General features: G+C 60.3%; 53 protein-coding genes (2 of these 53 only partly in view). 27 read left to right on the top strand and 26 right to left on the bottom strand.

Features of this window, described 5'->3' with window-relative positions; translation table 11 throughout:
- The 6 genes from phnK to phnG all read right to left on the bottom strand — a co-directional run.
- Positions 1-721 carry the 5' portion of a phosphonate C-P lyase system protein PhnK gene (phnK, locus tag ASC96_RS08635; RefSeq protein WP_037097042.1) on the bottom strand. Its footprint begins 56 nt before the window's first position, so 721 of the gene's 777 nt are visible here — the first part of the coding sequence; it begins with the start codon at positions 719-721; its stop codon lies off the left edge, out of view.
- Positions 722-956: 235 nt separating this feature from the next.
- Positions 957-1,835, bottom strand: coding sequence for an alpha-D-ribose 1-methylphosphonate 5-phosphate C-P-lyase PhnJ (locus ASC96_RS08630; RefSeq protein WP_060502611.1), 879 nt, complete (start codon positions 1,833-1,835; stop codon positions 957-959).
- The gene (gene fosX, locus ASC96_RS08625; protein WP_060502610.1) at positions 1,832-2,251 is read right to left on the bottom strand and encodes a FosX/FosE/FosI family fosfomycin resistance hydrolase; all 420 of its coding nucleotides are present in this window, start codon (positions 2,249-2,251) and stop codon (positions 1,832-1,834) included. Before fosX ends, ASC96_RS08630 begins: the two co-directional genes overlap by 4 nt.
- Positions 2,248-3,360: a carbon-phosphorus lyase complex subunit PhnI gene (locus ASC96_RS08620; RefSeq protein ID WP_060502609.1), complete on the bottom strand. Its 1,113-nt coding sequence runs from the start codon at positions 3,358-3,360 to the stop codon at positions 2,248-2,250. Before ASC96_RS08620 ends, fosX begins: the two co-directional genes overlap by 4 nt.
- A 3-nt stretch (positions 3,361-3,363) precedes the next feature.
- Entirely contained in the window at positions 3,364-3,984 is a 621-nt protein-coding gene (gene phnH / locus ASC96_RS08615; RefSeq protein ID WP_060502608.1) for a phosphonate C-P lyase system protein PhnH, read from the bottom strand.
- Positions 3,984-4,451, bottom strand: coding sequence for a phosphonate C-P lyase system protein PhnG (phnG, locus tag ASC96_RS08610; protein ID WP_060502607.1), 468 nt, complete (start codon positions 4,449-4,451; stop codon positions 3,984-3,986). The genes phnH and phnG overlap by 1 nt, the downstream gene beginning before the upstream one ends.
- A gap of 85 nt (positions 4,452-4,536) precedes the next feature.
- On the opposite strand from phnG, the gene phnF reads away from it, so the two are divergent.
- Positions 4,537-5,274: a phosphonate metabolism transcriptional regulator PhnF gene (gene phnF / locus ASC96_RS08605; RefSeq protein WP_060502606.1), complete on the top strand. Its 738-nt coding sequence runs from the start codon at positions 4,537-4,539 to the stop codon at positions 5,272-5,274.
- 60 nt (positions 5,275-5,334) lie between these two features.
- Here phnF and ASC96_RS08600 read toward each other — a convergent pair whose 3' ends face one another.
- From ASC96_RS08600 to fba, 4 genes are all read right to left on the bottom strand, one after another.
- Positions 5,335-6,174 carry a fumarylacetoacetate hydrolase family protein gene (locus tag ASC96_RS08600; protein WP_060502605.1) on the bottom strand — a complete coding sequence of 280 codons (840 nt, stop codon included), beginning with the start codon at positions 6,172-6,174 and terminating at the stop codon, positions 5,335-5,337.
- Between the two features lie 91 nt (positions 6,175-6,265).
- The gene (locus tag ASC96_RS08595) at positions 6,266-6,817 is read right to left on the bottom strand and encodes a gluconokinase (RefSeq protein ID WP_244481949.1); all 552 of its coding nucleotides are present in this window, start codon (positions 6,815-6,817) and stop codon (positions 6,266-6,268) included.
- Positions 6,786-7,553, bottom strand: a complete 768-nt coding sequence (locus tag ASC96_RS08590) for an SDR family oxidoreductase (RefSeq protein WP_060502604.1) — start codon at positions 7,551-7,553, stop codon at positions 6,786-6,788. Before ASC96_RS08590 ends, ASC96_RS08595 begins: the two co-directional genes overlap by 32 nt.
- A 53-nt stretch (positions 7,554-7,606) precedes the next feature.
- A complete protein-coding gene (gene fba / locus ASC96_RS08585; protein ID WP_060502603.1) occupies positions 7,607-8,653 on the bottom strand; it encodes a class II fructose-bisphosphate aldolase in 1,047 nt (348 codons plus the stop codon).
- A gap of 650 nt (positions 8,654-9,303) precedes the next feature.
- Here fba and ASC96_RS08580 point away from each other — a divergent pair.
- From ASC96_RS08580 to ASC96_RS08560, 5 genes are all read left to right on the top strand, one after another.
- Positions 9,304-10,902 (top strand): peptide ABC transporter substrate-binding protein, encoded by a 1,599-nt coding sequence (locus tag ASC96_RS08580; protein WP_060502602.1) that lies wholly within the window; start codon positions 9,304-9,306, stop codon positions 10,900-10,902.
- Positions 10,903-10,953: 51 nt separating this feature from the next.
- Positions 10,954-11,877: an oligopeptide ABC transporter permease OppB gene (oppB, locus tag ASC96_RS08575; protein WP_060502601.1), complete on the top strand. Its 924-nt coding sequence runs from the start codon at positions 10,954-10,956 to the stop codon at positions 11,875-11,877.
- Positions 11,870-12,997, top strand: a complete 1,128-nt coding sequence (locus tag ASC96_RS08570; RefSeq protein ID WP_060502600.1) for an ABC transporter permease subunit — start codon at positions 11,870-11,872, stop codon at positions 12,995-12,997. The genes oppB and ASC96_RS08570 overlap by 8 nt, the downstream gene beginning before the upstream one ends.
- Position 12,998: 1 nt before the next feature.
- Positions 12,999-14,600: an ABC transporter ATP-binding protein gene (locus tag ASC96_RS08565; RefSeq protein WP_060502599.1), complete on the top strand. Its 1,602-nt coding sequence runs from the start codon at positions 12,999-13,001 to the stop codon at positions 14,598-14,600.
- A 168-nt stretch (positions 14,601-14,768) separates the two neighbouring features.
- Positions 14,769-15,680 (top strand): SMP-30/gluconolactonase/LRE family protein, encoded by a 912-nt coding sequence (locus ASC96_RS08560; protein ID WP_060502598.1) that lies wholly within the window; start codon positions 14,769-14,771, stop codon positions 15,678-15,680.
- 4 nt (positions 15,681-15,684) lie between these two features.
- Here ASC96_RS08560 and ASC96_RS08555 read toward each other — a convergent pair whose 3' ends face one another.
- Positions 15,685-16,599: a DMT family transporter gene (locus ASC96_RS08555; RefSeq protein WP_060502851.1), complete on the bottom strand. Its 915-nt coding sequence runs from the start codon at positions 16,597-16,599 to the stop codon at positions 15,685-15,687.
- 267 nt (positions 16,600-16,866) lie between these two features.
- Between ASC96_RS08555 and ASC96_RS08550 the strand changes: the two genes are divergently transcribed.
- From ASC96_RS08550 to ASC96_RS08540, 3 genes are all read left to right on the top strand, one after another.
- On the top strand, positions 16,867-19,176 hold the full coding sequence (locus ASC96_RS08550; RefSeq protein ID WP_060502597.1) for an FdhF/YdeP family oxidoreductase: 2,310 nt from the start codon (positions 16,867-16,869) through the stop codon (positions 19,174-19,176).
- Positions 19,176-19,475: a hypothetical protein gene (locus tag ASC96_RS08545; protein ID WP_112834616.1), complete on the top strand. Its 300-nt coding sequence runs from the start codon at positions 19,176-19,178 to the stop codon at positions 19,473-19,475. The genes ASC96_RS08550 and ASC96_RS08545 overlap by 1 nt, the downstream gene beginning before the upstream one ends.
- A gap of 259 nt (positions 19,476-19,734) precedes the next feature.
- Positions 19,735-20,799, top strand: coding sequence for a DUF475 domain-containing protein (locus tag ASC96_RS08540; protein ID WP_060502596.1), 1,065 nt, complete (start codon positions 19,735-19,737; stop codon positions 20,797-20,799).
- A 286-nt stretch (positions 20,800-21,085) separates the two neighbouring features.
- On the opposite strand, the gene ASC96_RS08535 is transcribed toward ASC96_RS08540, so the two are convergent.
- From ASC96_RS08535 to ASC96_RS08515, 6 genes are all read right to left on the bottom strand, one after another.
- Complete coding sequence (locus ASC96_RS08535; protein ID WP_060502595.1) at positions 21,086-22,513, bottom strand: mannose-1-phosphate guanylyltransferase/mannose-6-phosphate isomerase; 1,428 nt, start codon at positions 22,511-22,513, stop codon at positions 21,086-21,088.
- A 402-nt stretch (positions 22,514-22,915) separates the two neighbouring features.
- On the bottom strand, positions 22,916-23,083 hold the full coding sequence (locus ASC96_RS33300) for a hypothetical protein (RefSeq protein WP_164491975.1): 168 nt from the start codon (positions 23,081-23,083) through the stop codon (positions 22,916-22,918).
- Positions 23,084-23,254: 171 nt separating this feature from the next.
- Entirely contained in the window at positions 23,255-24,772 is a 1,518-nt protein-coding gene (locus ASC96_RS08530) for a tripartite tricarboxylate transporter permease (protein ID WP_060502594.1), read from the bottom strand.
- A gap of 9 nt (positions 24,773-24,781) precedes the next feature.
- On the bottom strand, positions 24,782-25,273 hold the full coding sequence (locus ASC96_RS08525) for a tripartite tricarboxylate transporter TctB family protein (protein ID WP_060502593.1): 492 nt from the start codon (positions 25,271-25,273) through the stop codon (positions 24,782-24,784).
- Positions 25,270-26,214: a tripartite tricarboxylate transporter substrate binding protein gene (locus tag ASC96_RS08520; RefSeq protein WP_060502592.1), complete on the bottom strand. Its 945-nt coding sequence runs from the start codon at positions 26,212-26,214 to the stop codon at positions 25,270-25,272. Before ASC96_RS08520 ends, ASC96_RS08525 begins: the two co-directional genes overlap by 4 nt.
- Positions 26,215-26,477: 263 nt before the next feature.
- Positions 26,478-27,545, bottom strand: a complete 1,068-nt coding sequence (locus ASC96_RS08515; protein WP_060502591.1) for an ABC transporter substrate-binding protein — start codon at positions 27,543-27,545, stop codon at positions 26,478-26,480.
- Positions 27,546-27,623: 78 nt separating this feature from the next.
- Between ASC96_RS08515 and ASC96_RS08510 the strand changes: the two genes are divergently transcribed.
- Together ASC96_RS08510 and ASC96_RS08505 are read left to right on the top strand one after the other, a co-directional pair.
- Positions 27,624-28,298 carry a response regulator transcription factor gene (locus tag ASC96_RS08510; RefSeq protein ID WP_060502590.1) on the top strand — a complete coding sequence of 225 codons (675 nt, stop codon included), beginning with the start codon at positions 27,624-27,626 and terminating at the stop codon, positions 28,296-28,298.
- Positions 28,298-29,707 (top strand): sensor histidine kinase, encoded by a 1,410-nt coding sequence (locus ASC96_RS08505; protein WP_060502589.1) that lies wholly within the window; start codon positions 28,298-28,300, stop codon positions 29,705-29,707. The genes ASC96_RS08510 and ASC96_RS08505 overlap by 1 nt, the downstream gene beginning before the upstream one ends.
- Here ASC96_RS08505 and ASC96_RS34240 read toward each other — a convergent pair.
- On the bottom strand, positions 29,704-29,826 hold the full coding sequence (locus ASC96_RS34240) for a hypothetical protein (protein WP_274534236.1): 123 nt from the start codon (positions 29,824-29,826) through the stop codon (positions 29,704-29,706). The genes ASC96_RS08505 and ASC96_RS34240 overlap by 4 nt on opposite strands.
- Before the next feature lie 377 nt (positions 29,827-30,203).
- Between ASC96_RS34240 and ASC96_RS08500 the strand changes: the two genes are divergently transcribed.
- Both ASC96_RS08500 and ASC96_RS08495 read left to right on the top strand, forming a co-directional pair.
- Complete coding sequence (locus tag ASC96_RS08500; protein ID WP_060502588.1) at positions 30,204-31,199, top strand: MDR family oxidoreductase; 996 nt, start codon at positions 30,204-30,206, stop codon at positions 31,197-31,199.
- A 44-nt stretch (positions 31,200-31,243) separates the two neighbouring features.
- The gene (locus ASC96_RS08495) at positions 31,244-31,678 is read left to right on the top strand and encodes a DUF1801 domain-containing protein (RefSeq protein WP_060502587.1); all 435 of its coding nucleotides are present in this window, start codon (positions 31,244-31,246) and stop codon (positions 31,676-31,678) included.
- Between the two features lie 64 nt (positions 31,679-31,742).
- On the opposite strand, the gene ASC96_RS08490 is transcribed toward ASC96_RS08495, so the two are convergent.
- Together ASC96_RS08490 and ASC96_RS08485 are read right to left on the bottom strand one after the other, a co-directional pair.
- Positions 31,743-32,522, bottom strand: coding sequence for an ABC transporter substrate-binding protein (locus tag ASC96_RS08490; RefSeq protein WP_060502586.1), 780 nt, complete (start codon positions 32,520-32,522; stop codon positions 31,743-31,745).
- Between the two features lie 142 nt (positions 32,523-32,664).
- Positions 32,665-33,492 (bottom strand): MerR family transcriptional regulator, encoded by an 828-nt coding sequence (locus ASC96_RS08485; RefSeq protein WP_060502585.1) that lies wholly within the window; start codon positions 33,490-33,492, stop codon positions 32,665-32,667.
- A gap of 218 nt (positions 33,493-33,710) precedes the next feature.
- On the opposite strand from ASC96_RS08485, the gene ASC96_RS08480 reads away from it, so the two are divergent.
- Entirely contained in the window at positions 33,711-34,979 is a 1,269-nt protein-coding gene (locus ASC96_RS08480) for a 4-aminobutyrate--2-oxoglutarate transaminase (protein WP_112834617.1), read from the top strand.
- A 150-nt stretch (positions 34,980-35,129) separates the two neighbouring features.
- Positions 35,130-36,587: an NAD-dependent succinate-semialdehyde dehydrogenase gene (locus tag ASC96_RS08475; protein ID WP_060502583.1), complete on the top strand. Its 1,458-nt coding sequence runs from the start codon at positions 35,130-35,132 to the stop codon at positions 36,585-36,587.
- A 13-nt stretch (positions 36,588-36,600) separates the two neighbouring features.
- Here ASC96_RS08475 and ASC96_RS08470 read toward each other — a convergent pair whose 3' ends face one another.
- Entirely contained in the window at positions 36,601-37,773 is a 1,173-nt protein-coding gene (locus ASC96_RS08470; protein WP_060502582.1) for a CaiB/BaiF CoA-transferase family protein, read from the bottom strand.
- A gap of 8 nt (positions 37,774-37,781) precedes the next feature.
- Positions 37,782-38,969, bottom strand: a complete 1,188-nt coding sequence (locus tag ASC96_RS08465; RefSeq protein ID WP_060502581.1) for an acyl-CoA dehydrogenase — start codon at positions 38,967-38,969, stop codon at positions 37,782-37,784.
- 139 nt (positions 38,970-39,108) lie between these two features.
- On the opposite strand from ASC96_RS08465, the gene ASC96_RS08460 reads away from it, so the two are divergent.
- The 3 genes from ASC96_RS08460 to ASC96_RS08450 all read left to right on the top strand — a co-directional run bounded on the left by ASC96_RS08460 (position 39,109) and on the right by ASC96_RS08450 (position 42,544).
- Positions 39,109-40,350 (top strand): Xaa-Pro peptidase family protein, encoded by a 1,242-nt coding sequence (locus ASC96_RS08460; RefSeq protein ID WP_060502849.1) that lies wholly within the window; start codon positions 39,109-39,111, stop codon positions 40,348-40,350.
- A gap of 12 nt (positions 40,351-40,362) precedes the next feature.
- Positions 40,363-41,319, top strand: coding sequence for a LysR family transcriptional regulator (locus tag ASC96_RS08455; RefSeq protein ID WP_060502580.1), 957 nt, complete (start codon positions 40,363-40,365; stop codon positions 41,317-41,319).
- Between the two features lie 97 nt (positions 41,320-41,416).
- A complete protein-coding gene (locus ASC96_RS08450; protein ID WP_060502579.1) occupies positions 41,417-42,544 on the top strand; it encodes an FAD-binding oxidoreductase in 1,128 nt (375 codons plus the stop codon).
- On the opposite strand, the gene ASC96_RS08445 is transcribed toward ASC96_RS08450, so the two are convergent.
- Complete coding sequence (locus ASC96_RS08445) at positions 42,519-44,054, bottom strand: UdgX family uracil-DNA binding protein (RefSeq protein WP_082511987.1); 1,536 nt, start codon at positions 44,052-44,054, stop codon at positions 42,519-42,521. The genes ASC96_RS08450 and ASC96_RS08445 overlap by 26 nt on opposite strands.
- Complete coding sequence (locus tag ASC96_RS08440; protein WP_060502848.1) at positions 44,054-45,286, bottom strand: putative DNA modification/repair radical SAM protein; 1,233 nt, start codon at positions 45,284-45,286, stop codon at positions 44,054-44,056. The genes ASC96_RS08445 and ASC96_RS08440 overlap by 1 nt, the downstream gene beginning before the upstream one ends.
- 124 nt (positions 45,287-45,410) lie before the next feature.
- On the opposite strand from ASC96_RS08440, the gene ASC96_RS08435 reads away from it, so the two are divergent.
- Both ASC96_RS08435 and ASC96_RS08430 read left to right on the top strand, forming a co-directional pair.
- Positions 45,411-45,971 carry a type 1 glutamine amidotransferase domain-containing protein gene (locus tag ASC96_RS08435; RefSeq protein WP_060502578.1) on the top strand — a complete coding sequence of 187 codons (561 nt, stop codon included), beginning with the start codon at positions 45,411-45,413 and terminating at the stop codon, positions 45,969-45,971.
- Positions 45,972-45,995: 24 nt separating this feature from the next.
- Positions 45,996-46,499, top strand: a complete 504-nt coding sequence (locus ASC96_RS08430) for a pyridoxamine 5'-phosphate oxidase family protein (RefSeq protein WP_060502577.1) — start codon at positions 45,996-45,998, stop codon at positions 46,497-46,499.
- A 59-nt stretch (positions 46,500-46,558) separates the two neighbouring features.
- On the opposite strand, the gene ASC96_RS08425 is transcribed toward ASC96_RS08430, so the two are convergent.
- Positions 46,559-47,155 (bottom strand): flavin reductase family protein, encoded by a 597-nt coding sequence (locus tag ASC96_RS08425; RefSeq protein ID WP_244481947.1) that lies wholly within the window; start codon positions 47,153-47,155, stop codon positions 46,559-46,561.
- Between the two features lie 251 nt (positions 47,156-47,406).
- Between ASC96_RS08425 and ASC96_RS33295 the strand changes: the two genes are divergently transcribed.
- Positions 47,407-47,583 (top strand): hypothetical protein, encoded by a 177-nt coding sequence (locus ASC96_RS33295; protein WP_164491976.1) that lies wholly within the window; start codon positions 47,407-47,409, stop codon positions 47,581-47,583.
- Positions 47,584-47,599: 16 nt separating this feature from the next.
- On the opposite strand, the gene ASC96_RS08420 is transcribed toward ASC96_RS33295, so the two are convergent.
- On the bottom strand, positions 47,600-48,514 hold the full coding sequence (locus tag ASC96_RS08420) for an AraC family transcriptional regulator (RefSeq protein WP_060502576.1): 915 nt from the start codon (positions 48,512-48,514) through the stop codon (positions 47,600-47,602).
- A 191-nt stretch (positions 48,515-48,705) separates the two neighbouring features.
- Here ASC96_RS08420 and ASC96_RS08415 point away from each other — a divergent pair, with 191 nt between their 5' ends.
- The 6 genes from ASC96_RS08415 to ASC96_RS08390 form a co-directional block, all read left to right on the top strand.
- The gene (locus ASC96_RS08415; RefSeq protein ID WP_060502575.1) at positions 48,706-50,178 is read left to right on the top strand and encodes an alpha-glucosidase/alpha-galactosidase; all 1,473 of its coding nucleotides are present in this window, start codon (positions 48,706-48,708) and stop codon (positions 50,176-50,178) included.
- 173 nt (positions 50,179-50,351) lie between these two features.
- Entirely contained in the window at positions 50,352-52,439 is a 2,088-nt protein-coding gene (locus ASC96_RS08410; protein ID WP_060502574.1) for an ABC transporter substrate-binding protein, read from the top strand.
- Positions 52,440-52,518: 79 nt separating this feature from the next.
- Positions 52,519-53,532 carry an ABC transporter permease gene (locus tag ASC96_RS08405; RefSeq protein ID WP_060502573.1) on the top strand — a complete coding sequence of 338 codons (1,014 nt, stop codon included), beginning with the start codon at positions 52,519-52,521 and terminating at the stop codon, positions 53,530-53,532.
- The gene (locus ASC96_RS08400) at positions 53,529-54,650 is read left to right on the top strand and encodes an ABC transporter permease (RefSeq protein ID WP_060502572.1); all 1,122 of its coding nucleotides are present in this window, start codon (positions 53,529-53,531) and stop codon (positions 54,648-54,650) included. The genes ASC96_RS08405 and ASC96_RS08400 overlap by 4 nt, the downstream gene beginning before the upstream one ends.
- A gap of 10 nt (positions 54,651-54,660) precedes the next feature.
- Positions 54,661-56,331 (top strand): ABC transporter ATP-binding protein, encoded by a 1,671-nt coding sequence (locus tag ASC96_RS08395; protein WP_060502571.1) that lies wholly within the window; start codon positions 54,661-54,663, stop codon positions 56,329-56,331.
- Positions 56,332-56,348: 17 nt separating this feature from the next.
- Positions 56,349-56,906, top strand: partial view of an alpha-glucosidase/alpha-galactosidase gene (locus tag ASC96_RS08390; RefSeq protein WP_060502570.1) — the 5' end (the start) only. 813 nt of this gene lie beyond the right edge of the window; 558 of the gene's 1,371 nt are visible here — the first part of the coding sequence; it begins with the start codon at positions 56,349-56,351; the stop codon falls past the right edge of the window.

The following is a 56,906-nucleotide window of genomic DNA, read 5'->3' as shown; positions in this document are numbered from 1 at the left end:
CAAGCACCCGGTCGGTCAGGCCCTGCTCGATCACCAAACCATCCTTCATCACCATCATCCGGTGGGACAGAAGGCGTGCGACCGCAAGGTCATGGGTAACGATGATCGCCGAAAGGCCGAGGTCGTGCACGAGGCCGCGCACCAGATCGAGCAGGCGGGCCTGAACAGAGACATCAAGACCTCCGGTCGGCTCGTCCATGAACACCAGACGCGGGGACGTGACGAGGTTGCGGGCGATCTGCAGGCGCTGGCGCATGCCGCCCGAGAACGACCGCGGCTGATCGTCGATGCGGTCTTCCTCGATCTCGACGCGGCGCAGCCAGTCGGCGGCCGTAGCGCGGATATTGCCATAGTGCCGATCACCGACCGCCATCAGCCGCTCGCCGACATTGGCACCGGCAGACACCGTCATGCGCAGGCCATCGGCCGGGTTCTGGTGCACGAAGCCCCAATCGGTGCGCATCAGGAAGCGGCGCTCCGCCTCCCCCATACGGGCAAGATCGCGGTACTGGCCGTCGCGCATATGGTATTCGACAATGCCGGAACTGGGCATCAGCCGGGTGGAGAGACAGGACAGCAACGTTGTCTTGCCTGAGCCGGATTCACCAACGATGGCAAGAACTTCACCGGGCCACAGCTCGAAGGATACATTGCGGCATCCGATGCGGCTGCCGTAGAATTTCGACACGTCGTTGACTTTGAGAAGCGGTGTCTGGGTCATGGGGCGATTTCCATGTTGAGCAAGTAAGTGCTTGAAGGAAGGCGAGCGGCGGCTTGCTTCCTCTTCTCCCCAGCGGGGAGAAGGTGGCCGGCAGGGCCGGATGAGGGGGCGGTGCGGCCATTTCGGAGTGTGCGGAAAGGTCCCCTCATCACCTCGCTTTCGCTCGGCACTTCTCCCCGCTGGGGAGAAGTGGGAGCCTGCGGCAGCTTGCAAGCCGAATACGCTACCAAACCCCTCATTCGGCCGCCTCCTGCCGCGCCAGCATCTCGCCCGCATGACCATGCTCGCGGCGATCCTCGCAATGGTCGGTGTCCGAGCAGACGAACATACGTCCGCCCTTGTCGTCGAGAACGACTTCATCGAGATAGACGTGCTCGGCGCCGCACAGCGCGCAGGGCTTGTCGAAATGCTGGATCTCGAACGGATGATCCTCGAAATCGAGGCTGACGACGTCGGTATGGGGCGGAACCGCGTAGATGCGCTTTTCACGTCCGGCACCGAACAGCTGCAGCGCTTCCGACATGTGCATTTTCGGATTGTCGAATTTTGGGGTCGGCGACGGATCCATGACGTAGCGGCCTTCGACCTTGACCGGATAGGCATAGGTCGTGGCGATGTGGCCGTTGCGGGCGATATCCTCATAAAGCTTCACATGCATGAGGCCGTATTCTTCCAGCGCATGCATCTTGCGGGTTTCGGTCTCGCGCGGCTCGAGGAAACGCAGCGGTTCGGGAATCGGAACCTGATAAACCAGCGTCTGACCGGCCGTCAGCGTCTCCTCGGGAATGCGGTGGCGCGTCTGGATGATCGTCGCTTCGCGGGTTTTGGTGGTCACTGCGACATTGGCAACCTTCTGGAAGAAGGCGCGGATAGAGACGGCATTGGTCGTGTCGTCGGCGCCCTGGTCGATGACCTTCAGCACATCCTTTGGTCCGAGGATCGCCGCCGTGACCTGCACGCCACCGGTGCCCCAGCCATAGGGCATCGGCATTTCGCGCGATGCAAACGGAACCTGATAGCCGGGTATCGAAATCGCCTTGAGGATCGCCCGGCGGATCATCCGCTTGGTCTGTTCGTCGAGGTAAGCGAAATTGTAGGTGGCAAGGTCAGTCATTCGGCTGCCTCCTTCAAACGGGAATAGGTATCCAGCCGCTCGGCGAGCGTGCCGGTGTGAAGTTCAAACAGATGATTGTCGGCATCATGGAAATAGATCGAGCGGCCCTCACCTTCGACACGCGGCCGTGGTGGCATGAGGTCAAGGCCGAGCGACTGGATGCGCTCCAGATAGATGTCGATATCCTCGTCACGGATCTTGAACGCGACGTGGTTGTAGGTGCGCTCGCTCAGGCTCTCGCCCTGCATGATGGCGATCCAGAGATCGCCGATCGTGAAGAACTTTTCCGCAGATCGCGAGAACTGCATCTCATCACTGGCATAGACCTGTTTCGCGCCGAAGACGGTCTGGAGAATGCCGGTCATCCTCTCAAGATCGCTGACGACGAAGGTGATGTGGGAGAGGTCCTCTATCATTCGGCCGCATCCCGGATGGGATCATTCTTCTCCACCCCGTTGCGTGCATCGTACTCGGCGCGCATACGGCGGACGAGATCGAGTTCGGCCTGGAAGTCCACATAGTGCGGAAGTTTCAAGTGCTCGACGAAACCGGTCGCCTGGACGTTGTCGGAATGCGAGATGACGAATTCCTCGTCCTGCGCCGGGGCGACAATATCCTCACCAAATTCCTCTGCGCGAAGCGCCCGGTCGACCAGCGACATCGCCATCGCCTTGCGTTCGCTCTGGCCAAACACCAGGCCGTAACCGCGGGTAAACTGCGGTGGGTTCTTGGCCGAGCCTTGGAACTGGTTGACCATCTGGCACTCGGTCACCTGGACCGGGCCGAGCGATACGGCAAAACCAAGTTCGGGAATATCGAGCTCGACCTCGACCTCGCCGATGCGGACCTCGCCAACGAAGGGATGAGTGCGGGCGTAACCACGCTGGGTCGAGTAGGCGAGCGCCAGCAAAAAGCCTTCGTCGCCGCGCGCCAAAGCCTGCAGGCGCAAATCGCGGTTCAGCGGAAATTCCAGCGGCTCGCGTGTCAGGTCGCCCGGCACGTGATCCTCCGGCATATGGCCGTCGCTCTCGATCAGGCCCTCGCCGGCAAGGATGTCGGACACCCGCATCATCGAGCTTTCGTCTACCGTCCGGCGCAGGGGTTCAGCAACCGGCTCATCGGTCAGCAGCGACGGGTCGAGCAGGCGGTGGGTGTAGTCGAATGTCGGGCCGAGCAGTTGGCCGCCGGGCAAGTCCTTGTAGGTCGCCGAAATGCGGCGCTCGATCTTCATTTTTGCGGTATCCACCGGCACCGACATGCCGAAACGCGGCAAGGTGGTGCGATAGGCGCGCAGAATGAAGATCGCCTCGATCATGTCTCCGCGCGCCTGACGGACGGCAAGAGCAGCGAGCTCCCGATCGTAGAGCGAGGCTTCCGCCATCACGCGGTCGACCGCAAGGCCGAGCTGCGCGACGATCTGGTCGATCGAGATGGCCGGTAGAGACCGGTCACCGCGGCGGCGGTCGGCGAGAAGCTGATGCGCATTGGCGATAGCGGCTTCGCCGCCCTTGACAGCAACATACATGGTTCAGACCTCCCGGCGGCGAAGTTTTGTGGTGCGCGGCAGGCACAGGACATCGGTGCCGGCAACGAGGATCAGATCGACGCCGCGAGGGAACAGGCCCTGGTTTTCCGCCCAGAGCGTCAGGAAGATATCCGGCAGGCCTTTAGGCGCGATGATGGTTTCATCCTTGATGCCCGGTCCCGCGGCAACAAACTCCGGTCCGCCGGTCAGCGAGGCGATCTCGATCACCAGAGTGGCCGAACGGTCAGGATATTCCTGCGTGCCGAGCGCAAACTGATCGAAGCCCGGAACAATACCGCCAGCCTCGATGAAAACGAAACGTGCCTCCGGCTTGACGTTTGTCACCGGCGCGCTAGCGTGGAAGGACAGCCAGGCGGGAACAGATGATTGAACCAGGGCATTTGTCAGCCATACGGGCGTGCCGTCATCGCAAAGCGTCAGCGCGATTGCTCCGGCACCGGCACCGAGCGGTGCGGGCGGCGTGGCAGAGGCGCCGAGCGGCGTGATCGTGCCCGGACGCGCCATGGCATCCATCAGCGCGCGGAACACCGACTGCGACTGGAAGACCGGATCGGCGAACGCGCCGGCATAGGCGCTGGCATGGATTTCGGTTTGAGCGCCCATCAGTTGTCTCCCCGGACCATGGTGAAGAAATCGACCCGTGTCGCCGCCGTTTGTTCGGCATGTTTGCGGTCTTCGGCTTGAATGCGGCTTTCCACCGCATCAATTAGCTGGTCGACAGCCGGCCGATGTTCCGGCCGCTGATGAAGCGCATCGAAGATCGCAGCGAGGCGCGCCTTTTCCCGGTCATTGCCGAGCAACTGCCCATGGCCGATTTCGCCCGAGGCGAGACGCACCGTTGCGCGGCTCACCGTCGCTTCTCCGAGATTGAAGGGATCGCCGCCACCGCCGACGCGACCACGCACCATGACGAGGCCGGTTTCAGGCCCGCGCACAGGATGCACCTCCGGCTTGGGCTCGATCGCCAGCCAGCTTGCCTGTAGTTCTTCCGTGGAAGCACGGGCGAGCAGGCCCATCGCCCGCTTTCGCTCGCTCACCGCCGTGCCGGTATTTTCTTTGATCGCGTCCATTGCTTCCGTCCGAAATGTCTATTAATATAGACAACAATACATTTGATGTTCTGCTTTTAGAATGTCCACATGACGGGCTTGTGACATGAATGCTAAAAAAGCGGTTGAGCGTCAGACCGGGGTCGCATTGTGGCGGCAGATCGCCGATCTTATCCGGTTATCGATCAGCAATGGCGACTACGACCAGACGGGCATGGTGCCACCCGAAATTGTGCTCGCCGCACAGTTCGGTGTCAACCGTCATACGGTGCGCAGCGCTCTCGCCGCGCTTGCCGATGAAGGACTGGTGCAAGCGATTCAGGGCCGGGGCACGATAATCCAGCGCAAGGAGCGGCTGAGTTTTCCGATTTCGCGGCGCACCCGGTTTTCACAAGGGCTGGGAGGTCAGGCCCGCGAGACCGAGGCAAAGCTTCTGGCCCAAGCGGTTTTGCCGGCCGCTGGCGAAGTCGCCGCCGGCCTGAAAATTCCCCCTGGCGCGTCCTGCATCCAGCTTGATCTGGTCAGCAGCGCCGATGGGCGGCCGGTTTCCTGCTCCACCAGTTTCTTCCCACAAGGCCGGTTTCCGGCCATGGCCGAAGAATTCGAACGCCTGCACTCGATTACCAAGGCCTTCATGGCGCAGGGATTGGTGGATTACGTGCGCGTCTCAACCGAACTGGTGGCGCGCCACGCCGATGCGGCGGAACTGGCGCTACTTCGCCTTTCCCCCGGCGCCATCGTCATTGAGGCAACCGCCATCAATGCCGACCCGGAGGGCGTGCCGGTGCAATTTTCCCGCACCCGCTTCGCCGCCGATCGCGTCAAGCTGAAGATCGATACGTGAGCGCATGAAAAAGGGCGCCGTGCCGAAACACCGCGCCCTTACCAAGGTTAACCGCAGCAATCAAACGTCGGCAACGAAAGTCTGCTTCTGCGTGCCGAGGCCTTCGATCCCGAGCTCGACGACATCGCCGGCCTTCAGATATTGTGGCGGCTTGAAGCCCATGCCGACGCCCGGCGGCGTGCCGGTTGAAATGATATCGCCGGGATGCAGGGTCATGAACTGGCTGAGATAGCTGACCACATGCGCAACGCCATAAACCATGGTCTTCGACGACCCGTTCTGCTTGCTGACGCCATTGACCGTCAGCCACATCTTCAGGTTCTGCGGATCGGCAATCTCGTCCCTGGTCACAAGCCACGGACCGGTCGGGCCAAACGTGTCGCAGGATTTTCCCTTGGTCCACTGGCCGGAGCGCTTGGTCTGGAAATCGCGCTCGGACACGTCGTTGATGACGCAGTAACCGGCAACATGCTCCAGTGCATCGGATTCGGACACGTATTTGGCTTTCTTGCCGATAATCACGCCGAGTTCGACCTCCCAATCCGTCGCTTCCGATCCGCGCGGAATAAGCACGTCATCGTTCGGGCCGACGATTGCCGATGTCGCTTTCATGAAGATCACCGGTTCTGGCGGCACGGTTGCCCCAGTTTCGGCGGCATGATCGGCATAGTTCAGGCCGATGCAGATGAATTTGCCGGTGCCAGCAACGCAGGCGCCCAACCGCGGGCTGCCGCCAACCACGGGCAGGCTGTCAATATCCAGCCCCTTCGCCCAGCCTATGTCGCTGATCGCCTCGCCGCCGATGTCGGCGATCACGCTGCTCAGGTCGCGAATCTGGCCGTCCTTGTCGAGAACACCCGGCTTTTCGGAGCCAAGCGGCCCATAGCGCAAAAGTTTCATCGTTCCTCTTCCCTTGAAATCCAGACAATATTGGCGTCTGACAGATCAAAGGCAGGCAGCGTTGTAAAGCGCTTTTGCCCGGAAGGGCGCCTCAGCGTGTCGACAAATCTTGCAGTCCGGCCAGCGCCTTTTCGACGATATTAGCAAGCGGCAGATCGACATCGACGGTCACGACACCCGGTTCGACAATCGGCGGCTCCAGCGCTGCGAACTGGCTGTCGAGTAGGGAAGACGGCATGAAATGACCGGCGCGAGCCTTCATGCGTTTGTCGAAAACGGCGCGCGATCCCTCCAGAAAAACGAAAGCCAGATGGCCACCAGCCGCAGCCCGCAACCGGTCGCGGTAGATTTTCTTCAGCGCCGAACAGGACACGATAACCCGCTCGCCACGCGCAACACTATCGCCGACCAAACCGCCGATGATATCGAGCCAAGGCCAGCGGTCGTCATCATCCAGCGGGATGCCAGCCGACATTTTCTCGATATTGGCAGGCGGATGCAGGCTGTCGCCCTCGATGAACCCGCAATTCAAGGCAGCGGCCAGCCGTTCACCAACCGAAGTCTTGCCGCAGCCGCTGACACCCATGACGATGACCGGCAGGCCGGAATTTTCAGAGAGATGTTGTGATACCACCATCGACATAAAGTGTGTGTCCATTCACGAAGGAAGACGCGTTACTCGCCAGGAAAACAGCCGAGCCGACCAGCTCTTCGACATTGCCCCAGCGCGCTGCGGGTGTACGCTTTTCCAGCCAATCTGAAAACTCCGGATTGTCGATCAGGGCCTGATTGAGCGGCGTCCGGAAATAACCGGGCGCGATTGCGTTGATCTGCAATCCGTGGCGCGCCCAGTCGGCGCACATTCCGCGCGTCAGGTTTTTGACGGCACCCTTGGTCGCGGTATAGGGCGCGATGCCGGGACGGGCGAGTTCGCTCTGGACCGAGGCGATATTTATAATCTTGCCACGGCCACGGCCGATCATGAACCGGGCCACCGCCTGGCTGACATAAAAGACGCTGGAAATGTTGGTTGCCAGCAGTTGCTCCCACTTGTCGGCCGGAAAATCCTCCAGCGGCGAGCGAAACTGCATGCCGGCATTGTTGATCAGGATATCGATCGCACCGATTTCGCTTTCGATGATGGCAATCGCCTCGGCGGCTGAGTCTCGGCCGGTCACATCGAAGGCCGCCGCATTGGCGACATGGCCGTTATCCCGCAAAGCAGAAACGGCTGCAGCGACCTTTTCGACATCGCGGCCATTGACGACGATCTCGGCGCCATGCGCCGCAAGACCTTCCGCCAAGGCAAAGCCGATACCCTGGCTGGAGCCGGTGATCAGCGCACGCCGGCCGGACAGGTCAAACAGCGGAAAGCTCATTCAGGTGCCTCAAAGAAAGATGTGGCGGGAAAGGTTCCCGCCACAATGCATTCTCAGCTGGCCTTTGAATAGGCCTTTGCCATATCGGGCAGACGCTTGACGCGGATTTTCGAAGCCTGGCCTGCGGCATTGAAGGCAATGAAGCGCTCCTTGCAGACTTCGACCATGCGGGCCGTCGCCGGCTTCAGGTAGTTGCGCGGATCGAAATTGTCCGGGTTCTGCAGATGATGCTTGCGGATTTCGCCGGTGAAGGCGAGGCGCAGGTCCGTATCGATATTGACCTTGCGGACGCCGAGCGGAATGGCCTTCTGGATTTCGGCGAGCGGCACGCCCCAGGTCTGCTTCATCTTGCCGCCGAATTCGTTGAACAGGTCCTGCAGGTCCTGCGGAACGGTGGACGAACCATGCATGACCATATGGGTGTTCGGCAGGCGCTTGTGGATTTTGGCGATGGTGTCGATCGACAGGATTTCGCCGTCCGGCGCGCGGGTAAACTTGTAGGCGCCGTGGCTGGTGCCGATCGCGACGGCCAGCGCATCGACGCCGGTCTTTTCGACGAAGTCGAAAGCCTGCTCCGGATCGGTCAGCAGTTCCTCGCGCGACAGCTTGCCTTCGAAGCCATGGCCGTCTTCCTTTTCGCCGGCGCCCGTTTCCAGGTTACCGAGACAGCCAAGTTCACCTTCAACCGATACGCCGGCAGCATGGGCGATCTTCACGACTTCAGCCGTGACGCCGACATTGTATTCATAGGAAGCGATCGACTTGCCGTCGGCGAGCAGCGAACCGTCCATCATCACCGACGTAAAGCCGTTGGTGATTGCCGAGATGCAGGTCGAGGGCTGGTCGCCATGGTCGAGATGCAGGCAGACCGGAATATGCGGGTATTCTTCCGTGGCCCCTAGGATCAGATGACGCAGGAAGGCGTCGCCAGCATAGGCGCGGGCGCCGCGGCTTGCCTGCAGGATGACCGGAGAATCCGTGGCATCGGCGGCGCGCATGACAGCCTGGATATATTCCAGATTGTTCACGTTGAACGCTGGCAGCGCGTAATTGTGTTCGGCGGCGTGGTCCAAAAGCTGCCGCAAGGTGATCAATGCCATAGTCAGAAGTCTCCCGTTGTCTCTGCGCCATCATTTCTGATCATGACGCGCGCACCTTATTCTCCGCTTGAGCAGAAGTATTCCCTACAAAAGCCAACTGGTATCGCGACCAGGCCTCCTGGCGAATGTTGAGAGCGGATTTGCCTGCACCATAATTGATGATCCGGGTTTGGCAACCACCGCCGCGGCGGAAATGGTGCCGCCTGGCCTACGGAAACGTTACAGGTCGAGTGCTGCACGTAGATTATCCTGAATTTTTTTGACAAACCGGCGAACACAATTATAAGTTGATCGCCCGATATATGTACCCGTTACGTTCCAGCGCGCACATTCGCGGACTTCGCGCCGCTGCGAGAAGGACGGATGCAAGTTCATTTCGACGGAACAGCAGATCGCGAATACATATTACGTAAACTGCCAAAAATAATACTCGAACTTGCGCATTGATGACCGGCAACCTCCCGGAACATCGGTTCAGATAGCGCAAACCTCCCGGAAAATGGCGCGATTGAAATGCAACCGAGGCGCTATAAATATCTGTCCGTCAGCGACATGGCGGCGTTAGGCGCGACACAAAGAGCCTTGCCTTTGGAATAGATTTGGCATTCTCTCGCCGCTTCACAACCTAAAAAGAGGGGAAGGAGAACAAAATGACTTTTGCAAAAATCAACCTCCGTACAGCGATGCTGCTTGGATCGATTCTCATTGGCGCGAGCCCCGCGCTCGCTGAAACCGTTCTGCACCGGGGCAATGCCGGCGAGCCGCAAACGCTCGACCAGGCACACACCTCGATCAACATCGAAGAGTTCATCCTGAAGGACCTTTACGAAGGCCTGACGATCTATGACGCTGCCGGCAAGATCGTTCCCGGCGCTGCCGAAACCTGGGATCTGTCGGACGATGGTCTCGTTTACACCTTCAAGCTGCGCGCCAATGCCAACTGGTCCGACGGCTCCCCGGTTACCGCTGGCGACTTCGTCTTCTCCTTGCAGCGCGTTGAAGATCCGAAGACCGCAGCCGGCTATGCCAACATCCTTTTCCCGATCAAGAATGCCCAGAAGATCAACAAGGGTGAAGTGCCCGTCGATCAGCTCGGCGTGAAGGCCATCGACGACAAGACGCTGGAAATCACCCTTGAACGTCCGACCCCCTTCTTCCTTGAGCTTCTCGCCCACCAGACCGCCCTGCCGGTCTCCAAGGCCAGCGTCGAAAAGAACGGCGCCGATTTCGTCAAGCCGGGCGTGATGGTCTCCAACGGCGCCTACAAGCTCGTCGCCCATACCCCGAACGACAGCCTGACGACTGAAAAGAACGCCTCCTACTGGGATGCGGCAAACGTCAAGATCGACAAGGTCATCTTCTACCCGATCGACGACCAGGCAGCCTCCGTACGCCGGTTTGAGGCCAAGGAAATGGATCTGGCCTACAACTTCTCGGCCGACCAGCTGGACCGCCTGCGCGCTGCTCACGGCGATCAGGTCCACGTTTCGCCGACGCTCGCCACCTACTACTACAACTTCGACACCCGCCAGGCGCCCTATGACGACGTTCGCGTCCGCCGCGCGCTGTCCATGGCCGTCGACCGTGACTTCCTGGCCAAGGAAATTTATTCGGGCTCGCAGCTGCCGTCCTACTCGATGGTGCCTCCGGGCATGGCAAGCTACGGTGATCCGTCCAAGGCCGATTTTGCAGACAAATCGCAGCTCGACCGCGAAGACGAAGCGCTCAAGCTGATGAAGGAAGCCGGCTACGGCGAAGGCGGCAAGCCGCTCGAGATCGAAATCCGCTACAACACCAACCCGAACCATGAACGCGTCGCAACCGCTGTCGCCGACATGTGGAAGAACACGTTCGGCGCCAAGGTGTCGCTGGTCAATCTCGACGTTTCCTCGCACTACGCCTATCTGCAGGAAGGCGGCAAGTTCAACGTTGCCCGCGCTGGCTGGGTTGCCGACTATGCCGACGCCGAAAACTTCCTGGCGCTCAGCGCCTCCTCAAACAAGACCTTCAACTACAGCCATTTCGAGAACCCTGAGTTCGACGCGCTGATGAAGAAGTCCTACGAGGAAACCGATCCGGCGGCCCGCTCCAAAACGCTTCATGAAGCTGAAGCCATCCTCATGAAGGAACAGCCGGTCGCGCCGTTCCTGACCCAGGCAGACCTCTGGCTGGTGTCCAGCAGGGTGAAGGGCTGGCAGGACAATGCTGCAAACCAGCATCTGAGCCGCTTCCTGAGCGTTTCCGAATAACGGATTTTGACGCGCGGCGGCTGATGCCGCCGCGCGTCATGGAGTAAGACCATGATCTCCTTTGTTCTGCGCCGCCTTGCGAGCGCCGTGCCGACGCTATTCATCGTCGTCACGATTTCCTTCTTCCTGATGCGGTTCGCGCCGGGCGGTCCTTTCAATCTCGAGCGCCCGCTGCCGCCACAGACGATGGCGAACCTGATGGCCACGTACCATCTCGATCAGCCGCTCTGGAGCCAGTATGTTTCCTACATCGGTAATGCCGTCAGAGGCGATTTCGGACCGAGCTATGTCTACAAGGACAACACGGTCGCCGAGCTGATCGGCAAGGGCTTGCCCTATTCGATGGAACTTGGCTTTTATGCACTCTTGCTCGCACTTTTTGGCGGCGTTCTGGCTGGCACGATTGCGGCTCTCCGGCAAAATAGCGCCCTCGACTTCCTGATCATGTCGGTCTCGACCGTTGGCGTGACAGTCCCGAACTTTGTCGTCGGCCCCGTTCTCACACTTGTCTTCGCCATCACGCTCTCCTGGCTCCCGGCCGGAAGCTGGGGCGATGGCTCGCTGCGCTTCCTGATCCTGCCGATGATTGCCCTTGCTTTGCCGCTGCTGGCGGTGTTTGCGCGCCTGACGCGCGGCTCGATGATCGAAGCGCTGCACACCGACCATATCCGCACCGCCCGCGCCTATGGCCTGCCCGCCCGCACCGTCGTCATCACCCATGCGATGCGCGCTGCCATGTTGCCGGTCGTTTCCTATCTGGCGCCTGCGGCTGCGGCACTCCTTACCGGCTCGGCCGTGGTCGAGACGATTTTCACCATTCCCGGTGTTGGCCGCTATTTCGTGCTGGGCGCCATCAATCGCGATTACACGCTGGTGATGGGCACCGTCGTGCTGATCGCCATCTTCGTCATCGTTTTCAATCTGCTGGTCGACATTCTCTACGGCCTTCTCGATCCGAGGGTTCGCCATGACTGATATCGTCACCACGGAACTACCGCCGGAAACAGCCAGCCGAAGCCTGTTCCAACTTGCCGCCATGCGTTTCCGCCGCAACCGCGCCGCCATGGCCGGCTGCGTCGTGCTGGCGCTGATCGCGCTCTTCTCGTTCCTCGGCCCCTATTTCATCAGCCATACCTATGATCAGGTGTTTCCGTCCTATGTCTCGGTGGCGCCAAGCTTGGAACCCCGGCCGGATGCGTCGAGCCTGCAGGATGTCATGGAAGGCGTTGCGGGCCGCGCCCGCGTCGACCTGAAGGAATTTGCCGTCGAAGGCCAGACCTTCACGGCAATCGTCACCTCCGACAAGCCGATCGATCCGCGCACAACGCGCTACTTCGACCGTGCCAACGAGTTTGAGGGCACGCAGGTCGTCGCAACGGAAGATGACGGAAAGACCCTGAAATTGACCGGTCAGGTCGCCCGCGAATACTTCTTCTTCGGCACGGATTCGAACGGCCGTGACCTGATGGCGCGCGTCATGCTCGGCGGCCAGATCTCGATCGCCGTTGGCCTGCTTGCCAGCCTCGTTTCGCTCAGCATCGGCGTGCTCTACGGCGCCACCTCCGGCTATATCGGTGGCCGCGTCGATAACGTCATGATGCGGTTCGTCGAAATCCTCTATTCGCTGCCCTTCGTCTTCCTCGTCGTCGTGCTCGTCGTGTTCTTCGGACGCTCGTTCATCCTGATCTTCCTCGTCATCGGCGCGGTGGAATGGCTGGACATGGCCCGCATCGTGCGCGGTCAGACATTGGCCCTGAAGCGGCGCGAATTCATCGGGGCGGCGCAAGCGCTCGGCTTGACGGACTGGCAGATCATCCGCCGTCACATCATCCCGAACACGATCGGTCCCGTGGTGGTTTTCGTGACTGTCGTCGTGCCGAAGGTCATCCTGCTTGAAAGCTTCCTCTCCTTCCTCGGCCTCGGCGTTCAGGCGCCGCTGACGAGCTGGGGCGCGCTGATTGCGGAAGGTGCCAACAATATCCAGTCGGCACCGTGGCTGCTGATCTTCCCGGCGATCTTCTTCGTTCTCACCCTGTTCTCGCTCAATTTCGCCGGCGACGGCCTGCGCGATGCGCTCGACCCGAAGGACCGTTGACATGAATGATTCACGGGAAACAATTCTCGCCGTCCGCGACCTCAAGGTCACCTTCACAACGCCCGACGGCGACGTGCAGGCGGTCAAGGGCATCGATCTCGACATCAAGGCCGGGGAAACGCTGGCTGTCGTCGGAGAATCCGGCTCCGGCAAAAGCCAGACGATGATGGGCATCATGGGTCTGCTGGCCGGAAACGGCCGGGTTGCCGGCTCGGCCAAGTATCGCGGCCAGGAACTGGTCGGGCTGCCGCTGAAGGCGCTGAACAAGGTGCGTGGCGCCAAGATCACCATGATCTTCCAGGAGCCGATGACCTCGCTCGATCCGCTTTACACGATCGGAAGGCAGATCGCCGAACCGATCGTCCAGCATCGCGGTGGCACATTCAGCCAAGCCCGAGCCCGCGTGCTCGAATTGCTGGAGCTGGTCGGCATTCCCGATCCAAAGCGACGCATCGACAGCTACCCGCATGAAATGTCCGGCGGCCAGCGTCAGCGCGTCATGATCGCCATGGCGCTTGCCAACGATCCCGACATCCTGATCGCCGACGAACCGACGACCGCGCTCGATGTCACCATCCAGGCGCAGATCCTCGACCTCCTCAATTCGCTGCAGGCCAAGTTCGGCATGGCCGTGGTGCTGATCACCCATGACCTCGGCATCGTCAAGCATTTCGCCAGCCGCGTCGCGGTCATGCGCCGCGGCGAAGTGGTCGAGACGGGAACGACAGCCGATATCTTCGAGCGGCCGCAGGCCGACTATACCAAGATGCTGCTCGCCGCTGAGCCGCATGGCCGCAAGGCGTCACCGGCCGAAACCGCACCGGTCATGCTCGAAGGCAGGAATGTCTCGGTCGATTATGCCACCGGTGGCGGTCTGTTCGGCAAGAAGGCAGGCGTTTTCCGCGCGGTCGATGGCGTCAATATCCGGCTGAAGGAAGGCCAGACCATCGGCATCGTCGGTGAATCCGGTTCCGGCAAATCGACGCTTGGCCGCGCACTCCTGCGGCTGATACCGAGCTCAGGCCGCTATCAGTTTGGAGCGACCAATATCTCCGATTTCGGCCGCTCGGCCATGCGGCCGCTGCGCCGGCAATTGCAATTGGTCTTTCAGGATCCGTACGGCTCCCTGTCGCCACGCCAAACGGTGGGAGAAATCATCACCGAAGGGCTCTATGTCCACGAGCCACAGCTCAGCCGTGCCGAGCGCGACAAGCGGGCCATTGAGGCGCTGAAGGAAGTTCGTCTGGATCCGGCGGCCCGCAACCGTTATCCGCATGAATTCTCCGGCGGCCAGCGGCAGCGTATCGCCATCGCCCGCGCCATTATCCTGAAGCCGAAGGTCGTCATCCTGGATGAACCGACCTCGGCGCTTGACCGCTCGGTGCAAGGCCAGGTCATCGATCTCCTGCGCGACCTGCAGAAGACGCATGGGCTCTCCTATATCTTCATCAGCCATGACCTGTCCGTGATCAAGGCGATGTCGGACTACGTGGTGGTGATGAAGAACGGCAAGATCGTCGAGGAAGGCGATACCGACGCGATCTTCGAGGCGCCGCGTGAAAACTACACCCAGACCCTGATGAACGCAGCCTTCACGGCGTGACATCCAGCAAGGCCCGGCCCTAATCGGCCGGGCTCTTGCAGCCTTCGCCATGCGTTCTTGTGGTTTCGATCCCAACATCCTACGCTCACACCTAGGGAGCCTCCCGAAACGATCCTTATCGTTGCGGGTGGATGAGAAACGGCGCCATCAGGAACACGGGAACGGACCATGCCCAGCCCATCGCTCTACGAAATCCACGATCCTCGTTTCCGCTCGCTGATCGTTGGCAGCGCCGTGCTTGAAGAGCTGCATTCCGGCTGCCGCTGGGCCGAAGGGCCGGTCTGGTTTGACGACGCGCAGCAGCTGTTGTGGAGCGATATTCCCAACCAGCGCATGCTGCGCTGGGTGCCCGATGGCGGCGTCTCGGTCTATCGCTATCCCTCGAATTTCGCCAATGGCCATACCCGTGACCGCCAGGGACGGCTGATTTCCTGTGAACACGGCACCCGCCGCGTGACCCGCACTGAACCGGATGGCTCGATCACCGTGCTTGCCGACAGTTTCGAGGGCAAGCGGCTGAATTCGCCCAATGACGTCGTGGTGCGCTCGGACAACAGCATCTGGTTCAGCGATCCGACCTACGGCATCCTGTCTGATTATGAGGGCTACAAATCAGCGCCGGAACAGGACAAACGCGGCATCTACCGGCTTGACCCGGTGACCGGCGCGCTGACCGCCGCCGCCAGCGATTTCCTCCAGCCGAACGGCCTTGCCTTCTCGCCGGGCGAAACCAAGCTCTACGTTGCCGACAGCGGCACCAATCCGGACGATACGGCACCGGCCCATATCCGGGTCTATGATGTGGAAGGTACGCGGTTGACCAATTCCGCGGTCTTCTGCCATCTCGACGAAGGCCGCCCGGACGGCTTTCGTCTCGATACCAACGGCAATCTCTGGACCAGCGGTGGCCATGCGGTGCATTGCTTTGCTTCGGACGGCACGCTGCTCGGCAAAATCCGTATCCCCCAGGGCGTCTCGAACCTCACCTTCGGCGGCCCGCGCCGTAATCGGCTGTTCATCACCGCGACGCAATCGGTCTACGCGATCTATGTAACGGCAACCGGCGTCCAACGTCCGTAAAACGCTATTCCTTGGCCTTGCCCCGGTGTTTCAGCTGCTGTTCGCGGAAGAAGATGAACAGGCCGGATGCGACGATCAGCGCTGCGCCGAGGGCAACGGTCCAACGCGGCGTATCGCCGAAGAATAGCCAGCCGAACACCACCGCCCAGAACAGAAGCGTATATTGCAGTGGCACGACGGTCGCTGCGTCTGCGAGCTTCAACGAGCGGCTGACGAGAATATGCGCCAGCATGGCGACGATACCCAAAAGGCTGAGACAGGCCACCGCTTCCAGGTCCAGCGGCGCCCAACCGGCCGTATTGGCACCGACGCCAACCAGAGAGAAGATCAGCGCACCGCTCAACTGCCAGAAGATCAATGTCGTATCCGGCGTCGATCGCAGGGTTCGTCCGAGCAGCAGAGCGAAGGCAAACGCAGCGCTACCGACCAGCGCAATCAGCGCCGGCAGCGAGAAACTCTTGGACGACGGCTCCAGCGCAACGATCACCCCGGCAAAGCCGATCAGGATCGCCGTCCACCGCCGCCAGCCGACTTTCTCGCCCAGAAGGAACGGCGAAGCGGCCGCGACATAGATCGGTGCTGCCAGCCAATAGGTCATCGCATCAGCCAGAGGCATGTAGGCAACGGCGAAATAGAAGGCAGACGCGTCGATTGCGAACAACAGCGAGCGCAGCGCATGCAGCCATGGCCGGTCGACCTGGACCAGGCTGCGCCAACCACGCTTGATGAAAAATGGCGTCAGCACGATCAGCGCCGCTATGCTGCGGATCGTCATCAACTGGGGAACCGAATAGGTCGAAACCAGCCACTTGCCCATCACGTCGTTGAGCGAAAACATCAACATGCCAAGCAGCATGATCAACACGCCGGTGCGGGCGGCGTTTGGGGAATGGGCAAGCGGGACTGTTTGGGCTGTCATGGCATCGGTTCCGGCAAAGATGCGTGCCAGTCGCACATTCCAACCAAACGATCCAGTCGCGAAAAGGCATAGGTCCATCAACATTTGGAATGGCGAATGGACGCGACGCCTCCCAGATTTAAATCCTGGCACGCCATTGATAGAAAACTTCTATCATTACATGCGATGTGAGCCCTTGAAGAAGCAGTGAAATTCCATAAACAGCCTCCGAAAGGTGAGTTTTCACCATCGTTTCTTCTATCGGTAACGGCCAGGGATCTCCGCGTTATGGGCAAGACTGTTTTTCTCGGCAAACCTTCCAAGGCAGCAGGCGGCTGGGGAGCCTTGAAGAGCTGCGGCAAACGGCTTCTGGAAAGCGGCTCGCCGATTTCGGGTGCGAGAACCCTGCTCAAGGCAAACCAACCCGATGGCATTGACTGCCCCGGCTGCGCCTGGGGCGATCCGGCCCATGGCTCCTCGTTTGAATTCTGCGAAAATGGCGTCAAGGCCGTGGCATGGGAAGCCACCGACAAACGGACGCCACCCGATTTCTTTGCTGCCCACACCGTGACGACCCTCCAGTCATGGAGCGACTATGAGCTGGAGCAGCAGGGCCGGCTCACCCACCCGATGCGCTACGACCGCGCGACCGACACCTATGTCCGCGTCAGCTGGGATACCGCCTTTGCCGAGATCGGTGCCATCCTCAACAGCTTCGACACCCCCGACCGCGCCGAATTCTACACATCCGGCCGCGCCTCCAACGAAGCCGCCTTCCTCTACCAGCTGTTCGTGCGGCTCTATGGCACCAACAATTTCCCGGATTGCTCCAACATGTGCCATGAGGCCAGCGGCATCGCCATGAAACAGGCGGTGGGCGTCGGCAAGGGTACGGTGCTGTTGGAGGATTTCGAAAGGGCCGACGCCATCTTCGTCATCGGCCAGAACCCCGGCACCAACCATCCGCGCATGCTGGGTGACCTGCGCCGTGCGGCCCAGCGGGGCGCAAGGATCGCGGTTTTCAATCCGGTCCGCGAGCGCGGCCTGGAGCGCTTTGCCGATCCGCAGGACAAGCTGGAAATGCTGCGCGGCGGTTCAACCGAAATTGCCAGCGACTATTTCCAGCCGCGTCTGGGCGGCGACATGGCGGCAGTGCGCGGCATGGCCAAGGCGGTTTTTGCGGCTGACGATGCAGCGCTAGCGGCCGGTGAGCCTTCGGTTCTCGACCATGCCTTTCTGGAACTGCACACTGCCGATTTCGCTGCTTACCGCTCTGCGGTCGATGCGACCGGCTGGGCTGAAATCGAGGATCAGTCCGGCCTGACCCGTCTGGAGATCGGGCGTGCGGCGGACACCTATCTTGGTGCGGAGCGGGTGATCTGCACCTGGGCGATGGGCGTGACGCAGCACCGGCATTCGGTCATCACCATCCGGGAGATCGCCAATTTCATGATGCTGCGCGGCAATATCGGCAAGCCGGGCGCCGGTCTCTGCCCGGTCCGCGGCCATTCCAACGTGCAGGGTGACCGCACCGTCGGCATCAACGAGAAGGCGACGGCCGCGTTTCTCGATACGCTGGAAAAAGAATTCGATTTCAAGGCGCCGCGCAAGGAAGGCCATAACGTGCTTGCCGCCATCGGCGCCATGCTGGACGGCTCAGCCCAGGCCTTTATCGGTCTCGGCGGCAATTTTGCCCGCGCGACGCCGGACAGCCCGATCATCGCCAAGGCGCTGGCGCGCCAGAAACTGACCGTCAACATCGCCACCAAGCTCAATCATTCGCATCTAATGCCCGGCGAGGTCAGCTTCATCCTGCCATGCCTTGGCCGCACCGAGATCGACCGGAACTCGAAGGGCGTCAGCCAGATCGTTACCGTCGAGGATTCGATGAGCATGGTGCATGGCTCCGGCGGCATCAACAAACCGGCCTCGCCTGAACTGCGCTCCGAAGTCGCCATCATTGCCGGCATTGCGGCCGCCACCGTCGGCTCGGCCAAGGTTGATTGGGCGGCTCTTGCGGATGACTACGACCTGATCCGCGATCATATCGCCAATGTGATTCCCGGCTTTGAAAATTACAATGAACGCGTCCGCAAACCGCGCGGTTTTCACCTGCGCAATGCAGCGTCAAACCGTGAATGGGAAACACCGGCAGGCCGCGCCACCTTCTGGACTGGCTCGCTTCCCAAAGCCATCGAGCATCAGATTGCCCGCGACCAAGACGGCGCCTTCGTTCTGCAGACATTCCGCTCGCATGATCAGTACAACACGACGATCTATGGCATGGATGACCGTTATCGCGGCGTCTATGGCGAACGCAGCGTCGTTTTCGTCAACCCCGCCGACCTGGCTGAACTCGGTGCCGAGGCTGGTGACCGGGTCGATGTCATCGGCCGGCATGACGACGGCGTGGTGCGCATCGCCAAGGATTTCCGGCTGGTCCCCTATGATATCCCGCGCGGTTGCGTTGCCGGTTATTATCCAGAACTCAACGTGCTCGTGCCATTGTCGAGCGCCGGAGACGAGAGCGATACACCGACGTCGAAATCGGTCCTGGTATCCTTCCGCCCCACGGCTGCGGCCAAAGACGCGGCCTGATGCAGGAAGTTGTATCCGAGGCGCAATTTCTCGCATATGCCGACGCGCTCCGGACGCAGGATCCGGCACTTTCGCCGATTATGGCAGGGATCGTCGCCGCGGTGTTCCAAGGCATTGCGGATGACAGCCGCAGCTTCTCAAAACTGTTCGGCATTGCCCATGCGCTCGTGTTGCGTGAGATCAATCAGTTGTCCGGGCTAGACGCGCCGGTCGAGATTATTGGCCGGGATGCACGCACACAGAGGACGCATATCAAACTTACGGTAAAAGGTGCGGCACTTTGCGCACGGGTCCCTTGACCTTGGCAAAAGGATCGCTATTTAACGTGCGACTCCAGCAGTGCAGGGCATTTACAACACGCCTGCTGAGCAAACCTGATACCGGGCCCCTCTGGCGAGAATTTACGGCGTTCTCGTGATGTCGGTATTACCCCGCAAATAAGCCGGCGGATTGTAAGCAAATGACACTCCATATCATGCGTTCTTCGCATGCCGTTTTGGGCATGCGGGATTTTTCCAGCTATTCAATGTCCGGCTTCTCCGGGGCGGAGGTACGGCCATGACGACCGCTTCCCAGACTTCGACGCTCGGCTATTTCAAATGGTCCTTCATCGTCACCGCCGCCGGCCTTGCGCTCGGTGCCTGGCTGGGGTGGACGACCACGGGAACGATCGGCGGCATGGCCACGGTCTTCTTCATTTGTACGGTTCTGGCCGTGCTGGAAATCTCGCTCTCCTTCGACAACGCCATCGTCAACGCCAACAAGCTCAAGGAAATGACGCCGGTCTGGCAACAGCGGTTCCTGACCTGGGGTATCCTGATCGCCGTTTTCGGTATGCGTATCGTCTTCCCGTTGCTCATCGTCGTCATCGCGGCCAAGATTGGACCGATTGATGCGCTGGTTTTGGCCGCTGCGCGTCCGGAAGAGTACGCCCGCATCATGAACGAGGCGCATCTGCCGATCGCCGCCTTCGGCGGTACCTTCCTGATGATGGTCGGTCTGAAGTTCTTCTTCGACCATGAGAAGGATGTGCACTGGATCGGCGTTCTTGAGCGCAACCTCTCCCGGTTCGCCTCGATCAAGGGCGTTGAAATCGCCTTCGTTCTGGCCGTAATCCTGATCTTCTCGTCGCTGCTTGAAGGCGAAGAGGCAACTACGTTCGTCTACTGCGCCATCTATGGCCTTCTGACCTTCCTCGCAGTCGAGGTTGTCGGCGGCCTGCTCGATGCATCGCAGCAGACCATGAACGCAGCGGCAAAGGGCGGCCTCGGCGCCTTCATCTACCTCGAAGTTCTCGATGCCAGCTTCTCCTTCGATGGTGTTATCGGCGCGTTTGCCTTGACGCAGAACCTCTTCGTCATCGCCATCGGCCTTGGCATCGGCGCCATGTATGTGCGCTCGATGACCATCATGCTGGTGGAAAAGGGAACGCTTGCCGAATACCGCTACCTGGAACACGGCGCGTTCTACGCGATCCTGATCCTGTCGGTGATCATGTATGTCCAGACGCTCTTCCATATCCCGGAAGTCATCACCGGTCTCGGCGGTGCAGCGCTGATCGGCATCTCGCTCTGGTCATCGATCTTGCACAACCGCCGCGAACAACTGAGCGGCGCGCACTGAATAACAAGAACACTCCGCATAAAAACGATTGCCGTCCGTCACAAACGGGCGGCATTTTTATGTCCAGGCGTCTCTACACTACAGAAAATGAAAATATCCAGCTCATCGTGGCGGAGTGAGCGCAGCGGATGGTGAAACCCGCCTGGATGCCTTACCAGCATTAAACTAAGGGTGGTATTCGGCCAACCCGGCGACTTTGAAGCTCGCCGGATAGATTCGGTGCCGTGAACCGATTCGTTCTCAACAAAAATGGCGGCGGCTGATGGCGCGGGGGCGCCGGACCTTTTCAGGCCCGGCCAAACTCATCATCGAGACGCACGATATCATCGTCCTTGAGGTAGGAGCCCGTCTGTACCTCGATCAATTCCAGCGGAATTTTCCCCGGATTGCTCAAACGATGCACTTCACCCTGCGGGATATAGATCGACTCGTTCTCGTGCAGCAGCCGGGTCTGGTCGCCGATTGTGATTTCCGCCGTGCCGCATACGACGATCCAGTGCTCGGACCGATGGTGATGTTTTTGCAGGGAGATTTTGCGGCCGGGCGCGACATGCAGCCGTTTGACCTCAAACCGCTCACCACTGAGCACAGAGGCAACCGCACCCCAGGGCTTGTAGGACGTCGGATGAACCTGTGTCAGGCCCCGCGTCTTCGGCGTCTTGGCGAGCAGCTTGACGATCTGGCCGACATTCTGGCTGTCCGCCAGATGCCCGACATAGACGGCGTCCTCGCTGGCAATGACGGCCATATCATCGAGACCATTGACGGCAATGTGGATATCACGCGACAGGACAAGCGAATTGCGCGTGTTGGAGACGGTGGCCTTCTGGCCGACCACGTTGCCGAATTCGTCTTTATCGCCGATCGCCCAGACAGAATCCCAGCTACCGAGGTCCGACCAGCTGAAGGCGGATGGGACGACGGCTGCATGCGCCGTCTTTTCGAACACGGCATAATCGACCGAGATATCCGGCGCCTGCGAAAAGCTCTCGGTCTCCAGGCGAACGAAATCCAGATCGCTGACGGAGTTCAACACGGCTTTCTGCGCGGCCGCATGGGCGTCCGGCGCGAAAGCAGCCATTTCCGACAGAAACAGGGCGACAGGCAGCATGAACATGCCGGAGTTCCAGAGATACCGTCCACTGGCCAGCAATTCTTCGGCGCGCGCCTGATCCGGCTTCTCGACGAACCGTGCCACTGTCCTGGCGCCGGTATCGAGGTCGGCTCCGATCTCGATATAACCGTAACCCGTCGCAGGCTCTGTCGGCTTGATACCGAACGTTACGAGCTTTCCCGATTTCGCGGTTTCGTTGGCTGAGAAAATACAGTCGAAGTAATGGGTCGATGCATCGATCTCGTGGTCGGAAGCCAAAACCTGCATCACGGCGTCGTCGCCATAGTCACGCTGGATCACGAAGGCGGCGGCGGCCAGCGCGGGCGCGGTGTTGCGCGCAACGGGCTCAAGCAGAATGCTCGAAAGCGGCACATCGACCGTCATCGCCTGTTCTGCAACGATGAAGCGGAACTCGGAGTTGGTGACGATAACCGGCTGCTCGTACCAGTCGGTATCGGCAACCCGCTTCAGGGTCTTTTGAAACAGCGAGTGATCACCGAGAAATTGCAGAAACTGTTTTGGCGCTGCAGACCGGGACAAGGGCCAAAGCCTTGTTCCTCTGCCACCGGCCATGATGACCGGTACGATTTTCGATGACATGAATGCCCCTTAACGATGCAGGATGACACGTTCAGCACATGCTGGTCTGGTCATTTGGCCTTTGTTTGAACCGGATGCGGGATCGGTCCAGCCTCAATAAAACGAAATGTCCGTTCTTGCTGGCACGCATCGCCGCGTTGGTCATGATGAATTTCCAAGCGGGCAGCATCACGTGCGTTTCGTCAGCTCCTAGAAGCTTCATATCGCATTTTCTGGAGTGACTGCAACAAGTCGGCCAAAGAACAGCATACGAGAACCCTCCTTCGACCTAGTGGGCCTTACACCACCGATGCCCATGTTGCACCGTTCGCTCAATCCTGTTCACGGACGTGAAAACTGCTCCAAAACGCAAAAAGCCCACCAGTGACTGGTGGGCTTCGCGGACTTCATATGATGACTGAATTAGCCGCGCTTGACGGAATTGAAGTTCGCCGGATTGATACCGAGCGTATAGAGGTCGCGGTCGCGTGGACGGCGGTTGCCTTCGACTGCTGCGGCAGCGGCCGTGGCCGCACCAAAGATGGCGATGGCATTACCGAAAAAGCCTCGGGCAGATTGACGGGCACTCATCTCTTTAACTCACTTTCCTAAGTTGTTGTTGTGTCTTGTTCGACGAGATGAATATGCGGTCTGCAACCTCCGTTTACAATGCACAGGAATTCATCCCAGCCATGCAAATAGCAAGGGCCCGGTTAACATCAGTCAACCGGGCCCTTGCTGTGACGATCTTGGGAGGAACCGTCAGTCTTCGTTGGCGGCAAGCTGCGAAAGCACCTGGCCACGGCCGCGCGCGCGCAGGATCAGCGGCACGATCAGCGCCGCGGCGGCAATCACCAGCAGCACAGCCGCAACCGGCGAAGTGAACAGCACCGTCACATCGCCCTGGCTGATCGCCAGCGCGCGGCGGAGTTGCTGTTCGGCCAATGGTCCGAGGATCAGGCCGACGACCACAGGCGCAATCGGGTAGCCGAAGATGCGCATGGCGTAGCCGAGAACACCGAATGCCAGGAGCATGCCGAGCTCGAAGACCGACGGATTGGCGCCGATGGTACCGAGCGTCGCAAACAACAGGATACCGGCATAGAGCCATGGCTTGGGGATCGTCAGAAGCTTCACCCAGAGGCCAACCAGCGGCAGGTTGAGCACCAAAAGCATGAAGTTGGCGATCAGGAGTGATGCGATCAGGCCCCAGACGAGCTGAGGATTGGTCGCAAACAACAGCGGGCCAGGCTGCAGGCCGTACTGCTGGAAGCCGGCCAACATGATCGCCGCGGTCGCCGTGGTCGGCAAGCCGAGTGTCAACAGAGGCACCAGCGTACCGGCAGCCGAGGCATTGTTGGCCGCTTCCGGCCCCGCAACACCTTCGATGGCACCGTGGCCGAACTCTTCGGGATGTTTGGACAACCGTTTTTCAGTCGCATACGAAAGGAATGTGCCGATTTCGGCACCACCGGCCGGCATTGCGCCGATCGGGAAACCGATCGCCGTGCCACGCAGCCAAGCCTTCCACGAACGCGCCCAGTCCTGGGCGGTCATCCAGACAGATCCTTTGACCGCCTCGACCTTGTCCGGCCCCTGCTCGCCCTGTGCGGCGATATAGAGCGATTCACCGATGGCAAACATGGCGACGGCGAGCGTCGTCACTTCGATCCCGTCCAAAAGATCGGGAACGCCGAAGCTCATGCGGGCCTGACCGGTCAGCTGATCGATGCCGATGATGGCAAGCGCAAAGCCGATAAACAGCGAAGTCAGGCCGCGCAGTGTCGAATCCCCGAACGCGGAAGACACGGTAACAAAGGCGAGAACCATCAGGGCAAAATATTCGCGCGGGCCAAAAACCAGCGCCAGCTTGACGACGAACGGCGCGATGAAGGCAAGCCCGAGCGTCGCGATCAAGCCGGCGACGAACGAGCCGATGGCGGCCGTTGCCAGCGCCGGTCCGCCGCGCCCCTTGCGGGCCATCTTGTTGCCCTCAAGCGCTGTAACGATCGAAGCGCTTTCACCGGGCGTATTGAGAAGGATGGAGGTCGTCGAGCCGCCATACATGCCGCCATAATAGATACCGGCGAACATGATCAGCGAGCCACCCGGGTCCAGACGGTAGGTGACCGGCAGAAGCAGCGCCACGGTCAGCGCCGGACCAATGCCCGGCAAGACGCCGACAGCGGTGCCAAGCGTCACGCCAATCAACGCATAGAGAAGGTTCATCGGCTGGGCGGCGACGAGCATGCCCTGCAGCAGGAAATCGAATGTGGTCATGTCAGGGCCTTACCAAAACAGGTGTTCAAGCGGACCGGCAGGCAACGAAAGCTGCAGCAACCCGGCAAAGACCAGCCAGACGCCAAGACAGAGCACGATGCCGATCGGGATCGTGAACCAGAGCTTTCGCTTTCCGAATCCAGCCGCGGTCGCAGCAAACAGAAGACCGGTGGCGATGGAAAACCCCAGCGGCTTCAACGTCAGCATCTGCGCAGCGAGACCGCCGATGATCCAGATTACCGGGCCGAATTCCTGACGCTCCCGTGCCGGAAAATCTCCGCGCAGCGCCTCGAATACGGTCCACGCGGCCAACAGCAGAAGCACGCTGGCGATCACGAATGGAATGGTTGCCGGACCGATGCCGGAATAACTGGTGATCTGCGCAAGCCGCGACGTATCCCAGAAGATCAGGCCGGCGAGAGCGGCCAGGAAGACGGCGATGACAAGCGCCGCCCTGTCAGGGCGGCGTGTCTGCGTCGAAGGGGTGTTGCCCTTGCTCATTTAACCAGACCAATGTCCTTGAGGATGGTTTCGGTTGCCGAAACGTCCTTGGCCAACTGTTCCTTGAAGGCGTCGCCAGCAAGGTAGGTATCCGTCCAGCCCTTGGTCTTCAAGGTTTCCTGCCAGCCAGCCGACTTGGCAAGCTTTTCGACATCAGCCGAAACAGCCGCCTTCTGCTCATCGGTCAGGCCAGGAGCAGCAGCAACCATGCGCCAGTTCTGAACCACGACGTCGAGGCCACCTTCCTTGATGGTCGGGGCATCGATGCCAGGGATGCGCTCGGCGCTCGACATGGCGAGCAGGCGCAGCGTGCCGGCCTTGATCTGCGATTCGAATTCGCCATAACCGGAAATGCCGGCTGTTACCTGGCTGCCGAGGATAGCTGCGAGGGCTTCGCCGCCGCCGGAAAACGCGATGTAGTTGATCTTGGTCGGGTCAACGCCAGCGGCCTTGGCGATCAGGCCAACAGCGATATGGTCCGTACCGCCGGCCGAACCGCCACCCCAGGACACAGCGCCCGGATCCTTCTTCAGCGCTTCGACGAGATCACCCATCGACTTCAACGGCGAATCGGCCGGAACGACGATGGCTTCATATTCGCCGGTCAGGCGTGCGATCGGGGTAACGTCGTTGAGCGATACCGGCGACTTGTTGGTGAGAATGGCGCCGACCATGACGTAACCGCCGACGATCAGGGCATTGGCATTGCCGGCCGACTGGCTGGCGAACTGTGCGAGGCCGATCGTGCCACCGGCGCCCGGTACGTTCTGCACCTGAACATTGCCGGAAATGCCTTCGGCCTGCATGACCGACTGGATCGAGCGGGCCGTCTGGTCCCAGCCGCCGCCCGGGTTGGCCGGAGCGATGATCGTGTAGTCAGCAGCAACAGCCGGGAGCGCGAGAGCGCCGGCAAGAATGGATGCCAGAAAAAACTGTTTCAAAGGGTAGTCCTCCGTCAGGCGCGCTCGTTCAGTATGGCGCGCATATTGTTCATCTTTGCGGACGGGGATGGCTCACGGTCGAATCAGCTGCAGCGGCCTTTTAGGCTCGCCGTTACGCCGGGTCTGGTGAAATTCCTCCCATACGCCTCGATCATCCGCCTCCACGGATAATGAAGAACTGCAAGGCACCATATGAAGCTGACATTTACCTGACATCGGGCGGAGCCTTGCCCTGTTAATGTCCCTTAATTTTTAGTTTTCGTCTACTGGAGCCGTAAAACTTCGTTCCAGCGGGCAATCAGCCGCGCCCGCTTCACCTGATCGAGATAAACCATCAGGCCGGGGCTGACCGGAACGGGCTTCAGCTGTCCACCGAGCATCTCGCGCATGGTGTTGGCGGTATTGGCGCCAGCGACGTCAGGGCTGACCGCAGGGATCTGCAATTCACGCGCCATGATCGTCTGACCTTCCTTTGACATGAAGAACTCCAGATAGCGGCGGCCGAGATCCGGCGTTGCCGCCGCCTGCGGCACCAGCCCGATGCGCGACATGACGACGGTATAATCGCGCGGCAGCACGATACCGACGTCCGGATGACGCGACGCCCAATCGGCGGCATAGGAACCGAGAATATTGTAACCGAGCACGAAGCGGCCATCGGAGACCCGCTCGAGGATGGCCGAACTGGTGGAGTAGAGCTTGACGCCGGCCGCCCCCATCGCCTGGATCACCGACCAGATATCGCCAAACTGTTCCTGATCACGCGCCATGAACAGGAATCCGACACCGGATCGCTCGATATCGTATGTACCGATCTTGCCGAACACCGCACTGCCCTGACGCTGGAGATAATCGACAAACTCCGCCCGCGTCGAAGGCGGCTTTTCCTTGGTAAAACTCGGCTTGTGATAGACGAAAACCGCCGGCTCGAAGGTCAGCGCATAGGCAGTATTGCGCCAATTGGCCCAGGCCGGCCAGCGGCCGCTCATCGGCATGTCGCTGCGCTGGGCGTAGCCGTCATTGCTGAGCTTCACCTGCAGGTCCATCGCCGAGGAAAAGGCGAAATCCGCGGTCTTTTCGCCAGCATCGGTCTCCTTGACAATCCGGTCATAGATTTCGCCGGTCAGCATGTCCTCGTAGCGCACGGCCACATCCGGATTGGCGATCTGGAAACCAATGATCATCGGCCGCGCCAGGGGCTCGTCGAGTGAGGAATAGACGATGACGGTCGGCGCTTCCGCATCGCCCGAACGCGCCGGAAACAGCGTGACCTGCGCGGCTGCCGGAGTTGAAAATGCACAGAAAAGACAGAGAAGGGGAAGGAAACGCATAAAACGATATTGCCGCAGCCTCGGCCCGTTCACAAGCGTCAGCACGCCCGATACAGTAGCTTCAAGGAGACAGCGGATTTGCGAATACTACTGGTCGAGGACAATACGGCGCTTTCGGAAGGACTTGTCGCGATTCTGCGTGGCAGCGGCTACGCGGTTGACGTCGTTCACGATGGCACCTCCGCCAATGCAGTCACCGCCACGGAAACCTTCGACCTCGTCATTCTTGATCTCAACCTGCCGGAGATGGACGGGCTCGACGTCCTGCGCTCGATGCGCGCGCGGCAGAACAAAGCTGCGGTACTGATCCTGACGGCGCGCGGGACCCAGGAAGAGAAGATCAAAGGCCTCGATCTTGGCGCCGACGACTACATGATCAAGCCCTTCGACATCAGCGAGTTCGAAGCCCGCGTCCGTGTCCTCCTGCGGCGTCAGGCCGGGCTGCGCTCCTCGCTTGTCAGCTACGGCAAGATTTCGCTCGATCTCAATTCGCGCACCTTTTCGGCCGATGGCATCACCGTCGATATCCCGGCAAGGGAACTCGGCCTTCTGGAAATCCTGTTCATGCGTGCGGGCAAAGTGGTCGCCAAGGAAGCAATCATCCAGTCGCTGACGGCTTTCGACGATGATCTGAGCGCCAATGCCATCGAGCAATATGTCAGCCGGTTGCGCAAGCGCCTGGCGCCGCATGGACTGACGGTGCGCACCGCGCGCGGCATCGGCTACTATCTCGACAAGATGGCGGACGCCTGATGGCGCGGCGCGCCTATTCGCTGCGCCGGGGGTTGCTCGCCTGGCTGTTGATCTCGACCGTCGTCATCGGAGCGCTTGCCCTGATCGACACCTATCGCGAGGCGGTGAAGACGGCGAATATCGTATCAGACCGGGTGCTGGCCGGGTCGGCGCTGGCGATTGCCGAAAGGGTCGTGGTCGCCGAAGACGGGTCGCTTGAGGTCGATATCCCCTATGTAGCGCTGGAAATGCTGACCTCGGCCGCGCAGGACCGCGTCTTCTACCGGGTCGATGGACCGCCCGGCCAGTTCATCACCGGCTACCAGAACCTGCCCTCCGTTGCCGCTCTCAATGGCCAGTCGGCCGTCTATGCCGATGCGCAGTTCCGCGGTGAGCCGATCCGGGTCGCGGCTCTTGAGCGATCGGCCTCTACAGGCATCAATTCCGTTCCCTTCGTCGTCACCGTCGCGGAAACCACCATTGCCCGGCGGCAGTTGACGCAGGCGATCCTGTTGCGGTCGGCCTTCCGGCTGTTGATGATGATCCTGGGCGCGGCCGTTATCGTCTGGATCGCGGTCACGTTCTCGCTGCGGCCGCTTTACCGGCTGGGTGACGCCATTGCCGAGCGCAGCCCCGATGATCTGCACCCGATCGACCAGTCGGTGCCGAGCGAAGTCGAGGGGCTGGTCGAAACAGTCAATTCCTTCATGGTGCGGCTGCAATCTGCACTCGATGCGCTGCGCCATTTCTCCGGCAATGCCAGCCATCAGCTGCGTACGCCACTGGCGATCATCCGCACGCAGTTGGCGCTGTCGGCCCGAGCCACGACATTGGAGGAGGCGCAGGCCGCCGCCCGCAAGGGGGATGAGGCCGTCGCCCATGCCGAGCGCATTCTGGCGCAACTGCTGTTGATGGCTAAGATCGATGCCGCCGGCTCGAAGGAGCCGCAGCCGCTTGAGATCATCGATTTGGTCGCGCTGGCGCAGGAGATCACCGGCGACCGCGTGCCTGGCGCCGGTGAGGCCGACATCGATCTCGGCTTCGAGGGCGGCGGCAAGGCATTGATCCGGGCGGAACCGCTGCTGATCGGCGAGCTGCTGCGTAATCTCATCGAAAACGCCATCGCCTATGCCGGAAAGGGAGCGGAAGTCACGGTTCGGGTCGAAATAGTGACAGACGGTGTCCGGCTCGACGTAGAAGACAACGGCCCGGGCATCCCACCGGAAAACCGGCAGGTCGTGCGTCAGCGTTTTGCCCGCGGCGGACGCGGGCAAGCACCGGGGATGGGGTTGGGACTTCCGATCGTCGAAGAAATCGCCGGATTGTTCGGCGGACATCTTGCGCTGGGAGAAGGGCCGGGGGGGAAAGGGCTGAAAGCCTCGATAACATTCCCGGCCGCAATAGCTGGCCCGGCCGCGGTCTCTGCCTAGCGGTTACGACCTGTCATAAGCGAGGTCGTTTCACGGGTCTGAACGAGAAGGATCGCGTTCCAGATCATCTGGACAAAACCGCGATCAGACGGGCTCGACAGCTTGCGCTGCGAAAACATGATAAGCTCCATAGGGTTTGTTGCGAGGGTGAGATAGCACTTCGAAATGTATTTCGCCAGAGGGCAAAAGCAAATCTGCCTTGCACGGCAAGCATGGCACATATATCCGGAATTTTTCCTTACGAAATACACAATGCCAAAAGTAAATACACCGATATCCGGCTTTGCTTTTTACTGATAATTTATCAATTAATCAATATCTTGCGTGCGACCGAAGAAACAACATCATCGATGAGTTTCTTCCTCTTTTTTGGGACCCCAAAGAACCCGCTCCGTTTGCCAGGCTGTGGATAGCATCGGTCCTTTCGCGCCTTTTGTCGAAATGGCTTTTGTTTTTTTCCCATGCCATGCTGCAGCAAAACAGGCAGGAGAAAACCATGACGGGACATTTCAGGGCACTGGTGATCGACGACCGCGACGGCAAGCCGGCGGCTGGCTTTCGGGAACTGGCGCTTGCCGATCTCCCCGATCACGACGTGCTGGTCGAAGTCCAGTTTTCGACGCTCAACTACAAGGATGGCCTCGCCGTTTCCGGCAAGGGGCGTATCGCCCGCCGACTGCCGATGGTCGCCGGGGTCGATCTCTCCGGCGTTGTCGTTCAGTCCCGCAGCCCAGACTGGAAGCCCGGTGACAAGATCGTCGTCAACGGTTGGGGCATGTCGGAAACCGAATGGGGCGGCTATACGCGCTTCCAGCGGCTGAAGCCGGAATGGCTGACGCGCCTGCCGGATGCCTTCACGCTTGAGGAAAGCATGGCGATCGGCACCGCCGGATACACGGCGGCCCTTGCGATCGACGCACTGGAATCCTGGGGCAAGATCAAGACGGATACACGCGAAGTTCTGGTCACGGGCGCTGCGGGCGGCGTCGGCTCGATGGCCATCGCCCTCTTGGGCAATCGCGGCTACAGAGTAACGGCATCGACGGGGCGGCCGGAAACGCACGAATACCTGTCCGCGCTTGGGGCGACGGGTTTTGTCGATCGTGCAGAACTAGCGGCAAAGGGAGGCGCCTTGCAAAAGGAACGCTGGGCAGGCGCCATCGATTCAGTCGGATCGACAACGCTCGCCAACGTTCTGGCGCAGACCGTCCAGAGCGGCGCGGTCGCTGCCTGTGGTCTCGCCGGCGGCGCAGACCTTCCGGCAACCGTCATGCCGCATATTCTGCGCGGTGTCGCGCTTCTCGGCATCAATTCGGTGACGGCACCGCACATCGAGCGCGACAGGGCCTGGGCCATTCTGGCGGAAAGCCTTGACCGCAAACGGCTGGCAGCCATGACAACGGTCGAACCATTGTCCAACCTGCCGCAGTTGGCAGAAGACATCGTTGCCGGAAAAATCCGCGGCCGCGTCGTCATCGACGTAACGAAATAAACCGCCACGTAAAGCGCTGGGTAACCACCAACGAGGAGCACGGAATGACAAACCTACCTGTTCCCGACGCCGTTGCCCAAGCGCTTGAACAATACCCCGATGTGGTCAGACGGCGGCTGTTACAGGTTCGTGACCTTATCTTTGCCGTAGCCGCGGAAACCGAAGGCGTCGGCCCTCTGACTGAAACCCTCAAATGGGGCGAGCCGGCCTATCTGACGGAGGCGAGCAAAAGCGGAACAACCATCCGGCTGGGCGCGTCCAGGTCGACACCCGATCAATGCGCTGTGTTCGTCAACTGCCAGACCACGTTGATTGACACCTTTCGCGCCCACTTTGCCGATGATTTTACCTTTGAAGGGCAGCGGGCACTGCTTTTCCCGGCAACTGGCGACTTCCGCCGGGAGCCGCTGGCGCTCTGCCTTCGCGCCGCACTGACCTATCATCGACAAAAAGCGGCGCAGAAAATTCAGCCGGCCTGATCAGGTCCGCTATCTGTCTGGCAGGACATGATCAGGCCTTAGGTTTCCGATCGACTGCCGGCTCTTACTTCATCGTATAGACATCGATGGAGAAATACTTGTCGTTGATCGTCTTGTAGGTGCCATCGGCGCGGATATCGGCCAGCGCCTTGTTGAGCTTTTCGCGAAGGTCGTTGTCGTCCTGGCGCAGGGCAATGCCGACACCGTCGCCAACGAATTTCCGGTCGGTGATCGGCTCACCGATCAGTTCGCAGCATTTGCCGTCATTGTTCTTGGTGACCCAATCGAGCATCGGCAGCATATCGCCGACTTCCAGATCGAGACGGCCATTCGCCATGTCGAGATTGGCTTCGTCCTGTGTCGGATAAAGCTTGATCTCGGCATCCGGATAGACTGCTGCGATATATTCAGCCTGTGTTGTACCCGATTGCGCACCGATGACCTTGCCCTTCAGCGCCTCGTTGGTGAAGGCGGTGATACCAGCCCCCTTGGCCGCCACATGGGTCATGGCCGCCAGATAGTAGGGATCGCTGAAAGCGACCTGCTTGCGGCGCTCGTCGGTGATGAACATCGAGGCGATGATCATGTCGTATTTCTTGGCAACCAGCCCCGGAATGATGCCGTCCCAATCCTGCGCGACAACCTCGCATTCCACCTGCATCTTGGCGCACAGAGCCAACCCGATATCGACGTCGAAGCCACCGAGCTTGCCGGCCGTATCGACAAAATTGAAGGGAGGATAGGCGCCTTCAGTGCCGATCCGAAGCTTTTCAGCAGCATTGACCGGCGTCATGGAAAGGGTGGCTGCACAGGCGAGAGCCAATGCGATCAGATGTTTCTTCATGCGTTCAGTTCCCCTTTTGGCGCACCGTTTGCCGGTGCTTGGTGGAAACTGTATGCCCGAAAGGGCTATAAACGAAATAGATAGAGACAATAGCCGGTATAAACGCGCTTGATTGCCAATCGCCGAATTGCGGCGGAAAATACTAGAAGGTCGGCGGCGTGTTAATCCACAGAAGCACCGTCTCTCCGTCATGGCGGTTCGACCAGGCATGGTGACGGCGGCTGTTGAAATAAAGGGAATCGCCGGGGTTCAGATCGTGAAACTGATCGGAATCCAGCACGAACTCCACCCGGCCAGACAACACATAGACGAACTCCTCGCCCTCGTGCTTGTAGGCCCCCTCACTGGAGGCGCCCGGCTCCAGCACGAAGCGGTGGCAATCCATCTGGTTGCGGCCTTCGGCCAACAACTGCACGGTCACGCCCGGCGTCGTGCGCGGCCATGTCCGCCATTCACCGGAACGCACCAGCGCCCGCACATCCGGTTCATCCTCACCGGACAGGCTCGACACCGTCGTCGCAAAATATTCGGCAAGATTATGCAGCACGGCGACGGACACACCCTGCGACGTCCGCTCCAGCGTCGAAAGGACAGAGGCCGCAATGCCGATATCGCCGGCCACCTGCTCCAAGGTTTTTCCGGCTGCGTGGCGCAGGCTCCTGAGCTTGCGGCCGACCTGCGATTGCGGCGTTGCGTCGCCATTGGCAGGCTGACCGTTATCGTCGAGTTCGCCCGCTTCCAGTTCCAGCGCCTCGCGGATTGCCGCCGGATTGAGCCCACGCTCGGCGCGAAACCACGAGATGCGCTTCAATTGCGCGACATCGCCTTCGCTATATTGCCGGTGCCCGGTGGCGGAGCGGTCCGGAACGACCAGCCCTTGCGTCTCCCATAGACGCAAGGTCGATGCGGAGACGCCGGCAAGCCGTGCGGCTTCGGCGACCTTGTAGCGTATCTTCATGGCATCACTCATAAGCCGTCCCGTGACATCTTCAAGTCATCCATACGCACTGCTGCACAGCTTGGCACAAGAGGCGGTAAAACTCCCGCGCGATACTCTCGCGGGCAAAGAAATCCATTCCCGGCGCTGCTGCTCAAATCACAAAATTTGATTTGCAAACCTACAGAAAAAATATAGGATTTCCGTAAATTCTGCAATCATAAATGTCCCACGCAACCAGGATGATACAAGTGACCAGTTTGACCGATCGCAAGAACGCAGCCATTTCCCGCGGCGTGGGCATGACCACGCAGATCTATGCGGATCGTGCCGAAAATTCCGAAATCTGGGACAAGGAAGGCAATCGCTACATCGATTTCGCCGCCGGTATCGCCGTCGTCAACACCGGCCACCGCCATCCGCGCGTCATCGAAGCCGTCAAGAAGCAGCTCGATCGCTTCACCCACACCTGCCATCAGGTCGTGCCGTACGAAAACTATGTCGAGCTTGCCGAGCGGCTGAACGCCATCCTGCCGGGTGATTTCGCCAAGAAGACGATTTTCGTCACCACAGGGGCGGAAGCCGTCGAAAATGCCGTCAAGATCGCCCGCGCCGCAACCGGCCGCCAAGCAGTCGTTGCTTTCGGCGGCGGTTTCCATGGCCGCACCTTCATGGGCATGGCGCTGACCGGCAAGGTCGTACCTTACAAGGTCGGCTTCGGCGCGATGCCGGCCGACGTCTTCCATGTCCCGTTCCCGGTGGAGCTGCAAGGCGTTTCCCCTGACCAGTCGCTGGCAGCGCTGAAGCGCCTTTTCGCCGCCGACGTCGATCCGAACCGCGTTGCTGCCATCATCATCGAGCCCGTGCAGGGCGAAGGCGGCTTTTATCCGGTGCCGACCTCCTTCATCAAGGCGATCCGCGAAATCTGCGACCAGCATGGCATCCTTCTGATCGCCGACGAAGTGCAGACCGGCTTTGCCCGTACCGGCAAGCTCTTTGCCATGGAACATCACGGCGTCGCCGCCGACCTCGTGACGATGGCCAAGGGCCTTGGCGGCGGTTTCCCGATCGCAGCCGTGACCGGCCGCGCCGAAGTCATGGATGCTCCGGGCCCCGGTGGCCTTGGCGGCACCTACGCCGGTAACCCGATGGGCGTTGCCGCGGCCCACGCTGTTCTCGACATCATTGAAGACGAAAAGCTCTGCGACCGCGCTGAACAGCTGGGTAACCGCCTCAAGCAGCGCCTCGCTGCAATCCGCGAACAGGCGCCTGAGATCGTCGATATCCGCGGCCCGGGCTTCATGAACGCCGTTGAGTTCAACGACGTGAAAACCAACCTGCCAAGCGCCGATTTTGCCAACAAGGTGCGCCTGAAAGCGCTCGAAAAGGGCCTGATCCTGCTCACCTGCGGCGTACACGGCAACGTCATCCGCTTCCTCGCCCCGATCACCATCCAGGACAATGTCTTCGCCGAAGCGATGGACATTCTGGAAGCCTCGATCCTGGAAGCCCGCGCCTGATTTCAGGCATCGGCCTCATGACATATTTCATTGGGCAGCAGCGTCATGCTGCCCAATGGACCCGGCTGCTTTTATCGGCTATCGGCATTGTCCCCGCGACAAAACATGCCGCCCCGCGCCGCCTGCGCGGATCGCCAGAAAGGATCTCCGATGATCTTTACCGAGACATTGCTCGCTCATGTCAGGGATTCGCATCTGCTCGGGCTGGTGAATGCGCCGTTGGCGCCTGCAGCAAAGACCTTTGATGTCCATAATCCCTCGACCGGCGCCCTGCTCGCCACACTGCCGGACATGGGTATCCCAGAAACGCGCGCCGCCGTCGATAATGCCTATGCGGCGCAATTTCCTTGGGCCGAGCGACCGGCGGGCGACCGCAGCACGATCCTGCGCCGCTGGTACGATCTCGTCATTGCCCATATCGATGATCTCGCCGCGATCCTGACGGCCGAAATGGGCAAGCCACTCAACGAGGCCCGTTCCGAAGTCCAGCACGCCGCCGCCTATATCGAATGGTATGCGGAAGAGGCCAAGCGCATTTACGGCGAGACCATTCCGGCGCCGTCGACGGACCGCCGCATGATGGTGATCAAGCAGCCGGTCGGCGTGGTTGGTACCATCACACCGTGGAATTTCCCGGCCTCGATGGTGGCGCGCAAAATTGCGCCGGCGCTGGCGGTTGGCTGCACAATTATCCTCAAGCCCGCCGAACAGACGCCGCTGGTAGCTCTGGCCATGCACGCGCTCGCCCTCCGGGCGGGCTTCCCTAAGGGTGTCTTCAACCTCGTGCTCGCCGCGGAAGGCGACGCGATCGGCCGCGAACTCTGCACCAATTCGAGAGTGCGCAAGATCAGCTTCACCGGTTCCACCGAAGTCGGCCGTATCCTGATGCGCCAATGTTCCGACCAGATCAAGAAAGTCAGCCTTGAGCTTGGCGGCAGCGCGCCCTTCATCGTCTTTGATGACGCCGATATCGACGCTGCCGTCGATGGCGCCATCCAGGCGAAATTCCGCAATGCCGGCCAGACCTGCACCTCGGCCAACCGCATCTATGTGCAGAGCAAAGTTCATGATGAATTCGCCCGCAAGCTGGCAGTTGAAGTGGCAAAGCTCAAGGTCGGGGACGGCTTTTCCAAGGGCGTCACCATCGGCCCGCTGATAGATAGCAGGGCAATCGAAAAGGTCGAAACGCATGTCAACGATGCGATCGGCAAGGGCGCGAAGCTCCTTTGCGGCGGCAAGCGTGTTTCCGGCTCCTTCTTTGAGCCGACGGTGCTTTCCAGTGTCGAAAAGGGCATGCTGGTCGCCTGCGACGAAACCTTCGGCCCTGTCGCCCCGATCATCCGCTTCGAGACGACGGAAGACGTCATCCTGCAGGCCAACGACACGATCTACGGGTTAGCCGCCTACTTCTATGCAACGGAACTCAAAAAGGTCTGGCGGGTGGCCGAAGCGCTGGAATACGGCATGATCGGTATCAATACCGGCCGCATGTCGTCTGAGGCTGCCCCCTTCGGCGGCCTCAAGCAATCCGGCATCGGCCGCGAAGGCTCCCGCCACGGCGCCGAGGATTATCTGGAGATGAAATATCTCTGCATGGGGAATATTTGAACTGGCCGTGTCTTCACGGCTTCATCCCGATCTCGGCCAGCACCTCATGCGTATGTTCGCCAAGTCTTGGCGCGCCACGCTCCAGGGCCAGTCCGGCACCAGAAAACTGGATGGGCGTGCGCACCCCCGGCGCCGTTCCGGACGCCGATCCCGTGTGCGGCGGATCGACCCGCATGCCACGGTGGAGAATCTGCGGGTCTGAAAACACATCCGCGACCGTATTGATCGGCCCGCCGGGAACACCGGCCGCCTCGAGCATAGTCAGCAGCGTATCGCGATTGAAGGTCACCGTTCGCGCCGCCAGTTCCGGCGTCAGCGTATCGCGATGCTTTACCCGGCTGGCGTTGGTCAGGTAGCGCGGGTCGGTCGCCAGAGTATCGAGACCGAGCAGCGTGCAGAACTTGACGAATTGCCGGTCATTGCCGACGGCAACGATCAGGTGACCATCGGAAACCGGAAACACCTGATAGGGCGCAATATTCGGATGTGCGTTGCCGAGGCGGCGCGGTGATTGGCCGGAAACCAGGAAATTCAGCGCCTGGTTGGCAAGCACCCCGGTCATGCTGTCGAACAATGCCATATCGACCTGCTGGCCAACGCCGGTCCGTTCACGCATATGCAGCGCCGCCTGGATGGCGATAACGCCGTAAAGACCGGTAAAGATATCCGCGAAGGCGACGCCGATCTTCTGTGGCTCACCCTCCGGGTCCCCCGTCAGGTCCATGATGCCGCTCATGCCTTGAATGATGTAATCATAACCGGCGCGGTGGGCATAGGGGCCGTCCTGACCGAAGCCGGTGACGGAGCAATAGATCAGCCGCGGATTGACCTTTTTCAGGCTTTCGTAATCCAGCCCGTACTTGGCCAACCCACCAACCTTGAAATTTTCTAAAAGCACATCCGACTGTGCCGCCAACCGCCGAACAGCCTCCTGCCCTTCCTTGGTGGTGAAGTCGAGGATGACCGAGCGCTTGCCCCGATTGCAGGCGTGGAAATAGGCGGCATCCAGATGGCCGCCGGTGTCGCTCTCGATGAACGGAGGACCCCAGGTGCGGGTGTCATCCCCCGCTGGGCTTTCCACCTTGATGACATCGGCACCGAGATCGGCAAGCGTCTGGCCGATCCAGGGTCCCGCCAGGATGCGGGCGAGTTCGAGAACCTTCAGGCCCTTCAGCGGCGTTTCCATGCCGGCGCTCAGAAGAAGGCCTGCAGCCCGGTCTGGGCACGGCCGAGGATCAGGGCGTGAACGTCATGGGTGCCCTCGTAGGTGTTCACCGTTTCGAGGTTCACCATATGACGCATCACCTGATAATCCTCTGAGATACCGTTGCCGCCATGCATGTCGCGGGCGGCGCGGGCGATATCCAGCGCCTTGCCGCAATTGTTGCGCTTGACGATCGAGATCATTTCCGGCGCCATCCGGCCCGCATCCATCAGCTGGCCGACGCGCAACGACGCCTGCAGGCCAAGGGTAATTTCCGTCTGCATGTCGGCAAGCTTCTTCTGGAACAACTGCGTCTGCGCCAGCGGCTTGCCGAACTGCTTGCGATCGAGACCATATTGACGGGCCGCATGCCAGCAGAATTCCGCCGAGCCCAGAACGCCCCAGGAAATGCCATAGCGGGCGCGGTTGAGGCAGCCGAACGGACCCTTCAGGCCTTCGACATTTGGCAGCAACGCGTCTTCGCCGACTTCAACATTGTCCAGCACGATTTCACCAGTGATCGATGCCCGCAGCGACAGCTTGCCACCGATCTTCGGAGCCGACAGACCCTTCATGCCCTTTTCCAGCACGAAGCCGCGAATGGCATTGCCATGCGCCTCGGACTTTGCCCAGACGACGAAGACATCGGCAATCGGTGCGTTCGAGATCCACATTTTCGAACCGCTCAGCCGGTAACCGCCATCGGTCTTTACCGCCCGGGTCTTCATGCCGCCGGGGTCGGAACCCGCATCCGGCTCAGTCAAGCCGAAGCAGCCGATGAATTCGCCGCTGATCAGCTTCGGCAGGTATTTCTGGCGTTGTTCTTCCGAGCCATAGGCATGGATCGGGTAAATGACGAGGGAGGATTGGACGCTCATCATCGAGCGGTAGCCGCTATCGACCCGCTCGACCTCGCGGGCAACCAGACCGTAAGCCACATAGGATGCGCCAACGCCACCATAAGTATCCGGCACGGTGACACCGAGTAGGCCAAGTTCACCCATTTCGCGGAAGATCGATGGATCGGTCGTCTCGTTGCGGTAGGCATCGATGACACGTGGCTGCAGCCTGTCCTGCGCGTAGGCGCGGGCCGTATCGCGGATCATCCGCTCATCTTCAGAAAGCTGATCCTCCAGCAGAAATGCGTCGTCCCACTGGAATTCCTGTCTTGCAGCCATGTCTTCCTCCCGTCACTTTCCTTCTTGTATCCGTTATGGCAAGCCGGGCAGGGCGACACAAACGAAAATGCGGCACTGCCTCATGCGCTGCGGGAATGGCGGCGTGCAGGACGTTGAAACGACAGGACAAGGAAACGGCATGGCACACCTCGACAGGACACGCGCATCGCAACTGATGGAAGCCGCCGGGCTTGACGCGCTACTGCTGCTTTCGCCGGAAAGTTTCACCTACGCCACCGGTGCACCTGCAGGCGTTGCCACCATGTGGCGGCGCGCCGGCGCCGTGGCGGCCATTGTTCCCGCCGACCCGGCGGTTCAGGAAGCCGCTGTCGTCACCGACCTGTTCGAGGCTGCGTTTCGCGCCTCCAGCGCGCTCACCGATATCCGTATCAATCCGATCTGGGTGGAGACCGGTGATATCAGAGGCATGGAAGCCCAGCCGCCAGAGGAATTGATAAAAGCGGCCTGGGCAAGACAGGGGCGTGCACCCGGCTTCGAGCGTCCGGAAACCTTCGATGCCAGCCATGGCTTCCAGCTCGCCGCGGCGCTTCTCGCAGAAAGGGGTCTGCACGAAGGCCGTATCGGCATTGAATTCGATGGCCTTTCCGTCTCCGATTTCCGGCTGCTGTCTGTCGCTTTGCCCGATGCCGAATTGCTCGATGCCTCAGACCTTGTCCGGCGATTGAAGATGATCAAATCGCCGAGCGAAATCGGCCATCTGCGTACCGCCGTCGAACTGGCCGAGGCCGGAATCGTCGCTCTGCGCGAAACCATCGACATCGGCATCAGCCGCGATGCGCTGGCCGCCGCCTGGGAGAAGGGCGCGCGGGCTGAAGCCGGACGGCGCAACGTCCAGAACCTGACGGGCCTTTGGGAATATGTCTCCGTTGGCCAGAATCCGTGGACCAAGGGCGGCGTGGTGGAGCGCGGCGATCTGATCAAGGTCGATGTCGGCTGTTTGATTGCCGGCTATACATCCGACACCGGCCGCACCGTCGTCTGCGGCACGCCATCCGCTCTGCAGTCCCGCTTGTTCGATGCCCTACAAACCGCCTATGGCGCCGGCCTGCCGTTGCTGAAACCCGGCATCGCCATGAGCGACGTGCACCGGGCAACAACCGACGCGATGGCGAAGGCTGGTTTTCCCGGCTATACGCGGGGCCATTTCGGCCATGGCCTGGGCGCCGGTCTCGGCAGCGAGGAATGGCCGTTCCTCTCGCGGCAATCGGATGTCATCCTCGAGCCGGGCATGGTGCTCGCCTTTGAAACGCCGTGGTATGTCGATGGCGTGGGCGGCATGATCATCGAAAACCAGCTGCTGATTACACCGGATGGCCACGAGATCATGAACCGGCTACCGTCCGGTCTCGTCTCCCTCTGATCGCGGGTTGCCATGCCTGACAATCGCCTCGAACGCTTCGCTCATAATCTCGACTGGAACCTTTTGCGCACCTTCGTCGTCGTGGTCGAGGAAGGCAGCATCACGGCAGCCGCCAACCGGCTGCTGTTGCAGCAACCGGCCGTCAGCATGGCTCTGAAGCGGCTGGAACAGACGGTCGGCCAAAAGCTCATCGACCGCCGCCCGGGCCGCTTCGATCTGACGGAGGCCGGCGAAAAGCTGCACCGCCAATGCCGCGATATCTTCGCAGCGGTCGTGCGCCTGCCGAACGCGCTGGAAACCGCAGGCGACGACGTGACCGGCCATGTCAGCATTCATTCGGTCAGCCATGCGCACAATCCGGCCTGGGATCGCAAGCTTGAGAGCTTCTTTCATCTCTATCCGAAGGTGACACTCAGCATCACGGTCGAAACAACCGTCAGCGTCATCAGCGCCGTCGAGCGCAACATTGCTACCATCGGCCTGTGCGATGGTAATATTCCTGAAGCGCTGGATAAGGCCTTCCATATCCGCGAACAGTACGGGCTGTATTGCGGCCGCGGCCACCGTCTGTTCGGCGCAAAGACCGCAGCCTTGAACGACTTGCGCGGCGATCCCTACATCGCGTTCATCGCCGATGTTCTCGGCGGCCAGCATATGAATGCCATTACCGCCGTGCGCGCCATGGGCTCCTTCGGCCAGCAGGTGCGAGCCGTCTCCTGCAATGTCGAGGAAGTGCTGCGCCTGATCGCGGCCAATATCGGCATCGGCATGGTGCCGGACCACCTGGCGGCGCCGGGTCTTGCCGCGGGCGAGCTCTGGCAATTGCCGCCCTACGATCTGTTGCCGACCACGGATGTCTTCCGCATTACCAATCCCAACGCGATCCTCAATCCGGCCGAAGCCGCCTTCCTGCGCCATGTTACAGACACCGAACCGCTGGACCATAGCGCAAGGCATCAATCTGCCTGATAGTGAGCTTCTTCACTATAAATTTGAACATTGAAGGGGGTGCCTCTAGGGTCCGTCTGCGCGATGGAGATCGCGAGAGAGCAGGGGACGAACTGACATGCAGACATTCGACGTGGCCATCATCGGCGGCGGCATCGCCGGGCTGTCGCTCGCCTATTTTCTCAGCCCCCATCGCTCTGTCGTCGTGCTCGAACGGGAAACGGCGCTCGGCTACCACAGCACCGGCCGCTCTGCCGCCGAATTCGTGCTGCGGTACAATGCGCCGGAGGTCTGCCAACTGGCAGCGATCGCCAAGGATTTCTTCGATAGCCCGCCGGATGGATTTTCGGACATCCCGCTGTTGAAGCAGCGTGGCGGCGTGATGATCGCCACGGCCGAAAAAGCCAAACGTCTGGGGGAGGTTTTCCGCGCAGAAATCGGCTTTACGCCCGAGCTGGAAATGCTGGACGAACAGGACCTGTTGACGCGCCTGCCGGTCCTGAAACCCGGCTATGCCGCCGCGGCATTCTACGATCCCAACTTCTGGGATATCGAGGTGGAAAGCCTACTGCAGGGCTATGTCAAAGGCGCGCGCCGCAACGGCACGGAGATCCGCGAGCGCCACGCGGTTCTGTCCGCCAGCCATGATGGCCAGGCTTGGACCATCGAAACGTCATCAGGCGCTGTCCGTGCCAAAACCGTGGTCAATGCGACCGGTGGTTGGGCTGATGCGATGGCGGAAATCTTTAGCGTCGAACCACTCGGCATCATCCCGCATCGCCGCACGGCCATCACGGTCGATCTTCCGGAGGGGATCGATATCTCCGACATGCCGGAGATCAATGAAGTCGACGAAGACTTCTACATGAAGCCCGATGCCGGCCGGCTCTTCGCCAGCCCGGCCGACGCCACCCCATGCGAACCCGGCGACGTGCAACCGGAGGAACTCGATGTCGCCTGGGCCGCCCATTATGTCGAAGAAGCGACCACAATCCCAATCCGCCGCGTCGCCAAGAGCTGGGCCGGTATGCGCAGTTTTTCGCCCGACAAGCTGCCGGTGATCGGCTTTGCGCGAGATCATCGGGATCTCTTCTGGCTCGCAGGTCAAGGCGGTTACGGTATCCTGACTTCACCGGCCCTTGGCGCTTTGGCTGCCAGTCTTTTGACAGGTCAACCTCGGCCGGAAGGCTTTAGCGTAAAGGCACTTGATCCCTCAACGTTCAACCCACTCCGATTGACGGCTTGATATCACCCGTTGCGGGTACCCTCCACTCCACCGCGGGATGAGACATCGCCTGCCTCCCGAAGGAGGCCGCACGAGCAATGTCCGAGCGAAACCGCGCCATTTCTTCCAGCCTGCGTCCCTCATCCGGGATGCGCAGGAGATAGGCCGGATGCACGGTGACAAGCAGCAACTGCCCGTGGCTAAGCTGCAGCATCTCGCCGCGCAAATCGGCCAGACGCTGCCGGCTATCGGTCAGCGCCATCAGTGCCGTTGACCCCATTGCCACCACCAGCTTCGGCTTGATCAGTGCCAGTTCCCGCGTCAGCCACCATTTGCAGTGCTGCACTTCCCCGACATTCGGCTTCTGATGGATGCGGCGCTTGCCGCGCGGCTCATATTTGAAATGCTTGACGGCATTGGTGACATAGGTCTCCTTGCGATCCAACCCTGCTTCCTGAGCAGCTGTATTGAACACCGCGCCCGCTGGGCCGACGAAGGGCCGCCCGGCCAGATCCTCCTGATCGCCCGGCTGTTCGCCAACGATCATGATCCTGGCATCCTGCGGTCCTTCGCCAAAAACCGTCTGCGTCGCACTGCAATGCAGGGGACAGCGCGTGCAATGGCGTGCCTCCTCGCGAAGCTCCTCAAGCGTCCCTGCCGACGCCTGCACGATGTCCGGCTCGGCTCGGGCGAGGGCCTGCAGCCGTTGGTGAAACAGCGGGGCTTCGCTCGCTGCCCGTTCGGCCATGGCAACGACGCTCGCCTCGGCTCCGGCAATCAAGCCCGGGATGAGTTCCGCCTCCGGCAGGTTCTTCCAGTATTTCTTCGGCATCTCCGTCATCATCATCTTCACCTTCAGACGGGCCGGGTTGAAGATGTTGGAAAAATAGGTTTGCCATAGCCTATCGGTGCTATCCACCAGCATCGGATTTGCCGCGGGTTCCGTTGAAATCGTCAAGGCGTCGCCATCCCAGGCCGCCGTCCCTTTCGGCGTGGCGATGATCCAGTCCATGTCGGTAAAACGGCGCTGGAAGAACGGCGCGGCGCGCGCAACGATATGATGATCGGGCTCGAACCAGGCCAGAAAACGCCGGCGCGCATATCCCTGCTCGGCATCGATCTCCTTGAAGCGGACGAAGGCCGTCATCTTGTGGCAATCGCGCCGCACGGATTTTTCCATCGCATGCAGCTGGGCCACGTCGGCATCGGAGAGCACCTGCAGAAGCGTGCGCTCACGCTGCAGCCGAAAAAGAATCCGGTAGAGAAGCTGGAAACGCAGGGGATCGCTGTGGCAGATCACAGCTTGTGCCAATGACAAAAACGCCTTTGGGACAGTCACGGCCGGCACGGACGCTGCAGCGGTATTAGGCGCCTGCGGTGCTTCGGCAGCAGGTCCGAACAGATCGTCCACCGCACCGTTCCTGCAACGCCAGTCAATCATTCGCGGCTCTGTGCGGGCAAGCAGCAGAGTTCGGGCAGCCTCCCGCCACTCCGTCAAATCTCCCCGGCCCTCCAACGTAACCGTTACCATCACAAAAGCGCCAGCTGTTCGGGTTTGGGCTCGAACATGGCCCGCAGATCAGAGCGATCGATCAGCCGATGCGGTGTCCAGCCCTCGGTGACGACGAAGGACTGCACTTTCTTGATCGAGACGTGCAGGCGCGCCAGATCCTCCAACCGCAAACGGCGGTGTCGCCGGGCAGACAGAATGCCGCTGACGGCCTTTGTTCCCAACCCCGGCACCCGCAGCAGCATCTCGCGTTCCGCCGTGTTGATATTCACCGGAAAACGATGGCGATTGGCCAGGGCCCAGGCGAGCTTCGGGTCCAGTTTAAGGTCCAGCATACCATCCGGCTGGTTCTCGGTAATTTCCTCGATGCCGAAACCGTAGAAGCGATAGAGCCAATCGGCTTGGTAGAGCCGGTGTTCGCGCATCAAGGGCGGTTTGATCAAAGGCAGATTTTTCGAGGCGTCGGGGATGGGGCTAAAGGCAGAATAATACACCCGGCGCAGTCCGTAGCTGCCATAGAGCCGTGCGCTGGTGCCAAGTATGCCCTTGTCATTGGTTTGATCAGCCCCGACAATCATCTGCGTGCTCTGGCCCGCCGGTACGAAACGCTTACGCCGCTTCGTCTGCAGTGTCGGCTCGCCGGCAGCCTCGATCTTCAGCCTGAGTTCACCCATCGATTTACGGATGTTGGCCGGCCGCTTTTCCGGCGCCAGCCGGGTCAGCGCAGAATCAGTCGGCAACTCGATGTTGATAGAGAGACGATCGGCATAAAGTCCGGCCTGCTCGATCAACAGTGGCGAGGCCTCCGGGATCGACTTCAGATGAATATAGCCACCGAATTTGTGGGTGACACGCAATTCCCGTGCGATGCGGACCATTTCCTCCATCGTGTAATCCGACGAGCGGATGATCCCCGACGAAAGAAAAAGGCCTTCGATATAATTGCGCCGGTAGAATTCCAGTGTCAGCCAGATGACCTCCTCGACGCTGAAGCGTGCCCGCTCGACATTGCTGGACGACCGGTTGATGCAATAGGCACAATCGTAGATGCAGAAATTCGTCATCAGGATCTTGAGCAGCGAAATGCAACGTCCATCCGGCGCATAAGCGTGGCAAATGCCTGACCCTTCGGTCGATCCCAAGCCGCCGGACTTGGACGAATCCCGCTTCACCGTCCCGCTTGAGGCGCAAGACGCATCGTATTTGGCGGCATCGGAAAGGATGGCCAAGCGTTCATTCAGCGATTTCTTCATATTGTTCATGATATGTTCTTTTCCGATCTTCGTCAACGTGAGGAACCCGAAAGATCGGAACGATTGGCGGAGGCGGCCGTTGTAGGCACGAACCCTCTCAAATCTTGAAGAAGGAGATGGCCTCATGCCGTTCATCGACAAATCCAAAATCCTCATTCTTGCCACCCATGGCTATGAACGCTCCGAACTGCGCGTGCCGCTGGACGAGCTGAAAAACCGTGGCGCGAGCGTCAAGATCGCTTCTCTCGACAACGATCCTATTAAGAGCTGGGACAAGAAAGACTGGGGCGACACGGTGAATGTCGACCTCCTTGCCAGGGATGTGAATATCGACGATTTCGATGCACTTGTTCTGCCCGGCGGCCAGATGAACCCTGACATTCTGCGTCACGATACGGATGCGATGCGCGTTGTCAGGGAATTCGTCGCGTCCGGCAAGGCTGTCGCAGCCATCTGCCATGCGCCTTGGCTGCTCATCGAGGCCGATGCGGTGCGTGGTCGCAAGATGACGTCCTATATCTCGATCAAGACCGACATGAAGAATGCCGGGGCGATCTGGTCGGATGAGGCTGTCGTGACCGATAAGGGCATCATCACTTCGCGCAATCCAGGCGATCTGCAACCATTCATCGCCAAGATCGTTGAGGAGGTCGAAGAGGGCCGCCATGAGCGCCGTGCCGCCTGATCCCGCCGCAGGAAAGGAAAAACAATGGCCGATCTTTCAAAGACCAAAAATGATCCGTTACAACAGCTGTGGGACGTGGCTGGCGATATCCATGCCGGGATGCTGGGCGTCGAGGGCTCCAAGCAGCATATGCAGCCGATGGCACCTTTCATCGAAAAGGAAACCAATTCAATCTGGTTCTATTCCAGGGCCGATAGCGATCTCGTCAAGGCAGTGCGTACCGGCGACCGGGCGCATTTCTGCATCATCAGCAAGGACCATGACTATCACGCCTGCCTCGCCGGCATGATCGACGAGGTGGAATCCCGGACGCATATCGAAAAATTCTGGTCGCCGATGGTGGGCGCCTGGTTCGAGAACGGTAAAGACGATCCATCCCTGACGATGCTTCAGTTGAAGCTCGATGACGTGGCAATCTGGGCCTCTTCGAACAGCACGCTGCGCTTCGGATGGGAAATGGCCAAGGCCAATCTGACAGGCAAGGAGCCGGATCTCGGCGTCCATACCCAGATATCACTGCCACACTGACCCCTCATCGGTGTGGATCTGGCGTCCCGTCCCCGTTCCTCGGGGGCGGGGCGTTTTCATCAGAGCGAAAAGCGGCCGTATCGGCCATTGCTATAGACCAAAGAATGTCCGTCGCCAGCAACGATGGAGACGACGCGGCCGAGAATGATCGCGTGGCTGTGGCGTTCGATCACCTCGTCCACTTCACAATCAATACCAGCCAACGCACCGCGCAGGACAGAAGCCCCGCTTGCCAGCGTAAACCACTCTGCTCCGTCATAGCGCTCGCTTCCCTTCAAACCGCCCTTGCCGGCAAACCGGTCGGCGACATCCTGCTGGTCGGCGCTGAGAATATTGACGCAGAAATGCCCGTAGCGGCTGATGATGGGCCAGCTGGACGAGCTGCGATTGATGTTGACGATCATCGTTGGCGGATCGACGGACAGAGCAGTGGCTGACGTCACTGTCGCGCCGGTCCGTTCGTCACCAACGCCGGCGGTAATGACGGAGACACCACCCGGCATCCGCCGCATCGCCGATTTCAAGGCATCCTCATCCGCCACATGCGGAAAGGACTGCCCCTGTGGCGCGATGGTTCGGTCGAGCGAATTTCTCAAAGCGAGGTTCATGCGGGTCCACTCTTTTGCCGTCTCGTTCACGATGGCCGATTTACGCATGGAAAATGCCCTCGTCTCAAGCAAAGAACACCCGTGGCCGCCCGGGAAGCCGGATCGCTTTTTCAATCATCATAAAATTTATAGATTATATTATTTTCTAAAGGGAGACGAAATTTGCCAAGCTTGGATGCTCCCCGAATGCAGCTTCGCCAAATAGGATATCAAAAGTATAGACTATTGACAGTCGCATCAATTGTGTCAGGATTGTGTTAACGGCCGTTAACCGGTCCACGGAAACAGCGGAGAACGGAATGTTTTATCACGGTGGAATGACACTGGGTTACCTGACACCTCCGGTGAAAAAAGAAAAGGCCATCCGCGTGGAAATGCCCGTTCGCCAAAGCCGCGAAGAGCAGACCGAGTATGAACAGGAGCGCGATCAGGAACTGAGCCGCGCGTTTCTCACGCCCTGGCACCTCTTCTACTGATCCGTAGGCAGATAGACTATTGGGCCGCCACCGCGCCACGGCCATTGGCAGCGATAGAGGAATACATGCCCGTCGTGCGGAATTCCGTCGGGCTGGCGCCGAAATAACGGCGGAACACCTTGGCGAAATAATTCGGGTCTTCGAAGCCCGCCATGATCGCCACCTCCTTGACAGAGAGATGCGCCGCATTGGTCAGCAATTTCGTGGCGCGCCGCAACCGTTTACGCAGCACGAATTCGGCTGGTGGCATGCCCTCGCTGGCGGCAAAGACCCGAGAGAAATGCGCCCGGCTGAGACCCGAAACCTCAGCGAGGGTCTCGACCGGCAACGGGCGCTCAAGATTGGCCATGATGTGGTCGATGACATGCTGCATCGTCCGGTATTCCTGGCCGATAACAGGATGCGAGCCGAAAACATCGTCATACAACACCATCGCCGATTCATATGCGATGGCGGACGCATTGCCCGGGGCCTCGGCGCCACCGGAAATCAGCCGCAGACTGCAATCGGCAAGACGCTCGATCGTTTCCGGCTTGAGATTGAGGATCGGCCCGGTGGTCGCAAGAATCGCCTTATGGATGCGCAACGCTTCCTCACCGTTCATGGAAATCCAGAAAAACTCCCAGCGTCCGTTCCGCTCCAGCCAGTAGCGGTGATTGTGGGGCACCAGAACCAGCAGGGTCTCGCCCTCGCGCACCCGATAGGTGCGGTTTTCGTAGCGCAGGTTTCCCGCGCCGGCGATCGTGTGCTGAAGCACGGTGAACGGTGTCTGCCCGCGCTTGCGGCCATCCCAGTCATAGGTCTCGTCGGTGCGGATTTCATAGCCCGTGCTGGTCGGCATTGTGTGCAGGCTATGGCGTCCGCGCGGCAGGGAAACCGTCCGCATCACCGGTCCATTCTCGATCAGTCGTTTCAGCATAGAATTACCCATGAAAGCATAATACCTCTCTGGCGGCACCTTTCATTATACGCATAATGCCCCTCAACAAAGCAAGATGACCGGATTGGAACGGCATCGACAGGGAGAACCGGCACGCAGAGTGCGTTTGATCGCAATGTGTCCGGTGCATTGATTTTACCCTGTCCGTTCTTCCCGGCCAAACGACCAGCGACGAGGACAGCATGAGCAGCTTCAAGATAGCCATTATCGGCGCCGGCAGTGTCGGCTTCACCAAGAAACTCTTCACCGACATTCTCTGCGTGCCGGAGTTCCGCGATGTCGAGTTCGCGCTTACCGATTTGAGCGAGCACAATCTCGGCATGATCAAGTCGATCCTCGACAAGATCGTCGCCTCCAACAACTTGCCCGCCAAGGTCACCGCCTCGACCGACCGCCGCGAGGCAATATCGGGTGCGCGCTACATCATCAGCTGCGTCCGCGTCGGCGGTCTGGCAGCTTACGCCGACGATATCCGCATCCCCTTGAAATATGGCGTCGACCAGTGCGTCGGCGATACGATCTGCGCCGGTGGCATTCTCTACGGCCAGCGCAATATTCCGGTCATCCTCGACTTCTGCAAGGACATCCGCGAACTGGCCGAGCCGGGCGCGAAGTTCCTCAACTATGCAAACCCGATGGCGATGAACACCTGGGCTGCGATCGAATATGGCAAGGTCGATACGATCGGTCTTTGCCACGGTGTCCAGCACGGCGCCGAACAGATTGCCGAAATCCTCGGCGCCAAGGATGGCGAACTGGATTACATCTGCTCCGGCATCAACCACCAGACCTGGTTCACCGATGTCCGCGTCAAGGGCCGCAAGATCGGCAAGGATGAGCTGGTCGCCGCCTTTGAGGCACATCCGGTCTTTTCACAGCAGGAAAAGCTGCGTATCGATGTGTTGAAGCGTTTCGGCGTCTATTCCACCGAGAGCAACGGCCACCTGTCGGAGTACCTGCCTTGGTACCGCAAGCGGCCGGAGGAAATTACCCGCTGGATCGATATGTCCGACTGGATCCACGGTGAAACCGGCGGCTACCTGCGCCATTCGACCGAGACCCGCAACTGGTTCGAGACCGAATATCCGCAGTTCCTGGAAGACGCAGGTAAGCCGATCGATCCGGCCCGCCGTTCCAACGAACACGCCAGCCATATTCTGGAAGCACTGGAAACCGGGCGCGTCTATCGCGGCCATTTCAACGTCAAGAACAACGGCGTCATCACCAACCTACCGTCGGACGCGATCATTGAATCGCCCGGCTTCGTCGATCGCTTCGGCATCAACATGGTCGCCGGTATCACGCTGGCGGAAGCCTGCGCTGCCACCTGCATGTCCTCGATCAATGTCCAGCGCATGTCGGTTCACGCCGCCATCTCAGGCGACATCGACCTCCTGAAACTCGCGGTGCTGCACGATCCGCTGGTTGGCGCCATCTGCACACCGGAAGAGGTCTGGCAGATGGTCGATGAAATGGTCGTCGCCCAGGCCGAGTGGCTGCCGCAATATGCCCATGCAGTACCCGCAGCCAAGGAACGCCTAGCCAGGGGTACCGTGAAGACCCGTGACTGGAAGGGCGTTGCCCGCCGCGAAGTGCGCTCGATCGATGAACTGCGCGCCGAGAAGGAAGCAACGAAGCTGAAAGCCGCAAGCTGAGCTGCAGCAAGACGCGCAAGACCCGTTTGCTTGAGGAGGAAATCGGTCTGAGGGTGGGCAATCCGTTGCCCGCTCCATTCCGGCAGATGGCAGGATGCCGTCATGCCGGACGCTTTTAGGAGGAGAGCCGCCCATACCGGGCCGGTCTAAAGCATGAGGGAGAAACAACGACAATGAACAGCTTTCGCCATCTGAAAACGACCAGCGCGCTGCTTTTGGGCGTGTCGGCATTCGCCGTGTCGGCAATGGCTTCCGAGCCGACCGTGGTGCCCGAGCAGCCGGCCTTCCCGGCACAGGGCAAGATCACCTACGTGCCGCGCGATTCCATCCTCGAATACAAGGCCCTGCCGGAATATCACGAGCCCGACTGGGTCACCGAAAAATTCGTCAAGGCCGGCAAGCTACCGCCGGTTGCCGAGCGCCTGCCGAAGGAGCCGCTGGTCTTCAAGACCGGCAATATGCCGGATGGCGTTGGCGTTTATGGCGATACGATGCGCCACGTCATCGGCGGCCGGCCGGAAGGCTGGAACTATTCCGCCGGACAGACGCAAGGGTGGGGCGGCATTGATATCGAAATGTCTGAATGCCTGACCCGCACCGCGCCGCTTTATCAGGTCGAGGCGAAGGACGTCGAGCCGCTGCCGAACCTCGCAAAACGCTGGGAATGGTCGGAAGATGGCCACAAGCTCACCATGCACCTGATCGAAGGTGCCAAATGGTCGGATGGCGTTCCCTTTTCCTCCGAAGACGTGATGTTCTACTGGGACGACAATGTCGTTGACCCCAATGTCTCGCCGCTCAATGGCGCAACGCCGGAAACCTTCGGCGAAGGCACGACACTGAAAGCCATCGACGCCAACACCGTCGAATGGACTTTCAAGGAGGCTTTCCCGCGCCAGTATCTCTACTCCATGGCGTACGGCACGTTCTGCCCCGGTCCGGCCCACATTCTCAAGACCAAGCACCCGAAATACGCCAAGGACTTTACCTACGACCAGTACAAGAACGGCTTCCCGCCGGAATACATGAACATTCCGATCATGGGCGCCTGGGTTCCGGTCGAATACCGTCCCGACGATATTATCGTCATGCGCCGCAATCCCTACTATTGGAAGGTGGACGAAGCCGGCAACCAGCTGCCCTATCTCAACGAGCTGCACTACAAGCTCTCGACCTGGGCCGACCGCGACGTGCAGGCGATTGCCGGTTCCGGTGACCTCTCCAACCTCGAACAGCCCGAGAATTTCGTCGAAAGCCTGAAGCGCGCCGCCCAGGATACCGCACCGGCACGCCTCGCGTTCGGTGCCCGGCTGATCGGTTACAATCTCTATATGAACTTCTCCGGCAATGGCTGGGGCGAACCGGACGAACGCGGCCAGGCGGTGCGGGAGCTCAACCGCAATGAGGACTTCCGCAAGGCCATCACCATGGCGGTCGATCGCAAGAAGATCGGCGAATCGCTGGTCAAAGGCCCCTTCACCGCCATTTATCCAGGCGGCCTTTCTTCCGGAACAAGTTTCTACGACCGCCAGTCGACCGTCTATTATCCGTTCGACTTGGAAGGCGCCAAGGCCCTCCTCGAAAAGGCCGGCCTGAAGGACACCGACGGCAACGGCTTCGTCAACTATCCGGCCGACAAGCTTGGCGGCAAGGATGTCGAGGTCGTGTTGCTGGTCACATCCGACTACAGCACCGACAAAAACCTCGCTGAAGGCGTCGTCGGCCAGATGGAACAGCTGGGCATTCGGGTAGTGCTCAACGCGCTCGACGGCAAGCAGCGCGACGCGGCCAACTATGGCGGCCGCTGGGACTGGATGGTGCTGCGTAATGGTGCAGAACTGTCATCCGTGGTGCAAAACACCCCGCAGCTCGCCGCAACGGGTCCACGCACCAGCTGGAACCACCGCGTGCCGGAAGGTGGGCAGCTTGATCTGATGCCGTTCGAGCAGGAGCTTGTCGATATCGTCAACAAGTTCATTGCCTCGAGCGACAATGACGAACGCACGGAGTTGATGAAGCAGTACCAGAAGGTCGCCACTACCAACGTCAACTCAGTCGGCCTGACCGAATATCCAGGCGCGCTGATCGTCAACAAGCGCTTCTCGAACATTCCGGTCGGTGCGCCGATCTTCATGTTCAACTGGGCGGAAGACACGATCATCCGCGAACGGGTGTTCGTCGCCGCAGACAAGCAGGGTGATTACGAACTGTTCCCTGAGCAACTGCCCGGCAAGCCCGGCGAAAAAGGCCCGATGAACTGATCGATAGACTCCGCTTCCCAGGCCGCGCCATCAACCCGGCCTGGGAAAATCCCAAAACACACAAGAGAACCTAACAGCCATGTTCCGATTTCTGCTTGTGCGCATCGCGTCAGCCATACCCGTCCTTTTCGTGCTCAGCGTGGTCACCTTCGCGATCATCCAGGCACCGCCGGGCGACTATAGCGACTATATCCGGTCGCAGATGATCAACCAGGGCGGCGCATCCTTCGAGGAAGCCGACGCCCAGGCGCAGGCCTACAAGGTCGCTAACGGGCTGGATAAGCCGATGGTCGTCCAGTACGTCAACTGGATCACCGGTATCGTCACGCGCGGCGATTTCGGCCATAGCCTGTTCTACAACAAGCCCGTTTCCGAGGTCGTCGGCGAACGCCTGCCGCGCACGCTGGCTCTGGCGCTGGTCTGCCACATCCTCGCTTCCATTATCGGCATCACCTTCGGCATTCTTGCCGCCACCCGGCAATATACGTGGGTCGATACCCTGCTCTCCGGCATATCTTTTCTTGGCATGACGGTGCCGCGCTTCCTGATGGCACTGATCATCGTCTATATCCTGGTGTTCCACTTCAACGTCACCGAGATCAACAGCTTCCACTCCGCCAAATATGGCGGCGCGCCGTGGTCGTGGGACAAATTCGTCGATCTCCTGAAACACGTCTGGCCGGTCATCGCCATCGCCACGTTCGGCGGCCTCGCCTACAATATGCGCGTCATGCGCGGCAATCTGCTCGATACGCTGAACGCCCAATATGTCGAGACCGCGCGGGCCAAGGGCCTCTCCGAAAGCGCCGTCATCATGCGTCATGCGGTACCGAACGCGCTGCATCCGCTTGTCATGTATCAGGGCGTCGTGCTGCCCTATATGCTGACCGGCGAAATCGAAACCGCGATCATCTTCGCGTTGCCGACCGTCGGCCCGGCCATCGTCGGTTCGATGTGGGTCGGCGACGTCTATGTCACCGCAACCTTCATGCTGGTCCTCTCCGCCACGCTGATCGTCGGCAACATCATCGCCGACATGCTGCTGGCCCTACTCGATCCTCGTGTCCGTCTGGGTGGAGGAGCGCACGCATGAAAGCCGACGTTCAAAACACGCTCACTGTTCCGGTCCCCGCCGCACACCATCACAACGAAACCTATCTCGCGTTAGTCTGGCGCCGCCTGAAGCGCTCCTGGACGGGAATGGCCGGCCTCATCCTCGTCTGCCTGCTGATGCTGATGACGATCTTTGCCGAGTTCTTCTCTCCCGTAGACCCCAAGCTTACCGGCGTCGCCTTTGCCCCGCCGCAGACGATCTCGATCACCGATCAGGAGGGCAATCTCGTCTGGCCGCGCACCTACCAGATCGGTGAAGGCACCGAGCTTGATCCTATCACCTTCCAGCCGATCGTCGGCCCGGACTATGCCAACCCGCAGAACCTTGGCTTCTTCGTCAAGGGCTTCAGCTACCGGCTACTCGGCCTGATCCCCACCGACCGCCATTTCTTCGGCGCGACCGACGGTACGCCCGTCAACTTCCTCGGCACCGACAAGTTCGGCCGTGATGTGCTGTCGCGCATCTTCCATGGCTCCCGCGTCTCGCTGATGATCGCGTTGACGGTGGTGTTCATCGTCACCGTCGTCGGCACCACCGTTGGCATGGTCTCCGGTTATTTCGGCGGCCGCTTCGACACCTGGATGCAACGCTTCGTCGAGCTTGTCCTCGCCTTCCCACAATTGCCGCTCTATCTGGCGCTGACGTCGCTGATCCCGGTAACGGCGCCCACCAACGTCTTCCTCGCCTTCGTCATCTTCGTCATGTCGGCGCTCGGCTGGGCGCAGATGTCGCGCGAGGTGCGCGGCAAGACGCTGGCGCTTGCCCGCATCGACTATGTCCGGGCGGCGATGGCGATCGGCGCCACAGACCGGCGTATCATCTTCCAGCATATTTTCCCCAATGTGATGAGCCACGTGATCGTCTCCGTGACGCTGGCAATCCCCAGCGTGGTGCTGCTCGAATCCTTCCTCGGCTTCCTCGGCTTCGCGGTCAAACCGCCGCTGATGTCCTGGGGCCTGATGCTGCAGGATACCGCCACCTATTCAGTCATCGGATCCTACCCCTGGATCCTTTCCCCCGTGGCCTTCGTGCTGATCACCGTCTTTGCGTTCAATGCGCTCGGTGACGGCCTGCGCGACGCCGTCGACCCATACTGAGGAGACGACCATGGCACTCGTGGACATCAGCACACTTGCCCCCGAACAGCGGCACGACCATGCCGCCGCGATCGGTACCCCGATCATCGACGCGCGCCATGTCGGGGTGACGTTCAAGGTCGAGCATGGCACTATCGACGCCGTCAAGAACGTCTCCTTCCAGCTTTATCGCGGCGAAACCATCGCGGTCGTCGGCGAATCCGGCTCAGGAAAATCGGTGACGGCCCGCACGATCATGGGCCTGCTCACCAAGCGCGCCAGCGTCTCGGAAAAGTCGAGCATCGAGTACGACGGCAAGAATGTGCTCAAATTCTCCGACCGGCAGCGCCGGGCGCTGCGTGGCAACCGCATTTCGATGATCTTCCAGGAGCCGATGAGCTCGCTCAATCCGGTCTATACGATCGGCGCTCAGATCATCGAGGCGATCCGCGTGCACCAGAAGATGAATCGCAAACGGGCGGCCGAGCGCACGCTGGAACTGCTCCGCCAGGTGCAGATCCCCGATCCGGAAACCCGCCTCAACCAGTATCCGCACCAGCTCTCCGGCGGCCAGCGCCAGCGCATCATGATCGCCATGGCGCTTGCCAACAATCCCGACGTGCTGATCGCTGACGAGCCGACGACCGCGCTCGACGTCACCGTGCAGGCCCAGATCCTCAACCTGATCCGCGACCTGCAGAAGACGCTCGGCATGGCGGTGATCCTGATCACCCACGACCTCACCGTCGTGCGCCAGTTCTCTGATTATGTCTACGTCATGCAGAACGGCGAGGTGAAGGAACACAACACCACGCCGGCGCTTTTTCAGAACCCGCAGCACCCCTACACGAAGCATCTGCTCAACTCCGAGCCGAAGGGCATGGCCAATCCGATGCCGGTTGATTCCGCCGCCATCCTCGAAGGCCGCAATGTCCGGGTTTCCTTCATGCTCAAGCATGGCGGCTTCTTCAAACCGCAGCTGAAGGAACTGGTCGCGGTCGATAGCCTCAGCCTCAAGCTGCATCGCCACGAAACGCTCGGGCTCGTCGGCGAATCCGGCTCGGGAAAAACCACCTTCGGCCAGGCGCTGGTCAAGCTTTTGACGGCTGAGAGCGGCGAAATCCTGTTCGATGGCCAGTCGATCGAAAAGAACAGCCGCGAACAGATGCGCCCTTTGCGGTCACGCATGCAGATCGTCTTCCAGGACCCCTTCTCGTCCCTCAACCCGCGCATGTCGGTTGGTCAGATCATCGAGGAAGGCCTGATCGTCAACAAGCTCGGAGCCACCCGCAACGAACGGCTGGACCGGGTGAGGGAAGCGCTCAACAGCGCCGGGCTGCCCAACAACATTCTGTCGCGCTTCCCGCACGAATTTTCCGGCGGCCAGCGCCAGCGCATCGCCATCGCCCGTGCGGTTGCTCTGGAGCCGGAATTCATCCTGCTCGACGAACCGACTTCAGCGCTCGATCTGTCGGTGCAGGCCCAGATCATCGAACTGCTGCGCAAGCTGCAGGACGAGAAAGGACTGAGCTACCTCTTCATCTCCCACGATCTCAAAGTCGTGCGCGCACTCTGCCACCGGGTGGTGGTGATGCAGCATGGCAAGATCGTTGAAGAGGGTCCGGTCGAAGACGTTCTTACCCATCCCAAGACCGCCTACACCGAACGGCTCGTCCGCGCCGCCTTCGACGTAGCCGCCTAAAGCAAAGAGGCCTATCCATGACCAGACAACCCAAGATCACCTTCATCGGCGCGGGCTCGACCGTGTTCATGAAAAACATCATCGGCGACGTGCTGCAGCGCCCGGCGTTATCAAGCGCAAAGATCGCGCTGATGGACATCAATCCGCAGCGACTCGAGGAAAGCGAAGTCGTCGTCAGCAAGCTGATCTCGACGCTCGGTGCCAAAGCCACCATCGAGCTGCACTCCAATCAGCGCAAGGCGCTCGATGGCGCCGATTTCGTCGTCGTCGCCTTCCAGATCGGCGGCTTTGAGCCCTGCACGGTTACCGATTTCGAAGTGCCGAAGAAATACGGCCTGCGCCAGACCATTGCCGATACGCTCGGTGTCGGCGGCATCATGCGTGGCCTGCGCACCGTGCCGCATCTCTGGTCGATCTGCGAGGACATGATGCAGGTCTGCCCCGAGGCAATCCTCTTGCAATACGTTAACCCGATGGCGATCAACACCTGGGCAATCGCCGAAAAATACCCGAAGATCAAGCAGGTCGGCCTCTGCCATTCCGTCCAGGGAACGGCGATGGAACTCGCCCACGAT

This window comes from Rhizobium sp. Root1204, assembly GCF_001424965.1.
GTDB lineage: Bacteria > Pseudomonadota > Alphaproteobacteria > Rhizobiales > Rhizobiaceae > Pararhizobium.
The sequence above is the reverse complement of the archived record's forward strand: the minus strand, read 5'-3'. Positions and strand labels throughout refer to the sequence as shown.

Bases quoted from the DNA above. Each gene is read 5' to 3' on its own strand.
- ASC96_RS08630 (WP_060502611.1), bottom strand. From the start codon at position 1,835: ATGACTGACCTTGCCACCTACAATTTCGCTTACCTCGACGAACAGACC.
- fosX (WP_060502610.1), bottom strand. From the start codon at position 2,251: ATGATAGAGGACCTCTCCCACATCACCTTCGTCGTCAGCGATCTTGAG.
- ASC96_RS08620 (WP_060502609.1), bottom strand. From the start codon at position 3,360: ATGTATGTTGCTGTCAAGGGCGGCGAAGCCGCTATCGCCAATGCGCAT.
- phnH (WP_060502608.1), bottom strand. From the start codon at position 3,984: ATGGGCGCTCAAACCGAAATCCATGCCAGCGCCTATGCCGGCGCGTTC.
- phnG (WP_060502607.1), bottom strand. From the start codon at position 4,451: ATGGACGCGATCAAAGAAAATACCGGCACGGCGGTGAGCGAGCGAAAG.
- phnF (WP_060502606.1), top strand. From the start codon at position 4,537: ATGAATGCTAAAAAAGCGGTTGAGCGTCAGACCGGGGTCGCATTGTGG.
- ASC96_RS08600 (WP_060502605.1), bottom strand. From the start codon at position 6,174: ATGAAACTTTTGCGCTATGGGCCGCTTGGCTCCGAAAAGCCGGGTGTT.
- ASC96_RS08595 (WP_244481949.1), bottom strand. From the start codon at position 6,817: ATGTCGATGGTGGTATCACAACATCTCTCTGAAAATTCCGGCCTGCCG.
- ASC96_RS08590 (WP_060502604.1), bottom strand. From the start codon at position 7,553: ATGAGCTTTCCGCTGTTTGACCTGTCCGGCCGGCGTGCGCTGATCACC.
- fba (WP_060502603.1), bottom strand. From the start codon at position 8,653: ATGGCATTGATCACCTTGCGGCAGCTTTTGGACCACGCCGCCGAACAC.
- ASC96_RS08580 (WP_060502602.1), top strand. From the start codon at position 9,304: ATGACTTTTGCAAAAATCAACCTCCGTACAGCGATGCTGCTTGGATCG.
- oppB (WP_060502601.1), top strand. From the start codon at position 10,954: ATGATCTCCTTTGTTCTGCGCCGCCTTGCGAGCGCCGTGCCGACGCTA.
- ASC96_RS08570 (WP_060502600.1), top strand. From the start codon at position 11,870: ATGACTGATATCGTCACCACGGAACTACCGCCGGAAACAGCCAGCCGA.
- ASC96_RS08565 (WP_060502599.1), top strand. From the start codon at position 12,999: ATGAATGATTCACGGGAAACAATTCTCGCCGTCCGCGACCTCAAGGTC.
- ASC96_RS08560 (WP_060502598.1), top strand. From the start codon at position 14,769: ATGCCCAGCCCATCGCTCTACGAAATCCACGATCCTCGTTTCCGCTCG.
- ASC96_RS08555 (WP_060502851.1), bottom strand. From the start codon at position 16,599: ATGACAGCCCAAACAGTCCCGCTTGCCCATTCCCCAAACGCCGCCCGC.
- ASC96_RS08550 (WP_060502597.1), top strand. From the start codon at position 16,867: ATGGGCAAGACTGTTTTTCTCGGCAAACCTTCCAAGGCAGCAGGCGGC.
- ASC96_RS08545 (WP_112834616.1), top strand. From the start codon at position 19,176: ATGCAGGAAGTTGTATCCGAGGCGCAATTTCTCGCATATGCCGACGCG.
- ASC96_RS08540 (WP_060502596.1), top strand. From the start codon at position 19,735: ATGACGACCGCTTCCCAGACTTCGACGCTCGGCTATTTCAAATGGTCC.
- ASC96_RS08535 (WP_060502595.1), bottom strand. From the start codon at position 22,513: ATGTCATCGAAAATCGTACCGGTCATCATGGCCGGTGGCAGAGGAACA.
- ASC96_RS33300 (WP_164491975.1), bottom strand. From the start codon at position 23,083: ATGAGTGCCCGTCAATCTGCCCGAGGCTTTTTCGGTAATGCCATCGCC.
- ASC96_RS08530 (WP_060502594.1), bottom strand. From the start codon at position 24,772: ATGACCACATTCGATTTCCTGCTGCAGGGCATGCTCGTCGCCGCCCAG.
- ASC96_RS08525 (WP_060502593.1), bottom strand. From the start codon at position 25,273: ATGAGCAAGGGCAACACCCCTTCGACGCAGACACGCCGCCCTGACAGG.
- ASC96_RS08515 (WP_060502591.1), bottom strand. From the start codon at position 27,545: ATGCGTTTCCTTCCCCTTCTCTGTCTTTTCTGTGCATTTTCAACTCCG.
- ASC96_RS08505 (WP_060502589.1), top strand. From the start codon at position 28,298: ATGGCGCGGCGCGCCTATTCGCTGCGCCGGGGGTTGCTCGCCTGGCTG.
- ASC96_RS34240 (WP_274534236.1), bottom strand. From the start codon at position 29,826: ATGTTTTCGCAGCGCAAGCTGTCGAGCCCGTCTGATCGCGGTTTTGTC.
- ASC96_RS08500 (WP_060502588.1), top strand. From the start codon at position 30,204: ATGACGGGACATTTCAGGGCACTGGTGATCGACGACCGCGACGGCAAG.
- ASC96_RS08495 (WP_060502587.1), top strand. From the start codon at position 31,244: ATGACAAACCTACCTGTTCCCGACGCCGTTGCCCAAGCGCTTGAACAA.
- ASC96_RS08490 (WP_060502586.1), bottom strand. From the start codon at position 32,522: ATGAAGAAACATCTGATCGCATTGGCTCTCGCCTGTGCAGCCACCCTT.
- ASC96_RS08485 (WP_060502585.1), bottom strand. From the start codon at position 33,492: ATGAGTGATGCCATGAAGATACGCTACAAGGTCGCCGAAGCCGCACGG.
- ASC96_RS08475 (WP_060502583.1), top strand. From the start codon at position 35,130: ATGATCTTTACCGAGACATTGCTCGCTCATGTCAGGGATTCGCATCTG.
- ASC96_RS08470 (WP_060502582.1), bottom strand. From the start codon at position 37,773: ATGGAAACGCCGCTGAAGGGCCTGAAGGTTCTCGAACTCGCCCGCATC.
- ASC96_RS08465 (WP_060502581.1), bottom strand. From the start codon at position 38,969: ATGGCTGCAAGACAGGAATTCCAGTGGGACGACGCATTTCTGCTGGAG.
- ASC96_RS08460 (WP_060502849.1), top strand. From the start codon at position 39,109: ATGGCACACCTCGACAGGACACGCGCATCGCAACTGATGGAAGCCGCC.
- ASC96_RS08455 (WP_060502580.1), top strand. From the start codon at position 40,363: ATGCCTGACAATCGCCTCGAACGCTTCGCTCATAATCTCGACTGGAAC.
- ASC96_RS08450 (WP_060502579.1), top strand. From the start codon at position 41,417: ATGCAGACATTCGACGTGGCCATCATCGGCGGCGGCATCGCCGGGCTG.
- ASC96_RS08445 (WP_082511987.1), bottom strand. From the start codon at position 44,054: ATGGTAACGGTTACGTTGGAGGGCCGGGGAGATTTGACGGAGTGGCGG.
- ASC96_RS08440 (WP_060502848.1), bottom strand. From the start codon at position 45,286: ATGAAGAAATCGCTGAATGAACGCTTGGCCATCCTTTCCGATGCCGCC.
- ASC96_RS08435 (WP_060502578.1), top strand. From the start codon at position 45,411: ATGCCGTTCATCGACAAATCCAAAATCCTCATTCTTGCCACCCATGGC.
- ASC96_RS08430 (WP_060502577.1), top strand. From the start codon at position 45,996: ATGGCCGATCTTTCAAAGACCAAAAATGATCCGTTACAACAGCTGTGG.
- ASC96_RS08425 (WP_244481947.1), bottom strand. From the start codon at position 47,155: ATGCGTAAATCGGCCATCGTGAACGAGACGGCAAAAGAGTGGACCCGC.
- ASC96_RS33295 (WP_164491976.1), top strand. From the start codon at position 47,407: ATGTTTTATCACGGTGGAATGACACTGGGTTACCTGACACCTCCGGTG.
- ASC96_RS08420 (WP_060502576.1), bottom strand. From the start codon at position 48,514: ATGGGTAATTCTATGCTGAAACGACTGATCGAGAATGGACCGGTGATG.
- ASC96_RS08415 (WP_060502575.1), top strand. From the start codon at position 48,706: ATGAGCAGCTTCAAGATAGCCATTATCGGCGCCGGCAGTGTCGGCTTC.
- ASC96_RS08410 (WP_060502574.1), top strand. From the start codon at position 50,352: ATGAACAGCTTTCGCCATCTGAAAACGACCAGCGCGCTGCTTTTGGGC.
- ASC96_RS08405 (WP_060502573.1), top strand. From the start codon at position 52,519: ATGTTCCGATTTCTGCTTGTGCGCATCGCGTCAGCCATACCCGTCCTT.
- ASC96_RS08400 (WP_060502572.1), top strand. From the start codon at position 53,529: ATGAAAGCCGACGTTCAAAACACGCTCACTGTTCCGGTCCCCGCCGCA.
- ASC96_RS08395 (WP_060502571.1), top strand. From the start codon at position 54,661: ATGGCACTCGTGGACATCAGCACACTTGCCCCCGAACAGCGGCACGAC.